Genomic DNA, 46,042 nt, shown 5'->3' on the forward strand with positions numbered 1-46,042 from the left:
TCTCCGCCGCGGTTGACCGCGCCCGGCCAGGCGGGGCTGTCCCCCCGACACATCCGACGTCCGCGTGAAGGAAGGCTGGGAGACACGATGAAGGCAGTGACATGGCACGGTCGGCGGGATGTCCGCGTCGACGAGCGGCCCGACCCGCGGATCGAGCAGCCCGGTGACGCCGTCATCCGCGTGACCAGCACGAACATCTGCGGGTCCGACCTGCATCTGTACGAGTCCCTCGCCGCGTTCATGACCGAGGGCGACATCCTCGGTCATGAGGCGATGGGCATCGTCGAGGCGGTCGGCAGCGACGCCGGCGATCTGAAGGTCGGCGATCGGATCGTGGTGCCGTTCCAGATCTCCTGCGGCTCCTGCTTCATGTGCGACGAACAGCTCTACTCGCAGTGCGAGACGACGCAGGTCCGCGACCAGGGCATGGGCGCGGCGCTGTTCGGCTACTCGAAGCTGTACGGGCAGATTCCCGGCGGGCAGGCGCAGTACCTGCGGATTCCGCACGCCCGTTCCACCCACATCAGGGTTCCCGAAGGCCCGCCCGACGAGCGGTTCGTCTACCTGTCGGACGTCCTGCCCACGGCATGGCAGGCGGTGCGGTACGCCGCGGTCCCCAAGGGCGGGACGGTGACGATCCTCGGGCTCGGCCCGATCGGGGACATGGCCGCGCGGGTGGCGGCGCACCAGGGCAGCCGGGTGATCGCCGTCGACCTGGTGCCCGAGCGGCTCGAGCGGGCCCGGGCCCGCGGCGTCGAGGTGATCGACCTCCGTCGGCACAGCAACGAGCTCGGCGACGTCATCAGGGACCTGACCGACGGCCGGGGGCCGGATTCGGTCATCGACGCGGTCGGGATGGAGGCGCACGGCTCGCCGTTGGCGCGTTCGATGGTCCAGCTGGCCGCGCGCCTGCCGGCCGCGGTGGCGGCGCCGCTGGCCCGCACGGTCGGCGTCGACCAGCTCGCCGCGCTCCGCTCGGCGATCGACATCGTCCGCCGCGGCGGCACGATCTCCCTCAGCGGTGTCTACGGCGGGATGGCGGATCCGCTGCCCATGATGACGTTGTTCGACAAGCAGCTCCAGCTCCGGATGGGGCAGGCCAACGTCCGCCGCTGGGTGCCGGAGATCCTGCCGCTGCTGACGGACGACGACCCGCTCGGCGTGGAGGGGTTCGCCACCCACACCCTGCCGCTGGCGGAGGCGCCGCGGGCCTACGAGATGTTCCAACGCAAGCAGGACGGCGCCGTGAAGGTCATCCTCCGGCCCTGACCTCCTCGCCCTCCTGTGCCCGGACGTCCTCGCCGTCCTGGGCTTCGGACTCGCCCGTGCCCGTGCCCTCGTCCGTGCCCGTGCCCGTGCCCGTGCCCGTGCCCCTGCCCTCGTCCGCGTTCTCGTTCTCGTTCTCGTCCGGGGAACGCACGACCTCGCCGTCGCGGATCTCGCCCCGCCAGGAACCGGTGGCCTCGCCGCGGAGCATGACGAACCGGCGGAAGTTCTTCAGATCCAGGCGGGCCCGCCGGCCGCCGGCGCGCCACAGGTTCCCGGTCTTCTCGAAGAATCCACTGGGGTAGTACTCCATCGCCAGCATCACCCGCGTCAGGTCGTCGGCGAGAGGATGGAAGGTGATGGCGCCCTTGGTCGAGCCCTTGGCGCCCTCGGACGTCCAGGCGATTCGGCGGTCGGGGATCTGCTCGGTGACCTTCGCCTGCCAGCTCCGCCTGGATCGGAAGACCTTGACCCGCCAGTTCTGCTCGGTCTCGCTCTTGGCCTCGACCGCCTCGACACCCTTCATGAACTTGGCGAACTCGGGGAACTGCGTCCACTGGTCGTAGGCGACGGACACGGGAACNCCGACGTCCACGGTCTCCTCGATGTTCGTCGCCTTGGGCGGCCCGGCCTTCCCGCCGGCCCCGCCCTTCGCCGCGCCGAGAACCCCCTTGACCTTGTCCTTGACGTTCGACAGGAGCGTCCCCGCGGTCGCCTTCAGGGGAGACTGGCCCTCGGCCAGCCTGCCGGCGCCCTCGGCGAGCGAGGAGATCTTCCCGCCGGAATCACTGAGGCCGTTGAGCTTCTCCGTACCCGAGGTGAGCCGCTCGCCCACCCGGCCGATCAGCCGGCTGCCGCCGGCCTTCGCCAGCTCCCCCGCCTGGTCGGCCAGTTTCTTGGTTGCCGGGCTGTGCAGGAGGGTGCCCATCAGGCCGTTCGGATGCTCCGCCGTACGCGTCATCGCGAACCTCCAGCGCTCGCTCCCTGCGCCGCGTGCTCCAGCGGGCCGCGGCGCGTGTCCTGACGTGACCCGGCAGACCTGCCCGGGAACCGGCGTTCGGCGCCGGGTTCCTGCTGGCCCTCGCCCTCGCCCTCGCGTTCGCTCTCGTCGGCGCGCTGACCATCGTGATCGTCACGGCTGCCCTGCGCCACGGAACCGGCGATGCCGCCGAAGGTCTTCCCGGCGTCCCCGAAGGTCTTTCCAGCGGTCTCGGCGGCGGTCCCGGCGCCCTCGCCGACAGCCTCCGCGCCCTGACCGGCGGCCTCCGCGCCGTCCCGGACGAGCTTCTCCGAGTCACCCAGCGCCGCGGTCAGGCGTTCCGTGTGTTCCGCCAGCACGCCGGAGAGCCGATCGAGCTGCGACTCGTAGACCGCCACCACGGCGCGGCGGCCGGCTTCCGCGGCCGGGCCCCTGAGCTGGCCGGCCAGCTTCTCGCCTTCCGCGGAGTGCGTCAGCCGGACCAGCTGGTCGCGCAGCAGATCCTTCGGGTGGTAGTTGCGGCCCGACAGCCACAGCCCCAGGCTGATGGCCGCCTTGGCCTTCCTGGTCCGGCCGAGGACGTAGCCTCCCACGAGTGCCAGGCCACATTTGACGTTGCTCATCGGGGCTCCTCTTCCTCCCGGTCGGCTACCCGCCGGTCGTGCACACCCCACCCCCAGCGGCCCGAACCGCCGAAGGTGTCGCCGTCCGCGGCGGCTGGTTGGGCATCGGTGAGTACCCGGTCGGGAAACTCGACGAAATCGACCGCGGGCAGCGGTCCGACATATTCGATGGTCAGCTGTGGACGGTCCGCCCGGAGGCGGTCGACGGCGGCGTCGAAATCGCCCAGCGCCTCGGCCGGGACGAGAAACGCCCAGCTGAGCAGGGGATCCTCCGGCCCGCCGTGGTGGCGGCGCGGCTGGTCCGCGCGGGCCAGCGGGCACAGCGCGTCCAGGATCTCCCGGGCCTGCTCCGTGCGATGGGCGACGACGAGCTCCGCGATCCGCTGTCCAAGTTCGAGCCGGCCGTCCAGGTCCTCCGGGGGCGGCGAGTGGGCCAGCGAGGTGGCACCCACCGCCTCGGCGAGCTCGGTCTCCTCCGCCTCCCCGACATCGAGATGCAGCTCGACCAGACCGTCGATGGCGTCGAGCCGTTCCGGGAGGCTGTCCTGGACCGGTTCGAGCACCTCGGCCCGCACGGCGCCATCGTCCGGGGCGACCGTTCCCAGCCGCACCGGCAGCACCGGACCGTCCGCGAGCAGGCCCTGCAGAATTTCTAGATGCCTGACGGCCTCGCGCTCCCCGATCTCCCCGAGGTCGGCTGCCGCGCTGACGACCGCGGCGAGCGGCCCCGAACAGACCAGGCGCAGCGGCGACGGCGGACTGCCGATGCCGAGCGCCGTGCCCGGCTCCGGAAGGCGATGACCGGCCCGGACGATGCCGTACAGCACCACAGGCATGGCTCACACCTCCCGGCCGCCGCGGCGCCCCGTCGGCGCGGACCGCCCGTCGGGCAGCCCCCGCCCGTCGCCGCCGTCGCGGGCGTAACGGCTGTGGTCGTGCCGGTCAGCAGTGGACGGGGCCACGTGCAGTGCCTCGGCGACGTCATCGGCGGCTTCCAGCGCCGTCTCCTTGAGACCACCGAGAGCTCCCTTGACCCGGTGCCGAGATGTGGTGTCGGTGACCTCGCGCATGAGTCCCGGCAGTCCCGCGACCTGCTCCTTGGGCTGGAGGTCCAGCCGGTTCACCGCTTCGGCGAACCGGAGGTAGGTGTCCACGCTGGCGATCACGATGCGCGCGTCGATGGTGAGGATCTCGATGCCCACCAGGGCGACACGTACGTAGGCGTCGATGACGATGCCCTTGTCCAGAACGACGTCGAGGACGTCGGCCAGCCCACTCGGCCTGGGCGCCCGTCCCATCGGATAACTGGCGACGGTCATGGCGCTGTCCTCGCCTTCTCCCGGAGGCCGCGCCCCCGGGTGGTTGCCTTCTCCGCTTCCGCTTCCGCTTCCGCTTCCGCTTCCGCGGCCCGACCCGCGCGCGCGGGCCGGGGTCGGAAATCCCCGCGGGCGGCGCGGTCGTCCTCCGCCGCCAGGAGCTGACCGGCCCGGGTGACGGCGGCTTCGGCCTCCTGGGCGGTCAGGCCCAGCGACTCACGGACCCGCACCAGGCTGGCGCGGATCTCCAACAGGGCGCACCCGAGGTCGTCGATCTGCGCGTCGGTCAGCCCACCGCCCTCCATGCGGCGGATGGCCTGTCGCTCGAGCACCTCCCGCAGCAGTTCCAGCACGACCACCACCAACTGGCCCAGCCCGCGCCCGACGTCCTGTGGATCGGCGTCGAGCCGCAGCCGCGGACCGGCACCCGATCTGGCGGCACCCGATCTGGCGGCACCCGGCCGGATCGGGTTCGACCGGGGCCGTCGGTCGCCGGGCACGGCGGTCATGGCCGGATCCCACCCGTGCCTTCGAGCGCGGTCTGGACGCCTACCAGCAGCAGGCGGAGATCGACACGCAGGAGGTCCACGCCCGCGAGGGCGATGACCACGTCGCCGCTGACCACCGCGCCGGTGTCGACCAGCCTGTCCAGCAGATCGGCGAGCGGTTGCGCCGAGTCCCGGGCCGACCGCCTGCCGCGGGTCACCGCCGAGGTGCCAGTGCCAGTGCGGGTCCCTGTGCGGGGCCCGGTGCCGGTGCCGGTGCCGCGGTGCCGCGGTGGCGGGACGTATCGCTGATCAACCACGCTCCTCACCTGTCCTCCCGTCTCCACCCGGCGTTCCGTCTCCACCGAGCGTCAGGTGGACGAAGGAGTAGGGCGGCCACGGCCCTGTCACCGAGGCCGTGTACCCGACGTTCTCCAACGACGGACCGAGCCGCTCCGCCGCGTCGAGGAACTCCTCCTCCTCGGCACGGTCCACGAGATAGGCGCAGTCGAAGGCCCGGTCGGGCCGGCCGGGGCGGCGGGCCACGTCACGCGCGTGGGCGAGCAGCTCCCGATGTGCCCGCTCGATGAGCCGGGCCGTCTCCTCCCGTTGTCGCTCCTGCTCGCGCAGCTCGTCCCGGCGGGCCGACAGGTAGGCGGCGCCCGCCCCCGGACCAGCGGTTCCGCCCGCACCGGACGGCACCTGCGCAACCTCGTGCTCCCGGGATTCGGACCGTCCCGGGGCGTCGATCCGAAAGCCCCACTCGCGGGCGCCGCGGAGCGCGTCGAGCGCGCGGGGGAGCTCGGCGGCCGGGTCGCCGAGGATCTCGCCCGCCTCCCGCGCGCCGGGCAGCACGGTGCCGAACCGGAGCGGCAGCACGGCGCCGCGGTCCTGCAGCTCACGCAGGACCTGATCGTGGCCGCGGGCCAGGGCGGCGAGCGGACCCGTCTCCGACAGGTCCTCCTCAAGGTCGCGCAGCAGGTCCGGATCGATGTCCGAGACCACCAGCGAGACCTGGTCGCGGGTGACCACGTCCACCCGCGCCTCTTCGACCAGCCCCGGCAGATCCGAGACCTCGGTACCGGCCGGGACGATCCCGTAGGCGTAGAGCGCCCGGGGGTGGCCCCGCTCCGCGCCTTCGGGCCGCGGGCCGTCTGCTGCCTCTGTCTTTGCTGCCTCTGGCTCTGCGGCCGCTGGCTCTGCGGCCGCTGGCTCTGCCGCCGCTGGCTCTGCCGCCGCGGTCACCACCGCCTGCCCGCAGGCGGCTCTGGTGATCTCTCGGGCGAGGAGCTGCACGAGCTGCGCTCTCGCGACCTCGCGGGCCTCGGTGACGGCCTCGGCGACGACGCCCGGCGCGAGCCTGGCCGCCAGTTCGTCGAGGCCGCCGAAGTCAGCGTCCGCCGCGGCCACCGTCACGCCTCCGTTCCGCGTCCCGCACCCAGAACGGCTGCCGGTCGTCGTCACGCGCGCGCAGCCACCGGGTCTCCTCCGTTCTTCTCGTCTCCTCCTGCCTCATCGGGCTTTCGAGTCTCGTCGCGGTCTCGACCCTCGTCGGGCTCTCGAGCTGGGCGAGCCTGGATCGCAGTTCCTCGTTCTCCGCCTGCAGGGCCTGGACGGTCTCGGTGCCCAGCTCGCGTTCCCGCGCCTGCTCCAGCGACCGCGCCTCCCGGCTGTAGAAGGGATCCGTGGTCCACCAGTCCAGACCCATTTCGCGGGCGGTGTCCGCCGATGCAATGAAAAGCCGGAGTTTGAGGGTGAGAAGTTCGACGTCGAGAACACTGATGACGATGTCGCCGACGATCACGACTCCTTTGTCGAGAACTCGCTCCAGGACGTCGGCGAGTGAGTCCGAGTGTGGCCCGCTCAGGGTGCGCAGCCGCGGGGGACCGGCGAGGGAACCGCGATCGATCGTCATGACGCACGCTCTTCCGAAATCCGCCGAGCGGGGCACGTCCGCCGAGCGGGATCTCGACTCGTCGAGCGCCGGGGCGCGCACTCAGTCGGTGGCGCCGCGCACGAACCTCCGCAGTCGCTCATAGCCCACCAGGCCACCGCCCTCGTCGACGTCCAGCCGGTAGGTGGCGAGCACACTGGTCGTCGACGGGATGCGCTCCAGCTCGGTCAGATCCACCAGCAATGACCAGCCCGTGTCCGTCCGGCGTGCCCCGGTGACCCGTTCGGGGTCCTGGCCCACCAGAGCCCCGAACTCGCTGAGCGATCGGCTGACGATGGCGACGAGCCCGTCTTGTCCGACAGAGCGCGTTCCGCCCCCGCTGTCCGCCGAGTCGTTGCTTCGCATTGCCCCTACAGGTGGCTTCTCGGTCGCCCCCGGGGCCGCGGGCGGCGGGCCGGAAAAAAGTCCTACGCGTGCCGCCCGTGCCCAGTCACGGCGGCCGCAAACCGTTCCGTCCCGGCGGGGCCTGTTCGCCCGGGCCGGCGGGTGACGAGGGCCGCGCTGGTCGCGCCGCAGGCGAGGGACCAACGGGATGTTCCACCGCAGACAGGGCGGCGCACCGGGCCGGCCGGTCGCCGGACCTCCCATCTCCCCGCGTGCCAGCACCTCTTTCCNCGCGTGCCAGCACCTCGGGTCACAGACCCGCGATCCTGCGGAGCGATCCGCCGCGGAGCGGACTACCGCCAGGCGAACGGCGGCCGCCGGGTGTTCTTCAGATCCTTGTTGGGTCGTCGGAGCCAACTGTTTCCGGCGGTGTCGACGATCAGTTCCCAACTGATCTCCGTGACCGCCGCGTCGTCCGGGCGGAGGAGATCGTCCTCTATGGTCGCGCCCGGTGGAACCGGTGAGAAAACAACGATCTGGCGCCACGGCCTGCCCTGGATTCTCCTGGTCCGCACTCCGACCCGAAGCTCACGGACAGGGAGATCGCTGGCGTTCCTGGCCAGCAGGACGCCACCCTTGACCCACGCGCCGCACTTCCCTGCCTGGGCCCGCCGCTCCTTTTCGCGCGCCTTCCTGACCAGGCTTACGGATAAAGCCAGCGAAAGACATCCGACAAGTGCGCCCAGCCAGGAGGGAAAGGGTCCCTCGAGCTCCGTGCTGGCGAGAGTGACGGCAGACGTCACCTGACTTGGCCGACGTTGGCGCGGTCTTCCCGAAATCTGACTGGATTGTTCGGCCTGAGCCCAGTCGGGGCTGCGGTGGCAGGCGCCGGTGCAGCGAGCATCCGTGTGCGCACGTCTTCTCCTCGACAAAGAAGGGGCGGTGGAAACCCTCACGACCTACCGGCCATCCATTGTGCCACGCCTCGTGCCGGTGAGTCGTTGGTACAGAGCGCATCAATCCTTGATTGCCGAGGACTGCGCGACCGTCGCGGAAGCAGCCCGAACGTTTTTTGACATGGGGAAGTCGTCGGGATTGGTCGGCGGCGCACGGCGCCGCTGTTCCACCCCATCGCTGAGCCGCTGTTCAACCCACCACTGGCAGCTCTGCGGCAGGTGTCGGTGCGGCCGGTGTTCTGCCTGGCGGTGACCCCGCGTGCTGGTCCGTCACGCGGGGCCCTCAGGTGCGGTCAGCCCCACGCCGCCTCGACGTCGAGCTCGTCGAGGTCGTCGGGCAGCCTGAGCTCGCCCGCTCAGGCGTCGGTGAGCAGGGTGCGGATGCGGGGCTCGCCGACGGCCAGCAGCAGGGTGGGCAGGCGCGGCCCGGTGTCCTTGCCGATCAGCAGGCGGTAGACGAGTACGAAGAACGCCCGCTGCGCCTGCTTGAGCTCGGCGTTGGCGGGAGCGTCGGCGGGCAGGCCGCGCAGCAGCTTCGGCACCGCGTAGACCAGCGTGGTCAGTCCTTCCAGCGACCAGTGCGCGGCCAGGCCGTCGACGAGAATGGCCACCGCCTTCGCCTCGTCGGCGGACAGCGACGCCAGCAGGTCCCTGTCCGGTGTGTCGCGGACGATGGTGCGCTGCTCGGCCGGGACGTGCTCGCGGGTCCAGCCGCGGGCGCAGTCGGCCCTGGGCTGCAGGTCGTCGAGCGTGATCTCGTCCTGCCCGCCGCGCACCTGGCGCACGATGCGCAGCATCTGTGACTCGTCGTCGGCCGTGATGTCGCAGATCGAGGACAGCAGCCGGAACGGGAAGGTCTTCGCCGGCCGGGCGACCTCGCCGTGGTCGACGGTGCGCCGGGACCGCTCGACGACGTGGACGTCGGCCGGTTCGGCGGTGCCCTCGTCGACCCGGCGGTTCAGCGCGTCCCACTCGTCGTAGATCCGGAGCACGTCGGGCCCGAAGTCGACGGTGATCGCCTGGTTGGGCCGGCGCCGGGCATAGATCCAGCGCAGGATTCCGGGCTCAAGCACGCGCAGCGCGTCGGCGGGGGTGGGCGCGCCGCCCCGTGAGCCGCTGAGCTTGGCGGCGCCGCGTGCCCCGACGAACGAATACGGCAGGTAGACGGGCGGCTGACCGCCGAAGATCTCCCGGACGATCTGGCTGCCGACGGTGAAGCTGGAACCGGGGGAGGAGTGGTCCACCCCGCCGGCTTCGAACGCGACGTTCTCGTAGGCCCACCGCATCGGCCAGTCGATCTTCCAGACCAGCTTTCCGGTGGTCGGGCCGGTGACCGAGAAGGCGCCCTTGTTGCCGCAGGCGTGGCAGGCGTACTGGCCGGCACCCAGCGGCGCGTCGTAGGCGGTGACGGCGGTGGTGTCCCGCCCGCAGTCGCCGCAGTAGGGCCGGAACGGGAAGTAGCCGATGCCGGCCGCGCCGCCCGCATCCTCGTTCTCCTCCGCCGCACCGCTGGCCTCGGAGGCGTCGGTCTCGTCGGGCGCGGTGGCGGCGCCGGCTCCGGCGCCGCCGGCTCCGGCGGTGGTGTCTCCGGCCGGGCGCAGGGTGCGGTACCGGTCGAGGATCGCGTCGATCCGGGCGGCCTCGTTGATCGCTTTGGTGATTCCGGCGGTGTATGCCCCGGAGGTGTACATCTCGGTCTGGCTGATTTCGCGGATCTCTATTCCGAGCTGGCGCAGAGCCGCGCGGAACGGGGTCTTGAAACGCTCCGCCCAGTTCGGATACTCGCCCCAGGGGTCGGGCACCGCGGTCAGCGGCTGGCCGATGTGCTCGGCGAAGTCCGCGGGGACGCCCGCCGGCACCTTGCGCAGCCGGTCGTAGTCGTCCCAGGACAGGATGTGCTCGCAGGGCACCCCGCGGGACTTGATCTCCTCGGCGACCAGGTGCGGCACGATGATCTCGCGCAGGTTGCCCAGGTGGACGGGCCCGGACGGGCTGATGCCGGACGCGCAGACCACCGGCTTACCGGCGGGGGCTCCGGCGGCAGCACGCTCGATCGCGTCGTCAGCAGCCTTGGCGGCCCAACCACGCCAGTCCGTCGGCACCGTTCCACCACACCCTTACGCGACTGCGAACACCAGCGAGACCCGTCAGGGCTCTTTACAACCCTAGCCCTCGCCGGCCCGCGGTCGATCGTGCCCGGGCGGCGACCGGGCCCGATCGGCGCACCCGCCGGCAGTCACCCCTCGGACCGCTCGCGTTCGTCGAGCGCGTTCTGTCGGACGTGGGTGGACGCGTTCTGTCGGACGTGGGTGGAAGAGTCGTCGAACGATGATCCAGCCGCTGCGGCGACACCGCCGCGGCGACACCGGTACGGCGGTGGCCGCCACCGGCCCGGGGTGACCACGAGGAGGCGGGATGCGGGACCCGAACGGCATCGAGGGCCAGCCGGCGGCGGTGCCGGCTGACGTCCTGGACGAGCTCGCGGCCGCGGTCGCGGGTGTGCTGCCGACGTTGATCGCGCGCATCCCGCCCGAGCCGGCCGCCCAGCTGGGGCGACTCGGTGTTCCCGTGGCACCGGGCGAGCGCCCGATCGCGCCCGGGCGGGGCGGTCTCCCGTTCGTGGCACCCGTTCCGGTCGCCCGGCCGCAGCCCGCCCCGGGGCCGTACTTCGTCTCCGGCCCACCCGCGCTGCCCGCGCAGACGGGCGGGCCGAGCGCGTCGAGCACGTTGAGCGCGCTGCGCGGACTCGGGCAGCTGCTCCCCGAGCGGGTGCTCGGTGCCCTGGAGCTGGCCGTCGACGAGGTCGAACTGCCCGGGGTGCCGGGCGGCCTGACCACCAGCCTGCCCATCGCCGAAACCCAGCAGTGGTTCGTCACCGCGGTGGTCGGCGGCGGTGGTGGTACCGAGGAGGCGGTAAGGCTTCTTGACCAGCTCCGGCCAGGGGTGAGCGCGCTGGCCCACGCACTGGTCCAGGCGCTGGCCACACACCCGGCCATCACCCCGCACCTCGCGGTGGAGACATCGGCGCCGCCCCACTCCGAGCGGGACGGAGCGGCCGCGGAGTCCGCGATCGCGGCTCGGCACGGAGCCGCGTATCTGGCCCTCGCCGTCGCCACGGCCCGCGCCCTGCTGCGAGAGGTGGCCGTGCCGACGCCGCCGTCCCGGGCCGCCACGGTCGTCGGTCTGGGGCTCGGCACGGCGGCCCGGATACCCCATCCCGAGCGCCTAGCCGATTTCTCGTGGATCCGTATCGGGGGGCGGGGTACCCGCACTGTTCGGTAGGTGACACATAGGTGTCTGTACCGGGTGAACGGTGCAATCTGTGTCGACCCTTCCTCCAGGAAAGCAGGCGCGCAGATCATGGCCAGGCGGCGGACACCAATCGTCAGGGGCCGGGCAGCCCTCATCCTCGCGCTGATCGCCGTGGCAGCGGCCGGCCTGACCGCCTGCGGTTCCAAGAAGGACGCGGACAGGTTCGCGGAGAAGCTCCGAGCCCACGGCTACGGCAAGGTCGAGGTCTCGGCGGACAGGGAGCGCAAGAGCGGGAAGACCCGTCTCGTCGCCTATGACGCCCACATCCTGGTGAACACCGACGCCGACCCGCAGACCTGCGACGTCGAGCTCGAGAACGACGTGCGCTCCGCCAAGGGCGGACTCCTCGCCACCTTCGACGTGGACGAGATCCGCGACGCCCGTGGCGCCCGGCACGAGGTCGAGGATGACCGCAGCTGGCCGGACAACCCGACCCTCACGGTGCTCCGCGCGGAACTGGCCAGGCACTCGATCGACTGCTGACGCCCAGCCGCCGGCGGCCGCTGAGCCCCGGCTCCCGCGAGGGGTGTGGTACTTCCGGGGTGCGGGCACCGTCCTGGTGTGACGACATCCCTGCTGGGCGTGACGCCACCCGTCGGGGAACCGGCTCCGCCGCCGCGGGTCATGGTGTTCGCTCCGTCGCCGCTGCTGACGGTGACGATCGAGACGTGCCCGGACGGCAGCAGTGACCTCCACCTGCATGCCGGCGGCCAGGGAGTCTGGATCGCGCACCTGCTGACGGTCCTGGGCATCGAGGCCCGGCTGTGCGCCCCGTTCGGCGGCGAGACGGGCGCGGTGCTCGCGATGCTGGTCCGGCGCAGCGGAACCGCCGTGCGGCCGGTCGCGATGGACGGCGACAACGGCGGTTACGTACATGACCGGCGCGGCGGGCGGCGGGACGTCGTGGCGACGGTTCCGGCGCCGCCGCTGACCCGCCACGAGCTCGACGGGCTGTACAACACGGCGCTGGTGGAAGGGCTCGACGCCGGAGTGGCGGTTCTCGGCGGCCCGGACGGTGCGGGCGTGCTGCCCGCCGACACCTACCGCCGGCTGGCGGCGGACCTCCGCGGCGCGGGGACCCAGGTGGTGGCGGACCTGTCGGGGGAGTGCCTGACAGCGGCGCTGGCCGGCGGCGTCAGCCTGCTCAAGGTCAGCCACGACGATCTCATCCGGGATGGGCATGCCAGGTCCGATGACCCGGCCGAGCTGCGGGCGGTCACGGCGGAGCTGGTCCGCTCGGGCGCCGAGGCGGTGATCGTGTCGCGTGCGGAGCAGCCGGCGCTGCTCCGGGTCGGCGACCGCGCCGCCGAGATCCGCACGCCCCGGTTCACCATGCTCGACCACCGCGGCGCCGGCGACTCGATGACGGCGGGTGTCGCGGCCGGACTGGCGCGCGGCGCGGATCTCGACCACGCCCTGCGGCTCGGGGCCGCGGCGGGCGCGCTGAACACGACCCGGCACGGGCTCGCCACCGGTGAACGGGAGCTGATCGAACGCCTGGCGGCCCGGGTGGACATCCGCCCGGCCGGCGCGGGTGCCGCGCGCTGATGCACGCGCTGATCACAAACGACGACGGCGTCGACAGCCTCGGCCTGCGGGCCCTCGTCCAGGCCGCGGTCGCCTGTGGTGTCGAGGTGACGGTGGCGGCGCCGGACGGTGAGCGCAGCGGCAGCAGCGCCGCCCTCTCGGCGCTGGAAGCCGAGGGCCGCCTGCTCGTGGCGGAACTTCCGTTCGGCGGAGTTCCGGGTGTCACGACGGCGTTGGCTGTCCGGGCCTCCCCGGCTCTGATCGTCTTCGTCGGCGTTCGGGGTGCTTTCGGCCCGGTGCCCGACCTCGTGCTGTCGGGTGTCAACCACGGGCCGAACACCGGCCAGGCCGTGCTGCATTCCGGCACGGTCGGGGCCGCGCTGACCGCCGTCACCCATGGGCTGCCCGCGCTGGCGGTCTCGTGCGCCGCGGCGGAGCCGGCCCAGTGGGAGTCCTCGGCGCTGGCCGCGGGCCGTGCCATCGGATGGCTGCTGGCCCACCGCGGGCCGCCGGTGATGCTCAACGTGAACGTGCCGGATCTGCCGCCCGACCGTCTGCGTGGGCTGCGACCCGCGGCCCTGGCCACCTACGGCGCGGTGCAGGCCCGGATCGGTGAACGGGGACGCGGCTACCTCACCACCACTTTCAGGGAGGTAGCCGAGGAGTCCGTCCCCGGCACCGACGTCGCCCTGCTTCGGCAGGGCTGGGCGACGGTCACCGCCCTCGACCGGCCGACCGCGACCGCGGCGGTCGACCTCACTCCGCTCACCTGGGACGCGACCGCCTGAGCGTGGGTGCTGCGCCACCACCGGGTGGCTTGGGTCGGTGGCCAGCGGGCAGCCCGATGGCATGGGTGACGTGACCAACGAATCGGATCCGCGCCTGCTCGGCACCTATCTCAACGACCATCTGGCCGGCGCGGCAGCCGGGGCGGACCTCGCCTCCCGGATCGCCCGGGTGCATCAGGGCACCCCGTCCGGCCCGGTGCTCGCGCGGATAGCCGACGCGATCGAGCAGGACAGGTCGACTCTGCTGGAAATCATGGAGATTCTGGAGGTACCCCGAAGGCGCCACAAGATGTTGCTCGGGCGGCTCGCCGAGAAGGCGGGCCGGCTCAAACTGAACAACCGGCTGCTGCGGCGGTCGCCGATGAGCTCGGTGATCGAGCTGGAGTCGCTGTGGCTCGGCGTGAACGGCAAGTCGCGGCTGTGGCGGACCCTGCGGACCGTGGCGCCGCGGGACGACCGCCTCCGCCCTCGGACCGAGCTTTTCGATCACCTGCTCGACCGGGCCCGGCAGCAGGCGGAGGACCTGGAGGATCTTCGGTCGCGGGCGGTGGACGAGGTTTTCGGCGCCCGGCTACAGCCGGCCTGATGAAACAACCGAACACGGAGAGGCGGCGGCTCGGTACCGAATCCGCCGGCCGAAAAAGGGATACCGGAAATGAAGGTCACCGGATTCCCGCCGGCGGCCGGCCGCACTTCTCCCGCAACGCTGGCAGCGGCGGACCAGGTGTGTCACCGTCGGGCGCCGGAAAAGGCGTCCACCGCCAGCGGTCAGCTGTTGCGGGTGAGTGTGGGGCAGGGGTATCGAAATGTGGACGGGGAAGGTGGCGAGATGTCTGGCCGCCGTGATGTTAGCGGTGGCCGGCACGGGCCTGGCGGTCGTTTCCGCGGTCGTCGGTGCCGCGCCGGCCGGTGCGGAGACGAACACCTGCGCGACCGAGCGGTGGGTGGCCAGCTGGACCGCCAGCCCCACCGACGGCTCGTCGTTCGTCGACCCGTCCCTCGGGGTCATTCCCGAGCGGCTGTATCGGCAGACGCTGCGAATGGTGATCACACCGCATGTGGGCGGCTCGTCCGCCCGGGTGCGCCTGAGTAACCGCTTCGGCAGTGCGCCGCTGACCTTCGCCCATGTCACGGCGGCGCGTCAGCGCAGCGGTGCCGTGGTGGAGACCCCGGTCACGGCGACCTTCGGCGGCGCCACCTCCGTCACGGTGCCGGCGGGGCAGGACGTCGTCAGCGACCCGATCGCGTTGACCTTCGGCGCGTTCACGCCGCTGGCGATCAGCATGTACCTGCCGTCCACGGTCAGTCCGCCGACCAGGCACTGGAACGCCAACGCGACCTCCTACTACACCTGGCCCGGCGCCGGTGACCTCTCGACCCAGACCAGCGACGCCCGGTTCACCCAGAAAACGCTGAGCTGGTTCTATGTCGACGGCCTCGATGTGCTGGCCAAAGCGCGCACCGTGGTGGCGTTCGGGGACTCCATCACGGACGGTTTCGTCGGCGGAAGTTCCGTCAGCATCCCGGCGGACAGGAACGCGGCGGACCGGAACGGCCGCTACCCGGATCACCTGCAGCGCAGGGTGAGTCAGGCCGGGCTGGCGATCTCGGTGGTCAACGCCGGTATCGGCTCGAACCAGCTGCTCGGAACACTGCCGGTGGTCGGCATCGGTGGGCCGACCGGCCTGTCGCGTTTCAGGGCTGACGCGTTGGACATTCCCGCCGTCGCCGGAGTCCTGGTGCTTGAGGGCATCAACGATCTGGGCCTCGGCAACGGCGTCACGCCCGGGCAGATCACCGACGCCTACACGCAGCTGATCGCGCAGGCGCGCGGCGCCGGTCTCCGGATCTGGCTGGGGACGATCACACCCGCGGCCAACGCCATCGTGGACGGAACCTTCCTGGCGCCGAACAGCGAGAACTACCGGCAGCAGATCAACAGTTGGATCCGGGACCAGCGGCTCGCCGACGGCGTGGTCGATTTCGACGCAGCGCTGCGGGATCCCGCGCATCCGTCCCAGCTGCTGCCCGCCTACGCCTCGCCGGACAACCTGCACCCCAGCCTCGCCGGCTACCAGAAGATGGCGGACAGCGTGCCGCTCGACCTGCTCGCGGCCACCAGCTGTTGAGCTGCTCGACCGGCCGGTCTGACCGGCCGGTCTGACCGGTCAGGTCTGGTCGGGCGGGTTGGGGTTGAAGGCGACGAACGTGGCCACGCCGCCGATGAGCTCGATCTGGTGTTTGGCGAAGGCCGCGCCGAGTGCCCGGTCGAGTGCTTCCGCGTGGTCGTCGAGGTTGTGAAAGATGCCCTTTCGGTTGTAAAGGCGCATCAGCGCCCCCGCCGCTGCGGACTGGCGCGCGGCGGCGGCGAGGATGGTGGAGCCGAAGAGCACCGCCTGCGGTGCCAGGGCGGGCCGGATCGCCGTCAGCAACTGGCCCGTCTTGGTCGCGAGCTCGCCCGGCATGCAGTGCAGCAGGTAGTTCACGCCGACCGAGTCGAACGGGGCGCCGGGCAGTTCCCCCACCGGTTCGAGTGCGTTGCGGACCGCGGTCCGCGGGGCGTACCTGCTGATTCTGGCCGCGGCGGTCCGCAGGGCGTTCTGGTTGAGGTCCACCAGCGTCACGGCCGGGTTCGGGGTGGGCCAGCGCGCCTTGTCGAGGTAATAGCCGGTGCCGACTCCGATGTCGAGGTGCCGGTCGCTGGCATGCGCGTCGTACAGCCGGCGCAGCCGCGGGGTCGGGCAGCGCCACAGGAAGCGATTGGAGATCCCGAGGACTCCGATGTCGTAGGCGGCCAGCACCCACCGGTTGTAGGCGGCCTGGCCGGCGAGTACGTCGGCGGAAGGGCCGCTCTCCGGACCGCCCGCGGTATTGCCGTCGGTAACTGAGGTCATGCGGAGAGTCTCACCCACGGGCCGCGCGCGGGTCGAGTCCGTCCGCATCGCCGCACCTCAGCCGCGCAGCCACCGCCGGTACCGCCCGCGGGCGAGCTTCGGCCAGCGGGCGGTGAACTCGGCCAGCGTCCGTTCGGCGCGCGCCTTCTCCTGCCCGGTCAACAGGCCGTAGGTGTAGGACGACTCTCCCGCGAGATTCGCGGCGACGGCCCACTCCCGCAGGCGTTGCCGGGCCACCACACAGTCCTGATGCTCACCGAGCAGGGTCTGGGCGTACTTCGCCCGCGCGCCCAGCCGGGCCGCGTCCGAGCCGTGGACCGGGGTGACCGCCTCACAGGCGTAGCGCAGCCGCTTGGCGGCCTTGCGGGCCTCGTGGTGCGCGGTGTCGCGGGGCTGGCCAGCCGGCGCGCGGCCGGCCCGGTCGACCCGCCGGGTCAGCCGCCGGTCGGCCCGGTGGACCAGCCGGGGCAGCACCTTGGACGCCGGGCGCCGGGCCGGCGGCGTCTGCCCGGCGTCCGCGACGAAGTCCAGCAGCTCCCCGACGAGCATCAGGTACCGCTCGCCGCGCAGGTAGGCGTGGGCGGCCTCGAGACCGCGCAGCCGTTCCCCGACCAGCGCCTGCTCCGTTCTGGCCCGGACGGGACCGAGGACGTCCTGCGGCGGCTGGGCGTCGAGCGCCTGCCGGAACCGCGCGAGCTGCACCTCGGCGTCGCGCGGGACCCCGAGAACCTCACCGAGCTCCGTCAGCCCGACCCGGATCCGTTCCGCCCGCTCCGGGTCGAACAGCGGGCGGAACGTCTGCACCGTGCTGCGCAGCCGCCTGGCCGCCACGCGCATGTCGTGCACCGCCTCGGGCGCGTCCAGGCGGACCCGCGGGTCCTCGGTGAGCAGCCGGGCCGCCTGCTCGGCCAGGTAGCGGTGGATGACCTCGCCGGCCGAGCCGCTCCCCGTCGGGTGCGCCCCCGTCGGGTGCGCCCCCGTCGGGCGCGTTCCGGACGGGGCACCGTCGGGCCGATCCGCCCCGGAGAGGCCGGGCAGGTCGGCCCCGGAGAGGTCGACACCGGAAAGACCGCTGTCGGCCGCCAGCGCGCGCACCAGTTTGGACGGAGCCCGGGACGGACGCGCCCCGGCGGTGCGAAGTGCCCGCCCGGCGGCCGGGAGGACGGCTGCCCCGGCGTCGCCCACGGCTTCGAGCTCCACCTCGCGCCAGGTGGTCACCACCGTCGCCGCTCCCATGGTCCGGGCCTTGACGATGTCGTCCGCGATCTCGATCAGATCGGTGCCGTCGGCGTCGCGCAGCAGCCGCGCGCGGCGGATGGTGGACAGCTGGGCCACCGGCCGCAGGGCGCGGCCGCGCAGGTGCGCCGCCAGCAGGTCGAGGAACTCGTCGGGGATGGTTCCCGGCTCACCGGGCGGGCGCTGGATCTCGTCGCGTTCGCCGTCCCCGGCCGGCAGCTTGAGATGCCAGCCCTGGTCGTGGCCGCCCTCGCGGCGGCGCAGCGTCAGGCGGTTGCGGGCGAGCCGCAGATCATCGGTGTCGTAGTAGACCGCGTCGAGGTGGCGTTCCTCCACGCCGGAGACCGAGCTGACGCCGGGTACGCGGGTGAGCGCCGGCAGCACGAACGTGCGGTCGACGTCGAACTTGCGTTCCACCTCGTGTGTGTTACCCATGAGCGCGCTCCGGCTTCCGCGTGACGTGCACCGATCGACATGTCGCCTGTTCCCGGCCGGCGCCGGTGAAACCCCGGCCGATATCGCGGAATCGGAATCAGCGGATCGTGGAATGGAATCGCGGTGCGGGCGGCGCGGGCGGCGCGGCGTGGCCGGCCGGAGGCGGGTGCGCCCGGCCGGCCGCGCCAGGTGGGTCAGGGTGCCCGGTGCTCCGGGGGGAGCGTCAGCCGCCCGTCGTGGCCGATGCCCGCCGGCGTCCGGCGCGGCGGGCCGGGCACCTCGGGCTCCTCCCGGATGACCAGCCCGAGGTCGACATCGGCCAGCAGGTCACCCCAGGACGCGAAGTCTCCGACGACGAGTCCGTTACGGCTGACCCGCAGCACGCGGGCGTTGCGGCCGCCATCCACGGTGATGATGGTCTCGTCGATCGCGTAGTCGTTGTCGCTGCTCCATCGCATGGCAGCAGCGTTCCTCAGCCGCGGCGTGTGATCGCGGGCACACCGTCACCCGGCGCACAGACCTTCGCCGGGCCGCGCGGGACGTCCAGCCTGTGGCCGGCTCGCGGCGGATCGCGAGCTGGGACCGCCTGCTGGCGCACCGGGATCAGGTGCGCCGGGATCCGGTGCGGCGGGCCGCGGCCGTGGCCTTCCGGTTGGCCTTCTTGATGGCGTTGACCAGGTCGGCCTTGCGCATCGTCGACCGCCCGGCGATGTCCAGCTTCCGGGCGACCTCCCGCAGATGTGCCACCGAGGCGTTGGCATCGACGCCCTCAGCCGTCTCGGCCGGGTTGCGCAGTGAATCCGGGGCACGCTTCGCCGCCTGGCTGTCCGACGGGCCGGCACTCGCCTTCGGCTGCCAGTGGTCACCCACCTTCTCGTGAGTGTGCTTGAGCGACGCGAAGGCGGCGCGATGCGCGCGCTGGCCCTCGCCGTAGGTCTCCACCGCCGAGTCGTGGGTCTTCTTCCACGTCCGGACGGCCTTGTCGTCCGACCGCGCCACCGTCGCGGGGACCGCGGAGCGGGCCCGCTTCGCCTGCTGCTTCTTGCCTGCCATCAGCTCTCCCGTCTGTCGCCGGGGCGGCGTTCACACGTGCTCTCTCGTCTCGAACTTCCAGACGGAGGCCAGTTGGTCCTCGGTCGGGGCCGCGCGTTCTCCGTCCAGGCCCGGTGACGGCTCGGCGGGGGCGGCGCGCAGCGCCCGGACCTCCGGCCGGCGGATCTCCACCCGCCCGGCGACTTCGCGGACCTCGTAGACGGGCTGCGGACGGGTCGCCGGGCCCAGCCGGATCTCACCGGTGGCCAGCTCGAAGAGACTTCCGTGCCAGGGGCACCGGACGCAGTCCCCACGGCGGTCACCGCCGCTCAGCGGGCCGCCGCGGTGCGTGCAGTGTTCGCCCAGGGCGACGATCCGCCCGTCGACCCTGGTCAGCAGCACCGGGACTCCCTCGACCTCCACCCGGTGCAGGCCGGTTGTGACCTCGTCGGCGCCCAGCACGTCCGTCCATTCGGACGGCCCCCGCTGGAACGCGGTGGTGTCGACCCCCACCCCGAGCGCATAGGCGAGATGGCCGCCCAGCCAGCCGCCGGCGCCGAGAGCGACCGCCCCCGCGAGGCCGGCGGTGAGCCCGCGCTCGCCGCGGCGTCGCTGCGACCACGAGAGCGCGTAGGCGGCGAGACCCGCGACGTTGGCCGCGGCGTGCACCAGCCCGACCCGGCGCTCGGCGCCGCGGGTGTCGGCCCAGTCCGACCAGCCGGCCAGCGCGGCCGGCGGGGCCGTCAGCAGGCCGAACCCGATGAGCCGCCGGGCGGCCGGCCGGAAACCGGCCCCGGCGGTGACGTCCAGCACCGTCGCGCTCAGCAGCGAGCCCGCCGGGACGATGACGGCGGCGGGATGCAGCGGATGCCCGAGCTGCCGGCCGCTCAGGATGTCGCGCAACCGCTCCGACCGGAGAACCGCCGTCCAGAAGGCCCCGACGCGCTCGGCAGGCGCGTCCAGCCGCCGTTCCCGTTCCAGCCGGTCGAGGAGACGTTCGGAACCGCGCATCTCGGACCCTCCTTTGTCAGGACGAGGTGGGTGCTGGTGTCAGGACGAGGTGGGTGCTGGGTAGCGGAGCAGTGCGCCCACCCCGCTCGTGGGGCATTCCGCAGCCGTGGCCGGCACGCAGTGGATCTCCGCTCCGGTGCCCAGCGCGGCTCGGATCAGTGCGTCGACGAGTCCCGCCGGCACCGGCCGGGCCGCTCCCGGCAGACCCGCGCCGGGCAGATCGGCCGGGTCGAGCGCGACCTCGGTGACGCCGGGCCCGATCCAGGCCGGGGTGTCGGCGCGAACGCCCTGTGCGAGCAGCAGGTGGCTCACCTGGGAGCGCCGCAGCGCGGCCGCCGTCTGCGCCGGCCCGTCCGCTGCGTCGAGTGCCACGGCGCCACCCGCCGCGGCCGCCGCCGCGTCGTCAGCCGGACCAGCTCCCGCCAGCGCGCGTGCCCGGCTCCGGTAGCGCTCGAACCGCGCCAGCAGATCGGTGGCGCGGCGCTCGTTCCACTCGGCGAGCACGGCGTTGATCTGGCTGGCGAGGTGCTCGTCCGAGCCGTCCCGTGCCCGGCTGCCCTGGACGACCTCCACCCGGGAGGCGATCTCGATCGGCAGTTCCGCCCGCACCAGCGGGAGCGCCTTCGGGTCCCCGGCGAGGATCACCACCTCGGCCGTGATGTCACGGGCCGCCTGATTGATCAGCGCCGCGCTCTGCTTCGCGCCCTGCTTCCAGTTCTCCTCGACGCGGCTCTCGTAGCGCTTCTGCGCCCATCCGCCGGCCCCGGTCTTGTGCCAGGGGGCGGGGGTGACGTCCCGCGAGACGCCGTTCACGGGCAGCGGCTGGTCGGTGTAGGCCAGCACATCGACACCGAGGCGGTCGACCAGCGCCACCACGTGTGCGACCCGTCGGTCCATCCAGTCGATCACGGGCAGCAGGTTCGGCAGGGAGCCGACGGCCACCAGGTCGATGTCGCCCCGGCCCGGCAGCCACCGGGCGTACGGCACGCGCGTGGCGCCGCGGTCCCTGCCGGTGCCGGTGTCTGGGCCGGTGCCGGTGGCCGCCACCACCACGCGGGTGCCGCCCTCACGAGGGTCGCCCCGCTCGGCGAACAGGGCCCGCCGCAGGGGCTCTTCGACGCCCTGCTTCGCCAGCTCCGCGAGAGCGTCCTGCCAGCGAAGCTCGTACAGGTGCCCCGCGCTCTCCGCGGTGGGATCGACGCTGGCATACACCGTGACGAACCGTCCGGGGGTGGAGTACAGGTTCCGCAGCTGGCTTGTGTCCACGAGGAACTCCTCAGCACGCGTTACGGATCTGGCGACCGGGTACCNGACGGCGCGTTCCAGGGTTTCCTGCACTCTGCGGCCGGTCCCAAACCTCACCCGCGGACGGTCACGCAGCGTGGTCGTCGGAGGTGCGGGCCGTTCGTCCGGCGGTCATTGTGGGCGTACGCGGTGAAGGAGGCCGGCCCTTGACAGACGGCGGCATCAGGGCGAAAGAAGCGAGGACCCCCCCGGTTGAAGGCACCCGGGCCGGAGGGGTCCGACCCATCACGGACCGGGTCTTCCGAGTGGCGCTCACGTTGGCGCTCGGGCTGCTCGGCCTGTCGGTGGTGGGCCAGGTGGCGCTCGACAGCCGCCCCCGGCTGATGCTTCAGGTGACGTCGCTGTTCATCGCCGCCACCGCGGCGACCGTGATCGCGGTCGTCGGGGTCGCGCGCAGTCGGGGCGTCGACCGGCGGTGGCGGCTGCTGGTCGCCGCCGGGCCGCTCTCGACCCTGCCCGGCGCGTTTGAGTGGAGCTCCCAGTACCTCTCCGGCAACCCGGAGACCCTCAAGCTGACGCCGGTCGAGAGCATCTTCCTGATCGCCCCGGTCCTCACGGTCATCGGCCTGATCTGCATGCCGGCCGCCCCCGACAACCGGCCCACCCGAGCTCCGCCGCAGGCGGACGCCCGCTTTCGGCCGCGGTACTCGCACACGGTCATCGCGCTGGACAGTCTGATGATCATCCTTTCGATGTTCCTGATCGCCTGGTATGCCCTGCTGCGGGACATCGTCGGGAGCCCGATGAGCGGGACGTCGTTCGTCATCGCCGTCGTCTTCGCGCTCACCTCGGCGCTGCTCGTGGTGGTCCTGGTGCTGGTGGCGACCTTCCGCCAGCCCCGCAACGGCCGCGCGCTGGCGCTGCTCGGCGCGGGCCTCATCACGACCGCCCTGGCCGAGACGGTGCTGGTGCAGATCAGCCTCCCCGACGCGGAGGGGGTCCGCAGCACCATGCCCCTGTGGGCCGGCGCGGCGGTCGGCCCGCTGCTGGTCGCGCTCGCGATGCTCGCCCCCGAGCGGGTCGGCCGGCAGCCGGCCCCCAGCACCAACCCGGATCTCGGTCGGCTGGGCTGGCCGGGCCGGTCCGATCGGCCGGGCCGGTCTGATCGGTCCGGATGGTTCGGCCGGTCCAGCAGCGAGATCCGGCAGTGGCTGCACGCCTACCTGCCGTATCTGCCGCTCGGCATCGCCGCCGCCCTCGTGCTCGCCACCGCGCTGCGGGAGGGCGCGCTGAGCGGTCTCCCGCTCTACCTGGCGATCTGCCTGGCCTCGCTGGTGACCTTGCGTCAGATCATCGTCGTCACGGAGAACCAGCGGCTGGTCAGCGACGTGCAGCTCGCGCACCGTCGCCTACAGCACCAGGCCGACCACGACGGGCTCACCGGGCTGGCCAACCGTGCCCTGTTCACCCGCGAACTCGAACGGGCGGTCGGGCTGCACCAGCAGGACGGCCGGCCGGTGGTGGTGCTGTTCTGCGACGTCGACCACTTCAAGACCGTCAACGACACCCACGGCCATACCGCGGGCGACAAGCTGCTGCGCACGGTCGCGGTGCGGCTGCGGGCGGCCCTGCGCCAGGGTGACCTCGCCGCGCGGGTCGGCGGCGACGAGTTCGCCGTCCTGCTCGCCGACACCGACCCGGCCACCAACCCGCACGCGGCCGGCGAGCAGTGCGCGCGCCGCATCACGGCGGCCATGAACCGGCCGTTCATGCTCGACGGCGAGCCCGAGCGGATCGAGATCAGCATCGGGCTTGCCCTCAGCGACGGCCGTGAGCCGTCCACGACCGCCGAACAGATCCTTCACCAGGCCGATATCGCGATGTACAACTCCAAGAACCGCCGCCGAGGCCTGGCCCCCGCCCGATCGCCCGGTATCAGTGACGTTCAGTAATTGATCTGGTGCTCTGCGGTACTGGATTCTGGCGTGCCTGCCCGCGTTCACGGTCGGCCGGGTTACTTCCGGGTAGGGGAACACGGTGGCCTGGCTGTGGACGGAGATGCGCCCGGGAACGGGGCGTCGGTGGGACCGCATCAGCAGCGGTCCACCGATAGACGGCCGGCTTTCCGGCGGCGGGCCCGTTCCGATGGGGAAGTTCGGCGCGGCGCAACGCGACGTGGGCGCCGGTGACCACAGCTTCTTCGTCGTCCCGCAGCTCGGTGGGGCGGCTTTCCTGCTGCTTCTGGCGATCATCCCCGGCTCGCCGGGTTTCCTTGATGCCGCCGTCGCGGTGGCCGCCNGGCTGGCCGGGCTGGCCGTGGTGCTGGTGTGCGTCGCTCCGCCGGCAGCCCTGCGCCGCCTCACGCTCGCCTGTTCGGTGGTGATGACCGCCGCGGTCGCGGTCGCGCTGGCCGGGGCGGAGCCCATCGGGCTCGCGCTGGCCCTGCTGTTCTGGTTCCCGTGGGTGGGCGGTCAGGTGGGCCTCGCCTGGTCTCGGCTCGTCGCGGTGCTGGTGCACGCGGCCCTGGTGGCGGCGGTCGTCGTCGGTGTGTTCGCCCTGCAGGGAGGGCTTCCCCAGTTCCCCTTCGCGGCGGCCGGCTGCGCGCTCGGGGTGCTGGCCGCCGCGCCTTCCGCCTACAGGTCGTTCTACTGGGGCCGGGGCCGGTGCCTCACCGACGCCCTGACGGCGCTCGCGAGCCGGGTGGGGCTGATGCGGGCGGGTGATCCGCTGGTGGCCGACCTGCTGGTCGGTGGGCGGCAGGCAGTGCTGCTCATCGTCGACCTCGACCACTTCAAGGAGATCAACACCGCCTTCGGCTACGAAGCCGGCGACGAGGTGCTCCGAAGGTTCGCGCGCTGGGTCTGTCAGGTTCGCCCGGCGCCGCTGCTCACCGCCCGGCTGGGCGGGGACAAGTTCGCGCTGCTGTTGCCCGGGGCGCCCGTGGCGGGGGACGACGTCGCCGCACCGGAGACGGCCGACCCCGCACTCGCCGACTTCGGCCGCGGCATCCTCGCCCAGGTCGACGGGCGGATGCGGATCAGCGGGGTGGACCTCGAGGTGGAGGCGACGGCGGGTCTCGCGGCGGCGCCCTCCTGCGGGGACCGGACCGTCGATCTGCTGTCCTGCGCGGACGCGGCGCTGTCGGACGCGCGGCGCCGCGGCGAGCGGGTCGGGGTGTGGGCGACCGGCATGGCCGCTGTCCGCCCCTGGGAGCTTGAGCTGCACGCCCAGCTGCGGTCGGCGATCAGCCGGGGCGAGCTGGAGCTCTACTACCAGCCGATGNGGGAGGCCAGATCCGGGCGGACAGCCGGGGTCGAGGCGCTGATGCGCTGGCGGCACCCGGCCCGCGGGCTGCTGCCGCCGGGATCGTTCCTGCCGATGGCCGAGCGTTCCTCCCTGATCGTCGAGCTGACCTGGTGGGAGCTCGACGAGGCGCTGCGTCAGTGCGCCCGCTGGCGTGGCGAGGGGCTCCGGGTGGCGGTGTCGGCGAACCTGTCGCCCCGGCTGCTGGTCGTCGACGAGCTCCCACAGTTCGTCGCCGGGCGGCTGGCCGCCTACGACCTCCCCCCCGACATCCTCACGCTGGAGATCACCGAGAACGCGCTCGTCTCCCAGCCGGCCCGGGCCGCCGCGATGCTCGCCGAGCTGCGCATCTCCGGTGTGAAGCTGTCGATGGACGACTTCGGGACCGGCTACAACTCCATGGAGATCCTCAAGACGCTCACCCTCGACGAAATCAAGATCGACAGAAGCTTCGTCGCCGACGCCCAGGGCAGCCTGCCGGACGTCGCGATCGTCCGGTCGGTCGTGGACCTGGGGCACCGCCTCGGGCTGCGGGTCGTGGGTGAGGGCGTCGAGGACGAGGCCAGCCAGCGGATCCTGACCGAGCTCGGGTGTGACGTCCTGCAGGGGTACGCGCTGTCGCCGCCGCTGCCGGCCCGGCAGCTGACTCCGCTGCTCGCCCGCGGGCCAGCGTGGACCACCCCGCATCACGCCTCGTTCACGGACGACACACCGGAGGCGGCCGCGGAGGCGGTCGCGGGGCCGGCGGCGCCGGGTGCCGCCGCGCCGGGTGCCGCCGCGGAGGGTGCCGCCGCGGAGGAGCGGTCCGCACCGGAGCGGGGTGCGGACTCCGAACGCGCCGCCGCGGACGCGGGCGCGGTCGACGACGGCGAGGTCTCGCGGCAGACCAAGGATCGGTGGACCGCCGGTGGGCTGCCGGCTCCGGAAACGGAGGACGAGGAGGCCCGCCTCGCCTCGCTGCGCAGCCACCGGATCCTCGACACCCCACCGGAGCCCGAGTTCGACGAGGTCGCCGCCCTGGCCGCCCAGATCGCCGACTGCACCTACGCCCACGTGGTGTTCGTCGACGCCGAGCGGGAGTGGTTCAAGTCCTGGCACGGGCTGAAGATCGTCACACTCGCCGGGCGGGTGGGCCTGGCCTCCCACACCGTCTGGGCCGGCGAGTACCTGGAGATCTCCGACGTCGCCCAGGACGTGCGCTTCGCCCACGTGGTCCGGGCCAACCCGGACGCGCCGCTGCGCTTCCTGGCCGGGGTGCCGCTGCGGACGTCCGAAGGACACGCGCTCGGCGCCCTCTGCGTCGCCGACCGGATGCCGCGGCGCCTCGCGCCGGGGCAGCGCAGGGCGCTGCACCGCCTCGCGAGCCAGATCATGCTGTTGTGCGAGGCCCGCCGGGAACGCCTGCTGAACGAGGAGGTCACCGGCGCGCTCGACCGCCTCGACCAGCTCTGGCACCCCGACGACCTGCCCGCCGCGGCCACCCTCACCGCCGATGTGGTCCGCTCCCTCACCGGCGCGGACGCCGTCGGGGTGATGCTGGCGACGTTGCCCGGCGCGACGGTGTTCAACGTGGCCGGCTGGTCGGTCGTCCCGGGTGCCGTGCCGCTGGGGCAGGTCGGGGCTCGGGCCAATCCCGACGAGGAGGCCGCGCTGCGCACCCTGTCCCAGTTGCGGACTCCGCTTTTCGTTCCCGATCCGGCCGGCACGCCACTCATTCCGACCGAACGGGTGCGCGACCTGAAAATCGGCTCCGCGCTGGTGATCCCGATGCCCGACGAAGGGGGCCTGCTCGGATTTGTCACGGTGCGCTGGACGCATCCGCTGAAGCAGGTGGAACCGGCGGTCTTTCGGTCGGTGATCCTGTTCACCGCCTCCACCCGTTACACCCTGTATCGCCTGCGGTCCATGGCCGGGCGTTCGGCCGGCACCCCCGGGGCGGGCGGTTGAGAAACCTCCCACGGTGGCGGTGATGCGCACCGGGTGAATGCAGTGGAAATCCAGTTCAGCGCAAAGCGGTACGGGCCGCGGGTATCGGGTCGATTCCATTTTGGGCTTGGCGCCTTCAGGTCTGGGCGAGGTAGCGTTCCTCCTGCATCACCAAGTACCGAGTCCGGAGACAATGATGTCGAAAGGAATCGATTGATGAGTCAGCAGCAGCAGGAGGAGCAGCAGCGCCAGCGGGTGGAGCAGCAGCTTCGCCAGAACTGGCGTCAGCTGCGTTACCGTCTGCTTGACCAGTTCGGTCAGGTCAGCACGGCGGACCTCGACGCCGCGACCGGAATCCAGGACCTGGTCGCGCGGATCGCGGACCGGACCCACCACAGCGAGCGGTACGTCGAGAACCGGCTGCGCGAGCTGGTCGGCGTCGGTGCCCAGGGCGGCATCGGCATCGGCAACGAGCGCATCGGTATCGACCAGGGCCAGAACCAGCCGTTCGGCGCCCGGTAGTCAGCTCCTCCGGCCGGGCAGGCGCGCCAGCGCGTCGCAGGTGCGCCTGCCCGGCACCCCAGACCCCCTGAGGGCCCCGCGCCCCCGCCGGCCGGCCGGACCGGCTGGGTGCGGGCTGGATGTCGGGGCTGGTCAGGGTGCACATTGAAGGCATGTCTGGCACAGGTGGGTTTCGCGCCATCCGCGGGCTCCTTCTTCTTCCCGCGCTGGTCGGATCGGTGCTGGTGGTCGGGTGCGGGTCAGACGGCTCGGTGTCGTCGGCCCCCGCCCCGGCCCCGTCGATCACCGCGCCNTCGACCGCCCCGGTCAGCTCACCGAGCCCGACCACACCGTCCACACCGTCCACATCGTCCCCACCGTCCGCGTCGTCATCACCGCCCTCGCCGTCCGCGTCGGCCTCGCCGTCGTTACCGTCCACGCCCCAGCCGACACCGAGCGCCGACCCGGTGCTGCGGCCTGGCGCGTCCGGGCCGCTGGTCGAGGAGATCCAGCGGCAGCTGTCGGCGGCCGGCTACTGGGTGGGCACTCCGGACGGTACCTACGGGCGGCTCACCCAGCAGGCGGTGCTCGCCGTGCAGAAGGCCGCCGGGATCGAGCTGGACGGGCTGGCCGGCCCGGCGACCCGCGCCGCGATCACCCGTGGGGCGCGGCCGGAGGGCCGCAGCACCCAGGGGCTGGTGCTGGAGGTCGACAAGGCGCGGCAGCTGCTGATGATCGTGCGGGACGGCCGGGTGGAGACCATCCTCAACGCCTCCAGCGGCACGGAGGAGATCTACTACCACGACGGCGTCCAGTACCTCGCCGACACCCCGCCCGGCACCTGGCGGATCTACCGGCAGGTCAACGGGGTCGACCACGGCACCCTCGGCGATCTCTACCGGCCCAAGTACTTCCACACCGACGGCATCGCCATCCACGGCTACGCGTCGGTCCCGGCCCGGGCCGCGTCCCACGGCTGTGTCCGGGTCACGAACGCGGCGATGGACTGGCTGTGGTCCTCCGGTGTGGCCGCCGTCGGCACCACCGTTCTCGTGTACTGACCCGGCCGCGGCGGCCCGCTCAGCGCCCGCGCCGGCCCGCTCAGCGCCCGCCGCGGATGCTGAGGTCCCCGCCGCTCTCGGCCCCGCCGCCCCCGGATCCGACCCGGTACCCGTCCCCGAGCCTGGCCGGCTGGAGGGTGCCGTAGGCCCCGTCGTGGTAGACCAGCGGCGCCTCGGCCCGCTCGGCGTGGCTCTCCAGGATCTCCGCGATGACCAGATGGTGGTCGCCTTCCACCGTGCGCCGCCGGATGCGGCAGCGCATCCACACCGCGGCGTCGAGTAGCAGCGGCTCGCCGCCGGGCAGCGCCCGCCAACGGGTCGGAGCGGCGAAGCGGTCGGCTCCGGGCCGCGCGAACCGGGCCGCGAGCTCGTGCTGCCCGGCTGACAGCAGATGGACCAGAAGCGTCGCGGCGCCGGTCAGCACGGGTGCGAGCGATGACGTGGTGGACAGCGCCAGCGAGACCAGGGGCGGCTGCTCGGACAGCGAGGCCACCGATGTGGCGGTGAAGCCCACCGGGCCACGCGGGCCGGCCATGGTCACGATCGTGACGCCGGCGGCGTGTCGGCGGAACGCTCGGCGCAGCCCGTCCGGCGTGGGCTGCTGGGCAGGGACCGGCTTCGGCATAGGAGCGTCCTTTCCGCCGTCCGCGATCCCACACCACCGCCTGGCGGATCGCCGCCTATCAAGCCGCCCTTCGAGCCGCCTTTCGCCGACGACCCGTGATGCACGTCACCTCCATGGCAGGATCGGTGGACCACGCAAAGGAGACGTCCCACCTTGTCGAGGACGTCCCACGTGACCCGAAGGAGACGGCGATGCGCAGCACCATGCAGGATGTGCCCCTCGCGATCAGTCAGCTGCTGGACCACGGCAGCACCGTCCACGGCGCGCAGCGGGTGTTCAGCGCCTCACCGAGCGGCATCACCGAGACGACGTTCGCCGAGATCGGAGCGAACGCCGCCCGGCTCGCGCATGCCCTGGCCGGCCTGGGAATCGCGCCCGACGACCGGGTCGCCACGTTCATGTGGAACAGCGCGCGCCACCTTGAGGCGTACTACGGCATTCCGTCGATGGGGTGCGTCGTGCACCCGCTGAACATCCGGCTGCCCGGCGACCAGATCGCGTACATCGCCAACCACGCCGGGGACCGGGCGGTCATCGCCGACGCGTCCCTGCTGCCGCTGCTGACCCCGCTGCTCGACCAGCTGGCGACCGTCGAGCACCTGATCGTCGACGGGGCGGACGAGGCGACGCTGGCCGCGCTGCGAGAGCGCCCCCGGCCGGCCGGGCGGCCCGGCCTCGCGGTGCACGATCTGGACGCGCTGCTCGCCGGGCGCCCGGCGACCTACGACTGGCCGGAGCTGGACGAGCGGGACGCCGCGGCGATCTGTTACACGTCCGGCACCACCGGTGAGCCCAAGGGCGTCGCCTACAGCCATCGTTCGATCTACCTGCACGCCCTCGGCACCTCCGTGGTGGACGTGCTGCGGATGTCGGCGGTCGACCGGCTGCTCTGCGTCGTCCCGCAGTTCCACGTGCTGGCCTGGGGCGTTCCGTACGGCGCCCTCCTGACCGGCGCCGAGCTGGTGATGCCGGGCTCGCGGCTCGCGCCCGGCCCGCTGGCCGAGGTCATCACGGCGACCCGGCCGACGAAGGCGGTGGGAGTGCCGACGATCTGGGCCGGGCTGCTGGAGTACGTCCAGGCCAACGGCACCGACATCTCCTGCATGACCGAGGCGGTCGTCGGCGGGGCGGCCTGCCCGCCGGCACTCTTCGACGCCTACGACCGGCTCGGAGTGACCCTCGTGCACGGCTGGGGCATGACCGAGACCTCGCCGATGGGCACCGTCTCCCGTCCGCCCGCGGGACTGAGCGCCGAGGAGACCCGCCGTTACCGCCTGAGCCAGGGCCGGCTGGCCGGCCCCGTGCAGGCGCGCCTGATCGGCCCGGACGGCACGCGGCTGCCCTGGGACGGAACCAGCGCGGGCGAGCTGGAGGTGCGCGGCCCGTGGATCACCGGCGGCTACCTCGGCGACGAATCGGGCAGGGAGCACGCCGGTTCGTTCCACGACGGCTGGCTGCGCACCGGTGACGTCGGCACGATCACGCCGGACGGCTTCCTCACGCTGACCGACCGGTCGAAGGACGTCATCAAGTCCGGTGGTGAGTGGATCTCGTCGGTGGAGCTGGAGAACCACCTGATGAGCCATCCGGCGGTGCTGGAGGCGGCGGTGATCGGGGTGGCCGACGAGCGCTGGGGCGAGCGCCCGCTGGCCTGCGTGGTCGTGCGGGAGGGCGTGACCGTCGACTTCGCGGCGTTGCGGGACTACCTGGACGGCCGGGTGGCGCGCTGGCAGCGGCCCGAACGCTGGGTTGCCATCCCGGAGGTGCCGAAGACCTCGGTGGGCAAGTTCGACAAGAAGCGCCTGCGGGCCGCGTATGCCAACGGCGAGCTGAAGCCGCGCCTGCTGATCGGCTGATCGGCTGATCGCCGGGGCGCGCCACCCGCGCGGCACGTCGCTTTCGGTGGCACGCCGCTCCCGCGCCCCGGCCCTCGTCAGTCGCGCGAGCAGCTGACCATCGCGCCGCGCAGCTCGTAGCTCATCAGCCCGTCGCACCAGGTCATGTCCGGGGCGCGCACCAGGCTGAGCTCCGGCAGGCGGAACAGCCGGTCGAGGAAGACCCTGGTCTCGGCCATGGCCACCTGGGCGCCCGGGCACCGGTGGCTGCCGTCGCCGAAGCTCATGAACGAGCCGACGGTCCGCATCCGCTTCGCGCGGTCCGGGTCGACCGCGAACGGGCACTCGCCGACGGACTCGGGGTCGACGTTCGCCGCGCGGATGTTGACCGCCAGCAGTTCGTCCTTCTTCGCCGAGCCGTGCTCCAGGTCGGCGTCCTCGGTGGCGCGGCGGTGCAGCATCGCGGCCACCGGCTCCAGGCGGAGGATCTCCTCCAGGATCGCGACCTGCTCGGTCTCGTCGGCCGCGACGAAGCGGGCCCGCAGCGCCTCGTTGTCGAAGAGGTGCCAGGCAGCCATGACGATGAACTCCCGCGTGGTCACCATGCCGGCGACCGCGTAGGTCATGCACTCGATGAGGATCGCCTTGTCCGGGTAGCCCTCGTCGATCAGGTGCGAGATGACGTCGTCCTGCCGCTCCGCGCGGCGGGCCTTGATCGCGGGGAGCACGTCGCTGCGGAAGAAGCGCAGCGCGTGCACGGCGGTGACCGCCTGGGCGCCGAACCGCACCACCGGATGCATGCCCCGCAGCCGGGTGCCGAGCAGCGTCGCCTGGATGCGCTTCGCCATTCCGGCCTGGTCGCTGTTCGTCAGACCGACGATCTCCGCGGCCACCGCGACGGCGAGCTGGTAGCTGAGCTCGTCCAGCTGTCCCCCGCCGGTGGCCCGCAGCCGGCCGATCAGCTCGTCGGACGTCTTCTCCATGACCAGGCGGTGGCGGGTGTTGATGGCCTTGGGGGTGAAGTAGCGCGCGATCGCCGTCCGCCGGCGCTTGTGGGCCTCGCCGTCGAGGAAGAAGACCGAGCCGAACTCCCCGCTGACGTCCTTCTGATCGGAGCCGGCGCCCGCCTGCAACATGGCCGAGCTGCGCAGGATCGCGCGGCCGAAGGCGAAGTTGCCGATGACGCGGGCGCCCGGATCGGCGTGCACCCGCTCGGCGGCCAGCGCCGCCGACTTGCGGTCGTCGCGGCTCGGGTCGATCGGACAGGCGGAGAGCGAGGTGTCGGTCACAGTCAGCTCCAGAGGTGGCTCGGCGTCCCCTGACGAACTCCTGCCGGGACGCGACAGGGCGAGCGTAGCCCATATCCGTCAAAGAAGTCTTGCATCAATTCTCGTCATCCCCACAGCAGTTCGGCGGCCCCGGCGCCCGCCGCGGCGGCCAGGCAGGCCGCGGCCACGCTGCCGGCCACGTTCGCCGCCGCGAGCAGCGGGGCGCCTTCCTCGACGAGCCGCAGGGTCTCGTAGGAGAAGGTGGAGTAGGTGCTCAGGGCGCCGCACAGACCCGTCCCCACCAGCAGCGCCACCTGGTCGGAGGCCACGCCCGCGGTCACCGCGCCGGTCACCAGCCCCAGCAGGAGGCTGGCGACCACGTTCACGGTGAGCGTGCCCCACGGGAAGAGGGTGTCGTGCCGCGCCTGCACCACCCGGTCGGTCAGGTAGCGAAGCGGTGCGCCGACCGCCGCCCCGCCGATCACCAGCAGCCAGTTCACCGGTGCCTCACCGGTGCCTCACCGCTGCCTCGCCGGTGTCTCGCCGTGATCCGCCGGGTGACGGTGACCGCCGCGCTCACTCCCGCGAGCGCCCCGAGAACCGTCAGCGCGAGGTAGGCCAGCGCCAGCGGGGCCCGCCCGGCCGCGGCCAGCCCGCGCGCGTCCACCGCGTAGGTCGAGAACGTCGTGAACCCGCCCAGCAGACCGACTCCCAGAAACGGGCGGGCGAGCGGATGCACCCCCCGCCCCACCGTGATCAGCACCATCAGCACGCCGATCGCCGCGCAGCCGACCACGTTCACCCCGAGCGTCGTCCAGGGAAACGTCCCGGCCGGGGTCGGCCAGAGCAGCGCCGCGGCGTACCGGAGCGACGCCCCCGCGGAACCGCCCGCCGCGATCACGGCCAGCAGGCGCGCGGGGGCGCGTCGAAGCTCCTGACGCTGGGCCGGAACACGCAGATCGATGTCAGGATCGGTGGCGCCGTCGACCACCGGGTCCGTCTCGCCCATGGCACCCCCAACCACCCGCCCGGGCCGCCGGAAGTCTAGCGACCGACCGGCGGCCGGCGCCTGACCGGCGGCCGGCGCCTGATCAGGTGGTCTCGGCTGGTGCGCCGCTCTCGGCCGCGGCCGCGCCGGCGGCCGGATCACTGGAAGGCCGCCACTCGCGGAGATTCTGCGCGACCTCCTCGTAGAACTTCTCCAGGGTGTCGACCACCGACGTCACGAAGGTGCCTTTCCCGACCCCGCGTTTCGGCCCGAGCGGAGCGCTCAACGAGATCCGAAAAGCTCGGATCTCACGCGTCGGCTCGGTGACGAGAAGCTCCGGCTTCTGCCGGACGAGGGTGAGGAGCTCGGCCCGGCTGGCCTCTCGGGAACCCTGCTCGAAGGATTCGACCCGAAGATTTCCGTTCGCGTCCGCCAGCTGCCGGGTAACCCATTTCACGCGGGTGAGCGGCCGCCCCTGGCGAGGCGCCTCAACGTTGATCGAGCACACCACCCGCGCGGCCCGCAGGTCCGCCGAGACGGTGACGGGGCCGACCGTTCCGGGGATGCGCAGGACCGCGGTCAGCGTTCCCTTCTGGCACAGTTCCTCGGCAAGCAGCTGTCGTCTGCCCCCCGCATCGATTCTGCGATTCAGCTGCGGGATGACCTCGATACCCAGCAGACCACCCAGATGCAGGCAGAGATAGTGGGCAAGCTGGTCGAAACGTTCGGTGACGGACGGCAGGCCCTTGTCCGTCGGGCGTAGTGTGCCGGCCGAGATACTGTCCCGGACGGTCACCCAGTGCGGCCCCATGTCGTCAAACGTCAGCGCGCCGGACCGGGCATGGTCGAGATAGCGAAGGAGCTCGGCCAGGATGTACTCCTGGGTGGTGTCGGCGACGGCGCTGTTCTCGATCAGCAGCTGGCAGCGGAAGCGTATCTCCGCCCAGGAGAGATGGTAAACGCCGACCTTCTTGGTCTTCCGCCCGTCGATGGCGACCGGGTGCCGCTCGTCCGGCGCGGTGATCAGGTTCGACACCGTGATGACGGCATCGAAGCGTTGTTCACGGGCGATGTCGAGATATGCCTCGATCTGTTCGGCGCGGAGTTCTCCGGAGCCCGTCTTCACCTCCACCAGCGCGGTCCAGGTCCGCTGCCCGCGCTTCACCCGGATCAGGCCGTCCGGCACATAGGGCTCGTCGCCGCGGGTGAACGGGACTTCGATGAAGGTCTCCACCTGGCCGGCCGGCGCACCGAAGCGGGTGGTGATTGCGCGGCCGAACTCGCGCACGGAGCCCACGACCGCGAGAAACGCCGAGGTTGCCCGCCGCTCCTGTTCCGCCGCGCCGCCGATACCGGCGACGGGGAAGAGCCGCGCCGGCTGCCAGCGCTGTTCCCCGTCGGTCTCATCCAGCCGCCGGGCCCGCGACGTGGACAGCCGCCGGGCCGCCGGGCGCTTCTTCGTCGTCACCGTCTGTGCGCGCCGCTCGCGGACGCGGGGTTGGACAGTGGGACCACCGGCCTGCTGAGCCCCGGCCGGGGCGGCCCCGGGGGCGTCGGCCGCCCCGGCCACCTCCGCCGCCGGCGTTGTCGCCCCCACTGCCCCCACTGCCCCCGCCGACCCGGCCGCCGCGCCCGCCGCGCCAGCGGGGTCCGCGGCGGTCCCGTTAGCCCCGTCAGCTCCGTCGGCTGCTCCCTGGGTGTCGTCCGGATCGACCTCGACGCCGTATTCGGTAATGAGCGTCTCGAGGCCCGTGTCGTACCCCTGGCCGATCGCTCGGAACTTCCACTGGCCGTTGCGGCGGTAGACCTCACCCAGCACGAAAGCTGTCTCGGTGGACGCGTCGGTGACGTCGAAGCGGAGCAGCTCCGCGGCGTCTGATCCGCGCAGGAGCCGCACTCGCAGGTACTCCAGGCGACCGAACCCGTCACCCTGGGCACCATCGAGACTGGCGGCGAGAAGAACCCGTTCGACGCTGTCGGGAACGTTGTCCATGTCGACATCCACCACATCGGTGAACGCCGTGTGCGGATCTTCGGTGTTCGAGGTCTTTCCGCGTAGGCGAACCGCCCCGCCGGCCCCGGACGGCTGGTTGTAGAAGATCAGATCATCGTTGGAGCGGACCTTCCCATCGTCCCCGAGGAGAAGCACGCTCACATCCGCGTCGAGTGGCCGGGCTTTCTCGGTGGCCCACTCGAGAATCACCGAAACGGAACCTAATTCGTCGGCCAGGGCACTCAGGGTCACGTTTCCCCCCTTGCGCATGGCCGCAGCTGTCGCAGCGCACATGGGGAGGAACCATATCGCGCCGGCCGGGCTGGTCAGCCGGGTTGGGAGAGGTACGTCCCGCGGAGTTCGAACGTTCTGGTGGAGGCCTCGAAGCGCAGGTCGTCGCCGTCGAAGGTGGTGTTGACCGCACCGGAGCCGATGATCTCGTCCGGGCTGCCCGTGTGCAGGCTCCCGGCGCGGTCGACCAGCCAGACCTGGTCGGCCACCCGCAGGGAGAGTTCCAGATCGTGGGTGGAGACGACGACGGTGAGGTCGCGTTCGCGGGCAATGCGGCGCATCAGCGCGGTGATGGTGACCCGGCTGGGCGCGTCGAGGAAGGCGGTGGGTTCGTCCAGCAGGATCAGGGACGGCTCCTGGGCGAGCGCCCGGGCGATCATCACCCGCTGGCGCTCGCCGTCGGAAAGCTCGTCGGTGTCGCGGGCGGCCAGGTGGGTGGCGCCGACGGCGGCCAGCGCCCAGTCGACGACGGCTCGGTCGGCGGCGTCGAGCCGCCCGGTGGCGCCGGTGTGCGGGTGCCGGCCGAGCCCGACCAGATCCGCCGCGGTGAGCAGGCCGACCTGGACCCGGTCGGTGAGAACTGTGCTGACGAGCCGGGCCCGTTCGGTTCCGCTGAACCGGCCGAGGTCGGCTCCGTCCAGCAGCATGTGCCCGCCGAGGGCCGGCTGCAGGCCGGCGAGGGTGCGCAGCAGGGTGGACTTGCCGATGCCGTTCGGGCCGAGCAGCACGGTGAGCCCGCCGCGGGGGGCGGTCGCGCACAGGTCGGCGAGCACCCGCTGGCGGGCGCGCCGGTGCCGGTAGCCGACCGTGAGCCCGTCGAGCCGCAGCCCGCGCATCAGCCGACTCCGGCGGCGGAGGAACGGGCCCGCAGCAGCACCGCGATCACGATCGGCGCGCCGACCAGCGACGTGATGACGTTGATCGGCAGCACCATGTCGGTGCCGGGCAGCTGCGCGCCGATCGAGCAGACGAGCGCGAGGATGGCGCCGGTGAGCATCGTCGCCGGGACGAGCAGCCGATGGTCGGTGCTGCCGAGCAGGCGGCGGGCGATGTGCGGCACGGCGATGCCGAGGAAGGCGACAGGCCCGCAGAACGCGGTCACCGCCCCGGCGAGCAGCGACGCCCCGAGGAGGGTGACCGCGCGTACCCGGCGCAGCCGCAGACCGAGCGTGCGGGCGTAGTTCTCGCCGAGCAGCAGCGCGTTCAGTGGTTTGACGGTGAGCAGTGCGAGCAGCAGCCCGGCGCCGACGGTGGGCGCGAGGACCGTGAGGTCGCTGTTCGAGGTCCCGGCGAAGCTGCCGAGCGACCACATCCAGTACTGGATGGCGCGTTCCGGCGCCGTCCAGGTCAGCAGCAGGCTGACGACGGAGCCGACGGCGCTGTTCAGGATGACCCCGATGACGAGCAGGGNGACGACCGAACGCACCCAGTGGGAGAGCACGAGCACCGCGCCGAGGACGAGCGCGGCGCCGGTCGCCGAGGCGACGATGAGGCCGAACCGGCCAGTTCCGGCGACTCCGGCGGTGAACGCGCCACCGGATCCACCGATGCCGGCGATGACGAGTGCGACCCCGAAGCTGGCCCCGGAGCTGACACCCAGCGAGTACGGGTCGGCGAGCGGGTTGCGGAACAGGGTCTGCATCTGCAGCCCGGCGACGCCGAGAGCCGCCCCGGCCAGCGCGGCGGTGAACGCCCGGGGCAGTCGGATCTGGCCGATGACGACCGTCCAGCGTGGGTCGTGCGGCTCCTGCCCGACGAGCACCCGCAGCGTCTCGTCGAGCGGGACGGCCACCGAGCCGATCGCCAGGGCCAGCAGAAACGCCCCGAACAGCCCCAGGACCAGCAGCCCGAGCAAGAGCGCGGCGCGGGGCGATCGGCGGCCGCCGGCGACCGCCGGGTCGACCGCACTGGCGGCGCTGGCGGCACTGGCGGCGCTGGCGGCGGCCGGGTTGACCTCGGGCTTCCCAGGGGCCGCCACCGGTGCCGGAAGGACCGAGGTCACTAGCTGAGCCGCTGGTAGAAGGCGAAGGTGTGGTTGGGGAACTCCTCGGGGTGCAGGATGGCGGCGAGATCGCCGATGACGAGGTCGGGGCGGGTCGCGCCGAGCTCCCAGTAGTCGTTGCCCCCGCCTTCGCCCGTGACGAGGTTGTTGTTCCACACCTGGCCGGCCCGGACGGCGGCGAGCTGGCCGTAACGCTCGTCCTCGGCGGTGATCTCGGCCAGCGAGTTCCACTCACCGCTGGTGAGCCAGATCTTCGCCTCGCCGGAGCGAGTGAACACAGTCTCGAAGTCGAGCTCGACACTGCCGGTGCCGGGCTCCCCCGACCAGGGGTAGCCCGCGCCGACGTCGGCGAGCAGCCGGGCGCCGTAACTGCCACCCGAAGGCACCGTCCAGGTGCCCTGGTACATGGAACCGACCAGCACGTCGGTCGGGCTGCCGTCGGGGATCGCGTCGACGGTCGTGTTGTAGTCGGCCTCGATCCGGTCGAAGATCTTCCCGGCCTTCTCCTCGTCGCCGGTGAGGGCGGCCATGAACTTCACCCATTCGGCCCGGCCGAGCGGGTCGCTCTCCAGCCATTCGGCGTTGGCGACGACCGGGATGCCGGCGGCCCGCAGCTTCTGGTACTCNGGCGCGTCGGTGCCCTCGGTCATCAGCACGTCGGGCGCGGCGGTGACGACCCGCTCGGTGTCGATCTGCCCGTTGCCGGCGTACTCGACGACCTTGTCGGCGGCGATGCGCTCGCGGATCGTCTTGTTCACCACATAGGAGGCGTTCGCCACCCCGGTGAGCAGGTCGGCGCGGTCGAGGTCGACCAGCAGCGGCAGGTGGGTCGTCGACCCGGAGTAGATGCTGCGGATCGGCACCTCGATGCGCGTTGCGCCGGCGAGGTCACCGGTCAGCTCCGGCTTCGGGGTACCGCAGCGGTAGAGCACGTACGACTCGGGCTTCCCGTCCGGGTAGGGCTCCTTGACGGTGAGCACCTGGTAGGCCTTCTCGTACGTGATCGTGAAGTTCTGCGAGTGTTCGACGGTCGAGTGCACCGGGAAGTAGTCGGTGTTCTCGTCGAAGGAGGTGACGCAGTCGCGGGCGTCTCCGCCGGAACCGGCGGTCGGCGACGGGTCGTCGCCGCATCCCGCCAGCAGGGCGGGGATGAACAGGAGGGTGACGCACAGGGTCACCAGACGTGCGCGCATGCGGAGAAGGGCCGCCTTCCAGCACCTCGTGGACGGATCGCGGGTGCCGTGGCCGGTCTCCTGGCTGACGGGTGGTGCGTCACCGGCCGCCTTCCCAGGCGACGTTTTCCGGTGCCCAGTGACTCCCCGACGGGCGGGGACTGGCCGGTGACATCCCGATCACAGTGGCGAGGGCCGCACCGGTTCCACACCGGCTTCCCGAACACCACGGCGGGACGAACTGTACGAGGTCGTCCGCCTTTTCCGCAAGGAGCGGCTCAGAGCTCGGTGATCCCGGGCAGTCGCAGCGTGGTGCCCGTCACACCGGTGCTGATGGTGACGTCGACGGCGGTCGGGTTGNGGGTGAGGGTGTTGGCCGCGCCGCCGGAGATCCGTAGCGCGATGCGGTGGCCGGCGGCGAAGAGGTGATGCTGGGGACGGATGTCGACGGTGAACGTGGTGGGTTCGCCGGGGGTCACCGGCGTCGGGTTGACGTGGGAGGCCCGATGGCTGGCACGCAGGAAGCCGTTGTTGACCAGTGTCGCGGTGCCGTCGGGGGCGACGTCGAGCAGCTCGGCGTAGAGGTTCGCGTCCGGCCCGGAGAGGGCGGCGCGCAGGGTCAGCCGGGGCCGCCCGAGAAGCACCTGACGGGTGGTGAGGGCGGTGGTGGTGAACATGGCCGAGCCACCCGGTTCCGCGGGGTCCGCCGGCTGGGTGAAGCCGACCGCACCGGCCTGGTCGCCACCTGGCGCGCCCGCCGGTCGGCCGCCCGCCGGGGTGAGGGTCGCGTCCGCGCCGAGGGCGAGCGTCAGCGCGGTGGTGCCGGCGGGTACCCAGCGGCTCAGCTCGCGCCAGCCGGCACCGCCGCCGGCACCGGCGCCACCGGCACCGCCGCCGGCCGGACCTTCATAGCTGACGAAGGTGGGCCTGGCTGGCACGGGAACGCCGGGCAGCTTCTTCACCCAGTGGTCGAACCAGGCGAGCAGCAGTCCCGGCGGCAGGGCCGCCGCCGGCGGGTTCGGATAGCTGGGGAACTGGACCGGCATCGTGTGTGCCCACGGGCCGTAGATGGCCCAGGTGCGTTCCGCTGTGTTCTCTATGTCGGTGATCGTGCCGGAGCGGAAGAACTGGTCGTTCCAGCCGCCGACCATGAGCATGGGAACCCGGATGTCGCGGTAGCGGCCGGCGAAGGAGCGGTCCCGCCAGTAGCCGTCGAAGGTGGGATGGGCCCGATTGGCCGCGTATTCGGCCTCGGCGTCGATCCGGCCACCGCTGAGCACGGCCGCGCCGTCCGGCCACGTGTCGATCGTGCCGCGCTCGGTGGTCTTGATCCCGCCCGGGTAGATCACGTCGTCGTAGAGACCGGACGGTGCCTGCATGGGGACGGCGGTCCGCAGGTGCGGGGGAGCCTCGACCGCGGCCCCGAGTGCCGTCTGGCCGCCGTAGCTCTCGCCGTAGATCCCGACGTCGCCGTTGCCGAATGGCTGGGTGGCCAGCCACTCGACCAGATCATGCGCATCCCGGCCGTCCTGGGACGACATCGCGTGCTGCCAGGTTCCGCCCGAGGCACCCGTGCCCCGCAGATTGCAGACCAGGACGTTGTAGCCGCGTTCGGCGAAGTACTTCGCCTCGCCCTCCAACGTCGAGCGGATGAGAGCGTACGGGGTGAACTCGGCGACCAGGCCCGGGAAACGACCGTCGAGGGCCGCGCCGTCCCGCGCCGGGCGGACCAACAGGCAGTCCAGCGGTGTCTGGTCACGCATCGGTACCGAGATGTTCGTGGTGAGCGAGCCCGATTCGGCCGGCCGGTCGTAAGCCCACCATTTCTGGGTGGCCGCGGACAGCGGCCCGCTCACTCCGCCACCGCCGCCGGCACCTCCGTCGCCGCCCCCGCCAGGTGACGGAAGTGGAATCTGGCAGCCGGCGGCGCCGATCGCCACCGCCATCAGCCCGGCCGCCGCCGGCCGAGTCAGCCGAGCGGACAGCCGACGAGTTCCCTTCCGGGAAACAGTCGCGGCACCTGGCCGCCGGCCGGCGGGACTTCCGGCCGGCGGCCGAGGCGACGGTCACCGCGCTGCTGTCGTCACTTCCGGTAGGTCAGGCAGTCCACGCCGTTCAGGTTGAAACCGACGGTGATGCCGTCCGCCCTACAGGTGAAGTCGGTGTTGTGCTTACAATCGGTGACCTTACAGGCGCCGACCTTGCCGGTGTCGGCTTTGCTTCCGCCCTTGGAGGGGGCCACGAAAAAGGTGTCGCAATGCGCGACAAGCGCGCCCGAGTCGCCCACCGTGATGGCCGGGGCATGGCAGGCCTGCTTGGTGTTGTACGCGCATGCGTCCACCGCGCACTTCGTGATGACCGGAAGCTCCATGATTATCCTCGTCTCCGTCGGACCTGGCCGCGGGGGAATTCCCGCGGCCACTTCCTAGAAGCCCTGCCGCCGCCCGTCAAGGCGAGTGGAGAATGCCGAGAAAACGAGCGGTCAGCCCGATCGGCCGAATTGCTCCGGAATTCGCGCCGCGAAACGTCACGGCTGCGACGGGATCGTCAGGTAACCGACCGCCGTGGCGCCGAGACGGTTGAGATCGTCGGCGGTCAGCCCGCCGCGGCGGTGCGCCTCGCGCGGCAGCACCGACGCCACGGCGGAATCCACCTGCAGAACGTACACGCGGGTGGTGATACCCGTGTACCCGCCGTATCCGAGGTTGTAGGGCTGAACCGTGAAGCAGTTCTGGTCGGTCAGCCGCAGTATTTCGCCGGGATAGAACCTGCCGTTTCCGCGGTGGTGGGCCGCGGTGGAGTCCGCGGTCGCCGGGTCGGCCCAGGCGGCACCGATCAACAGCCGCCCGGCCGCCGGCCGGTCGCTGAGCCTGCCCCCGACCGCGGCGGACGGGTTCCACGACGCGAAGTACTGGTAGGCCCCGGCGGTGATCCGCAGCCCAGCGGTGCGCCGGAGCTCCGTGGCGCCGCTGCCCGGCCCCTCGCCCACCGCCGCGGATGTCGGCAGCGGCAGGCTGTAACACCCCCCGCCGCCCGCCGGGGGTGCTCCACCGCCCGCCGGGGGTGCTCCGCCGTCCTCCGGGGGCGGCCCGCCGTTCTCCGGAGGTGGCCCCGGTCCACCGACCGGTGCCGCGGCGCCGGGGCTGCCCGGTCCGAGCAGCCGCGGCGCGGGGGAGGCCGCCTCCACGACGACGCCGGAATCTCCCCTGGCCAGAACGAACACCATCGCGGCGACGGCCGCCGCGGACGCGAGCAGTGCCGAGGCGGCCAGCACGTGCGCGGTGCGCCGCGGAAGACCCGGCTGGGCGGCCGGCTGGGTGGTGACTCCCGCCGCCGGTTCCGGTGGTGCGGCACCCCGGGCCGGCTTGGGGTGCAGCCGGTGCCAGGCGGCCAGCCAGGCCTCGCGGCCCTCGGGGTCGTAGGCGTCCACGATCAGGCCGAGTGTCTTCAACGTCAGCCGGCGACGTCCGTTGCGTAGATCGTTGACCGTGGTCTTGGATACTCCGACCCGCCGCTCGACAGCTCGGTCGTCGGAGGTTCCCAGCAGGAGCAGCACCGCGGCGCGCAGTTCCTCGTCGCTGGAGACCTCGTCCGGCCGTGGCTGCGTCATCGTCCCCTCGGATGCTGTCGCCTGCGGGCCCGGTGATTCTCCCAGGTCCCCGGCCGAGCAGGACAGGACGGGACAGACAGGACGTCCACTGCCAGTGGTCTGGTAAGTGGGCTGGATAACCTCGCGACGAGATCGGGGGGCAGCCCAGTAGCCGGGCGCCATGGCCCAGGGTCAGGCGCCCGGCTGCTGGCCTGTGGTCTCCTGCCGGGGTGCCGGTCGGTGACCGCGCGCCGGCCACGTCCAGTCGCGGATCTCCGGGAGATCCTCGAAGTTCTCGGTGATGTAGGCGTGATGCCGGGCGATCGAGAGCTCGCAGTGATCGACGAGCCGGTCAGCTCCCGCATGTGTGGTGCGCGCGAACTCGACCGCCAGCCGGGCGAGATGGAACCGGCTCACCCCGTTGCGCACAAGCATGTCGAACGGCGTCGTGGTCGTGCCCTGCTCCATGAAGCCGCGCACGTGGAAACGCTGTGGGTTGCGCCGGCCGTGCAACAGCTGGTGAACAGCCCGGCTGTAACCGTGGAAACCGACGACCACATCCGTCTCGTCGGTGAACAGGGCACGGAACATGGGAGTGGAGAACCCGTGCGGGTGCAGGTCGGCCCGCAGCAGGGCCATCAGGTCGACGACGTTCACGACCCGCACCGACAGGTCTGGGACGAACCGCGCCAGCAGGTCGGCGGCCGCGAGGATCTCCATGGTCGGAACGTCGCCGATGCCGGCGAGGACGACGTCCGGTTCCCGCCCGTGCCNGGCTTCGGTGCCGGCCCAGTCCCAGACGGAGGCGCCGCGGGCGCAGTGCTCGGCCGCCTCCTCGGCGGTCAGGTACTGCAGGTGCGGCTGCTTGTCGACGACCAGCAGGTTGACGTGGTCGCGGCTGCGCAGGCAGTGGTCCGCGACGGAGAGCAGGGTGTTGGAGTCCGGCGGCAGCCAGATCCGCGCGACCCCGGGTGACAGCGGCACCACGGTGTCGATGAGTCCGGGCCCCTGGTGGGAGAAGCCGTTGTGGTCGTTGCGCCAGCAGGTGCTGGTCAACAGCACGTTCAGACTGGGGACAGGCGCCCGCCAGTCGAGCCGCGAGGCCTCCTGCAGCCACTTCGTGTGCTGGATGACCATGGAGGCGGAGACCATCGCGAACGCCTCGTAGGTGGCGAACAGGCCGTGCCGCCCGGTGAGGGTGTAGCCCTCCAGCCACCCTTCGCACAGGTGCTCGGAAAGCACCTCCATCACGCGTCCCTCAGGCGAGACGCGGTCGTCGGTCGGTTCGATCGGTGCGACGAGGCAGCGGTCGGAGACGTCGAGGACGGCACCGAGCCGGTTGCTGGTCAGCTCGTCCGGGCTGAAGACCCGGAACGTGGTCGGATTGTCCTCGTAGACGTCGCGCAGCAGGTCACCCAGCGGCCTGGTGGTCTCGTGCAGGAGCGTGCCGCGGCGCGCGGGGTCGATGGGCAGGGCATGGGACCGCCAGTCGCGCAGGCGCAGGTCCGCCGTCCGCCGCCCGCCGTTGGCGTAGCTCGTCGCGCCGAGCCGCTGTTCGCCGCGCGGTGCCAGCGCGGCCAGCTCGTCGATGAGCCGCCCGTCGACGTCGAAGAGCCGCTCCGGCTCGTAGGAACGCAGCCAGGCTTCGAGCTGCGCCAGGTGGTCGGGGTTGTCGCGGACTCCGGCCAGCGGCACCTGGTGGGCTCGGAAGGTGCCCTCGACCTGCACGCCGTCGACCTCGCGCGGCCCCGTCCACCCCTTGGGGGTCCGCAGGACGATCATCGGCCAGCGGGGCGGGTCGAGCACCCGGGCCCCGGGCCGGCGAGCCTCGTCCTGGATCTCGCGGATCCGCCGGTAGGCGGTGCCGAGCGCGGCGGCGAAATCGCGATGAACCTGGTGGACGTCGGATCCCTCGACCCAGAGGACCTCGTAGCCGTGCCCGGCGAACAGGCCGCTGACCTGCTCATGGCTGCGCCGGGCCAGCACGGTCGGATTCGCGATCTTGTATTGGTTCAGGTTCAGGATCGGCAGGACGGCGCCGTCCCGCCCCGGATGCAGGAAGCTGACTCCCTTCCAGCTCGCCTCCAGCGGTCCGGTCTCGGCCTCACCGTCCCCGACCACGGCCGCGACGAGCAGGTCGGGGTGGTCGAACGCGGCACCGAAGGCATGCACGAGGGCATAGCCGAGCTCACCTCCCTCGTGGATCGAGCCCGNGGTCGGAACGCTCACATGACTCGGGATCCCGCCAGGTGTCGAGAACTGACGTACCAACTGCGTCAGCCCCGCCACGTCTCGGGACACCGCCGGATAGATCTCGGAGTAGGTGCCCTCCAGGTAGGTGTTGGCGACCAGTGCGGGCCCGCCGTGCCCCGGGCCGGCGACGTACAGGACGTGCTGGCCGGTGATCCCCACCAGGCGGTTCAGGTGTGCGTAGACGAGGTTCAGCGCCGGTGAGGTACCCCAGTGGCCCAGCAGCCTGGGCTTGATGTCCTCCCGTTGCAGCGGCCGCCGCAGCAAAGGATTGTCGCGCAGATATATCTGCGCCGCGGTGAGGTAGTTCGCGGCCTTCCAGTAGTCCACCAGGCGGGTGAGCGAGGCTTCGTCAAGGACTGGGACGGCGGTGTTGCCGGTCGACTGTGTATTCGCAGTCATGTGCCGCATCTCCTGCCTGTGGTCAGGACCATTGACCGTGGAATATCACGTCCACCGGTACGGACCGTGAACGCCGGACCCCGCCCCGCGGCGCGCCCCGCCGGCCGCTCAGCTGATGGTGAGCCCGTTGTCGACGGTGTAGACCGCGCCGGTGATCGACCGCGCCTCGTCGGACGCGAGGAACGCGAACAGCGCCGCGATCTCCTCGGGCTCCGCCAGCCCGCGCCGGCCGGCCATGCGGCCGGCGAGGTCGGGGTCCACATCGCGCGGGAACGTGCCCGAAGTGGCGATGTTGGTCCGGGTGCCGGCGGGAGCGATCGCGTTCACCCGCAGTCTCGTCTTGAGGTACTCGACAGCGAGCGAACGGGTGAGCTGGATGAGCCCGCCCTTGCTCATGCTGTAGGCGGCCGAGTAGGGCACTCCCTGCAGGCCCGAGTTCGACGCGATGTTGATGATGGTCCCGTCGGTCTCCAGCAGATGCGGAATCGCGGCCTGGNAAAGGAAGAAGCAGCCGTCGAGGTTCACCCCCATCACCCGCCGGTACTGCTCCACCGACATCTTGGTCGTGTGCTCGGCGATGTAGATGCCCGCGACGTTGCCGAGCACGTCGAGCCGCCCGAACTCCTCGACGCACGCGGCCACCGCGTCGGCGCACGCCGCCGGATCGCTGACGTCGACCTGGCGGACCGAAACCTGGCCGGTGGCCAGCGCCTTCGTCTCGGCGAGCCGGCCTTCGTCGATGTCGACGCCGAGGACGGAGGCTCCCTGCCCCGCGAGCCGCAGGGCGATGGCCCGGCCCATACCGGACCCGGCGCCGGTGATGAGCGCCGCCTTGCCGTCAAATAATCCTGTCATGCCGCTGTTCCTCCGTATGTGTGTCGCGTCTGTGCCAGCCGGTTTGTCACCCGGCCCTCGTTGAGGTCGAACCTCGCGCCCGAGGACTCCCGGCGTCAACCGGCCGTGGCCCGCGATCGGGTCGGCGACGTCCGCTACGCGGCTCTCGGTGCCTGAGCGCGCCCNGGTTCCTGGAGGAGTACGTGGAGTGATTGGTCGAGGTGGAAGGGTCCGCCGTCGCGGGTGTGGATGGCGTCGGGGGTGACGTGTTCGGTGGTGGTGGTGAGGGTTGTGGTGGGTTGGTGGCCGGGGTTGATGGGTGGGGTGGGGGTGAGGGTGCGGCCGTCGGGGAGGGTGGCGGTGATCTTTCCGGTGCTGGTGCGGTGGAGGGTGATGTGGTGGTGGTGGAGGTGGCGGTGGTGGGTGCTGCAGATGAGGGTGAGGTCGTCGAGGTTGGTGTGGCCGCCGTGTGCCCAGGGGGTGAGGTGGTGGATGTGGAGCCAGTGGGTGTGGGTGCAGCCGGGGTATTGGCAGGTGCCGTGGTCGCGGGCGTGGACGGCGCAGATGAGGGTGAGGTCGTCGAGGTTGGTGTGGCCGCCGTGTGCCCAGGGGGTGAGGT

Annotated in this window: 41 protein-coding genes, 8 pseudogenes and 1 riboswitch (1 of these 50 running past the window's edge); of the genes and pseudogenes, 14 read left to right on the plus strand and 35 right to left on the minus strand. The window is 72.1% G+C overall.

The window, feature by feature from the left end; genetic code table 11:
* A protein-coding gene (locus UG55_RS17985; RefSeq protein ID WP_066070522.1) for a glycosyltransferase family 9 protein crosses the window boundary here: on the plus strand, positions 1-68 show its 3' end. Its footprint begins 955 nt before the window's first position; only the last 68 of its 1,023 coding nucleotides appear in the window; the start codon falls outside the window, past its left edge; the stop codon is at positions 66-68.
* A 19-nt stretch (positions 69-87) separates the two neighbouring features.
* A complete protein-coding gene (locus tag UG55_RS17990; RefSeq protein WP_066070407.1) occupies positions 88-1,269 on the plus strand; it encodes a zinc-dependent alcohol dehydrogenase in 1,182 nt (393 codons plus the stop codon).
* Here UG55_RS17990 and UG55_RS38470 read toward each other — a convergent pair.
* From UG55_RS38470 to lysS, 11 genes are all read right to left on the minus strand, one after another.
* Positions 1,253-1,849 (minus strand): SRPBCC family protein (locus tag UG55_RS38470; protein ID WP_242424700.1); only part of this gene is annotated, 597 nt, incomplete at its 5' end. The genes UG55_RS17990 and UG55_RS38470 overlap by 17 nt on opposite strands.
* 374 nt (positions 1,850-2,223) lie before the next feature.
* Positions 2,224-2,868, minus strand: a complete 645-nt coding sequence (locus UG55_RS18000; RefSeq protein WP_066070413.1) for a hypothetical protein — start codon at positions 2,866-2,868, stop codon at positions 2,224-2,226.
* On the minus strand, positions 2,865-3,704 hold the full coding sequence (locus UG55_RS18005; RefSeq protein ID WP_066070415.1) for a GvpL/GvpF family gas vesicle protein: 840 nt from the start codon (positions 3,702-3,704) through the stop codon (positions 2,865-2,867). Before UG55_RS18005 ends, UG55_RS18000 begins: the two co-directional genes overlap by 4 nt.
* A 3-nt stretch (positions 3,705-3,707) precedes the next feature.
* Positions 3,708-4,187 carry a gas vesicle structural protein GvpA gene (locus tag UG55_RS18010; RefSeq protein ID WP_066070418.1) on the minus strand — a complete coding sequence of 160 codons (480 nt, stop codon included), beginning with the start codon at positions 4,185-4,187 and terminating at the stop codon, positions 3,708-3,710.
* Positions 4,184-4,693: a gas vesicle protein K gene (locus UG55_RS18015; RefSeq protein WP_083986940.1), complete on the minus strand. Its 510-nt coding sequence runs from the start codon at positions 4,691-4,693 to the stop codon at positions 4,184-4,186. The genes UG55_RS18010 and UG55_RS18015 overlap by 4 nt, the downstream gene beginning before the upstream one ends.
* Entirely contained in the window at positions 4,690-4,989 is a 300-nt protein-coding gene (gene gvpJ / locus UG55_RS18020; RefSeq protein ID WP_083986941.1) for a gas vesicle protein, read from the minus strand. The genes UG55_RS18015 and gvpJ overlap by 4 nt, the downstream gene beginning before the upstream one ends.
* On the minus strand, positions 4,982-6,085 hold the full coding sequence (locus tag UG55_RS18025; RefSeq protein ID WP_242424701.1) for a GvpL/GvpF family gas vesicle protein: 1,104 nt from the start codon (positions 6,083-6,085) through the stop codon (positions 4,982-4,984). The genes gvpJ and UG55_RS18025 overlap by 8 nt, the downstream gene beginning before the upstream one ends.
* Complete coding sequence (locus UG55_RS18030; RefSeq protein ID WP_066070531.1) at positions 6,060-6,584, minus strand: gas vesicle protein; 525 nt, start codon at positions 6,582-6,584, stop codon at positions 6,060-6,062. The genes UG55_RS18025 and UG55_RS18030 overlap by 26 nt, the downstream gene beginning before the upstream one ends.
* Before the next feature lie 81 nt (positions 6,585-6,665).
* Positions 6,666-6,968, minus strand: coding sequence for a gas vesicle protein GvpO (gene gvpO, locus UG55_RS18035; RefSeq protein WP_083986942.1), 303 nt, complete (start codon positions 6,966-6,968; stop codon positions 6,666-6,668).
* Positions 6,969-7,300: 332 nt separating this feature from the next.
* The gene (locus tag UG55_RS29180) at positions 7,301-7,750 is read right to left on the minus strand and encodes a hypothetical protein (protein ID WP_157901529.1); all 450 of its coding nucleotides are present in this window, start codon (positions 7,748-7,750) and stop codon (positions 7,301-7,303) included.
* A 509-nt stretch (positions 7,751-8,259) separates the two neighbouring features.
* Positions 8,260-10,005 (minus strand): lysine--tRNA ligase, encoded by a 1,746-nt coding sequence (gene lysS, locus UG55_RS18045; RefSeq protein WP_066070425.1) that lies wholly within the window; start codon positions 10,003-10,005, stop codon positions 8,260-8,262.
* A gap of 313 nt (positions 10,006-10,318) precedes the next feature.
* Here lysS and UG55_RS18050 point away from each other — a divergent pair, with 313 nt between their 5' ends.
* From UG55_RS18050 to UG55_RS18075, 6 genes are all read left to right on the plus strand, one after another.
* Positions 10,319-11,185, plus strand: coding sequence for a hypothetical protein (locus UG55_RS18050; protein ID WP_066070428.1), 867 nt, complete (start codon positions 10,319-10,321; stop codon positions 11,183-11,185).
* Positions 11,186-11,263: 78 nt separating this feature from the next.
* Positions 11,264-11,698 carry a hypothetical protein gene (locus tag UG55_RS18055; protein WP_066070430.1) on the plus strand — a complete coding sequence of 145 codons (435 nt, stop codon included), beginning with the start codon at positions 11,264-11,266 and terminating at the stop codon, positions 11,696-11,698.
* A 141-nt stretch (positions 11,699-11,839) separates the two neighbouring features.
* A complete protein-coding gene (locus UG55_RS18060; protein WP_066070540.1) occupies positions 11,840-12,763 on the plus strand; it encodes a PfkB family carbohydrate kinase in 924 nt (307 codons plus the stop codon).
* Positions 12,763-13,530, plus strand: a complete 768-nt coding sequence (gene surE / locus UG55_RS18065) for a 5'/3'-nucleotidase SurE (protein ID WP_066070432.1) — start codon at positions 12,763-12,765, stop codon at positions 13,528-13,530. Before UG55_RS18060 ends, surE begins: the two co-directional genes overlap by 1 nt.
* Before the next feature lie 61 nt (positions 13,531-13,591).
* Positions 13,592-14,116 (plus strand): hypothetical protein, encoded by a 525-nt coding sequence (locus UG55_RS18070; protein WP_066070435.1) that lies wholly within the window; start codon positions 13,592-13,594, stop codon positions 14,114-14,116.
* A 259-nt stretch (positions 14,117-14,375) separates the two neighbouring features.
* A complete protein-coding gene (locus tag UG55_RS18075) occupies positions 14,376-15,659 on the plus strand; it encodes a GDSL-type esterase/lipase family protein (RefSeq protein ID WP_242424703.1) in 1,284 nt (427 codons plus the stop codon).
* A gap of 39 nt (positions 15,660-15,698) precedes the next feature.
* Here the strand turns inward: UG55_RS18075 and UG55_RS18080 are convergent, their stop codons facing one another.
* From UG55_RS18080 to UG55_RS18105, 6 genes are all read right to left on the minus strand, one after another.
* Positions 15,699-16,424, minus strand: coding sequence for a class I SAM-dependent methyltransferase (locus tag UG55_RS18080; protein ID WP_066070543.1), 726 nt, complete (start codon positions 16,422-16,424; stop codon positions 15,699-15,701).
* A gap of 57 nt (positions 16,425-16,481) precedes the next feature.
* Entirely contained in the window at positions 16,482-18,095 is a 1,614-nt protein-coding gene (locus UG55_RS18085) for a CYTH and CHAD domain-containing protein (protein ID WP_066070441.1), read from the minus strand.
* Positions 18,096-18,289: 194 nt separating this feature from the next.
* Positions 18,290-18,553 carry a hypothetical protein gene (locus UG55_RS18090; RefSeq protein ID WP_199865181.1) on the minus strand — a complete coding sequence of 88 codons (264 nt, stop codon included), beginning with the start codon at positions 18,551-18,553 and terminating at the stop codon, positions 18,290-18,292.
* A 145-nt stretch (positions 18,554-18,698) separates the two neighbouring features.
* Entirely contained in the window at positions 18,699-19,148 is a 450-nt protein-coding gene (locus UG55_RS18095) for a ChaB family protein (RefSeq protein ID WP_066070445.1), read from the minus strand.
* Positions 19,149-19,178: 30 nt separating this feature from the next.
* Entirely contained in the window at positions 19,179-20,138 is a 960-nt protein-coding gene (locus tag UG55_RS18100) for a Rieske (2Fe-2S) protein (RefSeq protein ID WP_083986943.1), read from the minus strand.
* A gap of 39 nt (positions 20,139-20,177) precedes the next feature.
* Complete coding sequence (locus tag UG55_RS18105) at positions 20,178-21,404, minus strand: Vms1/Ankzf1 family peptidyl-tRNA hydrolase (RefSeq protein WP_066070546.1); 1,227 nt, start codon at positions 21,402-21,404, stop codon at positions 20,178-20,180.
* A gap of 284 nt (positions 21,405-21,688) precedes the next feature.
* Between UG55_RS18105 and UG55_RS18110 the strand changes: the two genes are divergently transcribed.
* The 5 genes and pseudogenes from UG55_RS18110 (at position 21,689) to UG55_RS18125 (ending at position 28,174) form a co-directional block, all read left to right on the plus strand.
* Complete coding sequence (locus tag UG55_RS18110; protein ID WP_066070448.1) at positions 21,689-23,335, plus strand: GGDEF domain-containing protein; 1,647 nt, start codon at positions 21,689-21,691, stop codon at positions 23,333-23,335.
* Positions 23,336-23,765: 430 nt separating this feature from the next.
* Positions 23,766-24,665 (plus strand): GGDEF domain-containing protein (locus tag UG55_RS45500; RefSeq protein ID WP_255360499.1); only part of this gene is annotated, 900 nt, incomplete at its 3' end.
* 1 nt (position 24,666) lies between these two features.
* Positions 24,667-26,633 (plus strand): annotated as a pseudogene (locus UG55_RS38485) (EAL domain-containing protein); the annotation flags it as partial.
* 195 nt (positions 26,634-26,828) lie between these two features.
* Positions 26,829-27,134 carry a hypothetical protein gene (locus tag UG55_RS18120; RefSeq protein WP_066070454.1) on the plus strand — a complete coding sequence of 102 codons (306 nt, stop codon included), beginning with the start codon at positions 26,829-26,831 and terminating at the stop codon, positions 27,132-27,134.
* 446 nt (positions 27,135-27,580) lie between these two features.
* Positions 27,581-28,174, plus strand: coding sequence for a L,D-transpeptidase family protein (locus tag UG55_RS18125; protein WP_242424704.1), 594 nt, complete (start codon positions 27,581-27,583; stop codon positions 28,172-28,174).
* 40 nt (positions 28,175-28,214) lie between these two features.
* Here the strand turns inward: UG55_RS18125 and UG55_RS18130 are convergent, their stop codons facing one another.
* Positions 28,215-28,799: a flavin reductase family protein gene (locus tag UG55_RS18130; RefSeq protein ID WP_066070464.1), complete on the minus strand. Its 585-nt coding sequence runs from the start codon at positions 28,797-28,799 to the stop codon at positions 28,215-28,217.
* A 191-nt stretch (positions 28,800-28,990) separates the two neighbouring features.
* On the opposite strand from UG55_RS18130, the gene UG55_RS18135 reads away from it, so the two are divergent.
* Complete coding sequence (locus UG55_RS18135; RefSeq protein WP_066070548.1) at positions 28,991-30,655, plus strand: long-chain fatty acid--CoA ligase; 1,665 nt, start codon at positions 28,991-28,993, stop codon at positions 30,653-30,655.
* A gap of 77 nt (positions 30,656-30,732) precedes the next feature.
* Here the strand turns inward: UG55_RS18135 and UG55_RS18140 are convergent, their stop codons facing one another.
* From UG55_RS18140 to UG55_RS38535, 17 genes and pseudogenes are all read right to left on the minus strand, one after another.
* Positions 30,733-31,923 (minus strand): cytochrome P450, encoded by a 1,191-nt coding sequence (locus UG55_RS18140; RefSeq protein WP_066070467.1) that lies wholly within the window; start codon positions 31,921-31,923, stop codon positions 30,733-30,735.
* Positions 31,924-32,027: 104 nt separating this feature from the next.
* Positions 32,028-32,402 (minus strand): CrcB family protein, encoded by a 375-nt coding sequence (locus UG55_RS18145; RefSeq protein ID WP_066070470.1) that lies wholly within the window; start codon positions 32,400-32,402, stop codon positions 32,028-32,030.
* A complete protein-coding gene (locus UG55_RS18150; RefSeq protein ID WP_066070473.1) occupies positions 32,399-32,911 on the minus strand; it encodes a CrcB family protein in 513 nt (170 codons plus the stop codon). Before UG55_RS18150 ends, UG55_RS18145 begins: the two co-directional genes overlap by 4 nt.
* An 82-nt stretch (positions 32,912-32,993) precedes the next feature.
* Positions 32,994-35,177: a TerD family protein gene (locus UG55_RS46005; protein ID WP_083986945.1), complete on the minus strand. Its 2,184-nt coding sequence runs from the start codon at positions 35,175-35,177 to the stop codon at positions 32,994-32,996.
* A gap of 32 nt (positions 35,178-35,209) precedes the next feature.
* Positions 35,210-36,010: an ABC transporter ATP-binding protein gene (locus UG55_RS18160; RefSeq protein ID WP_083986946.1), complete on the minus strand. Its 801-nt coding sequence runs from the start codon at positions 36,008-36,010 to the stop codon at positions 35,210-35,212.
* On the minus strand, positions 36,010-36,584 hold a 575-nt coding region (locus UG55_RS38495; RefSeq protein ID WP_242424706.1), incomplete at its 5' end, for an iron ABC transporter permease. The genes UG55_RS18160 and UG55_RS38495, both read right to left, overlap by 1 nt.
* 1 nt (position 36,585) lies before the next feature.
* Positions 36,586-37,176 (minus strand): annotated as a pseudogene (locus UG55_RS38500) (iron chelate uptake ABC transporter family permease subunit); the annotation flags it as partial.
* Positions 37,176-37,802: ABC transporter substrate-binding protein (locus UG55_RS38505; RefSeq protein ID WP_242424707.1), on the minus strand; the 627-nt coding region annotated here is incomplete at its 5' end. The pseudogene UG55_RS38500 and the gene UG55_RS38505, both read right to left, overlap by 1 nt.
* Before the next feature lies 1 nt (position 37,803).
* Positions 37,804-38,369, minus strand: a pseudogene (locus UG55_RS38510) (ABC transporter substrate-binding protein); the annotation flags it as partial.
* Positions 38,370-38,401: 32 nt separating this feature from the next.
* A riboswitch (cobalamin riboswitch) is annotated at positions 38,402-38,594 on the minus strand.
* Between the two features lie 115 nt (positions 38,595-38,709).
* Positions 38,710-40,294 (minus strand): annotated as a pseudogene (locus UG55_RS18175) (CocE/NonD family hydrolase); the annotation flags it as partial.
* A gap of 137 nt (positions 40,295-40,431) precedes the next feature.
* Complete coding sequence (locus UG55_RS18180; protein ID WP_066070484.1) at positions 40,432-40,719, minus strand: DUF1540 domain-containing protein; 288 nt, start codon at positions 40,717-40,719, stop codon at positions 40,432-40,434.
* Between the two features lie 156 nt (positions 40,720-40,875).
* Entirely contained in the window at positions 40,876-41,958 is a 1,083-nt protein-coding gene (locus UG55_RS18185; protein WP_066070487.1) for a helix-turn-helix transcriptional regulator, read from the minus strand.
* Between the two features lie 171 nt (positions 41,959-42,129).
* Positions 42,130-42,710 (minus strand): annotated as a pseudogene (locus UG55_RS38515) (phosphoketolase); the annotation flags it as partial.
* Position 42,711: 1 nt separating this feature from the next.
* Positions 42,712-44,150: pseudogene (locus UG55_RS38520) on the minus strand (phosphoketolase); the annotation flags it as partial.
* A 1-nt stretch (position 44,151) separates the two neighbouring features.
* A pseudogene (locus tag UG55_RS38525) lies at positions 44,152-44,589 on the minus strand (phosphoketolase); the annotation flags it as partial.
* A gap of 108 nt (positions 44,590-44,697) precedes the next feature.
* A partial coding sequence (locus tag UG55_RS38530) for an SDR family NAD(P)-dependent oxidoreductase (protein WP_242424708.1) occupies positions 44,698-45,085 on the minus strand: 388 nt, incomplete at its 5' end.
* Position 45,086: 1 nt separating this feature from the next.
* Positions 45,087-45,444 (minus strand): annotated as a pseudogene (locus UG55_RS38535) (SDR family NAD(P)-dependent oxidoreductase); the annotation flags it as partial.
* Positions 45,445-46,042 lie beyond the last annotated feature (598 nt).

It is taken from the genome of Frankia sp. EI5c, assembly GCF_001636565.1.
In the GTDB taxonomy this organism is placed as follows: domain Bacteria; phylum Actinomycetota; class Actinomycetes; order Frankiales; family Frankiaceae; genus Parafrankia.

Coding starts and splice junctions, on each gene's coding strand:
- UG55_RS17990 (WP_066070407.1), top strand. CDS start 88: ATGAAGGCAGTGACATGGCACGGTCGGCGGGATGTCCGCGTCGACGAG.
- UG55_RS18000 (WP_066070413.1), bottom strand. CDS start 2,868: ATGAGCAACGTCAAATGTGGCCTGGCACTCGTGGGAGGCTACGTCCTC.
- UG55_RS18005 (WP_066070415.1), bottom strand. CDS start 3,704: ATGCCTGTGGTGCTGTACGGCATCGTCCGGGCCGGTCATCGCCTTCCG.
- UG55_RS18010 (WP_066070418.1), bottom strand. CDS start 4,187: ATGACCGTCGCCAGTTATCCGATGGGACGGGCGCCCAGGCCGAGTGGG.
- UG55_RS18015 (WP_083986940.1), bottom strand. CDS start 4,693: ATGACCGCCGTGCCCGGCGACCGACGGCCCCGGTCGAACCCGATCCGG.
- UG55_RS18030 (WP_066070531.1), bottom strand. CDS start 6,584: ATGACGATCGATCGCGGTTCCCTCGCCGGTCCCCCGCGGCTGCGCACC.
- gvpO (WP_083986942.1), bottom strand. CDS start 6,968: ATGCGAAGCAACGACTCGGCGGACAGCGGGGGCGGAACGCGCTCTGTC.
- UG55_RS18050 (WP_066070428.1), top strand. CDS start 10,319: ATGCGGGACCCGAACGGCATCGAGGGCCAGCCGGCGGCGGTGCCGGCT.
- UG55_RS18055 (WP_066070430.1), top strand. CDS start 11,264: ATGGCCAGGCGGCGGACACCAATCGTCAGGGGCCGGGCAGCCCTCATC.
- UG55_RS18060 (WP_066070540.1), top strand. CDS start 11,840: ATGGTGTTCGCTCCGTCGCCGCTGCTGACGGTGACGATCGAGACGTGC.
- surE (WP_066070432.1), top strand. CDS start 12,763: ATGCACGCGCTGATCACAAACGACGACGGCGTCGACAGCCTCGGCCTG.
- UG55_RS18070 (WP_066070435.1), top strand. CDS start 13,592: ATGGGTGACGTGACCAACGAATCGGATCCGCGCCTGCTCGGCACCTAT.
- UG55_RS18075 (WP_242424703.1), top strand. CDS start 14,376: ATGTTAGCGGTGGCCGGCACGGGCCTGGCGGTCGTTTCCGCGGTCGTC.
- UG55_RS18080 (WP_066070543.1), bottom strand. CDS start 16,424: ATGACCTCAGTTACCGACGGCAATACCGCGGGCGGTCCGGAGAGCGGC.
- UG55_RS18085 (WP_066070441.1), bottom strand. CDS start 18,095: ATGGGTAACACACACGAGGTGGAACGCAAGTTCGACGTCGACCGCACG.
- UG55_RS18090 (WP_199865181.1), bottom strand. CDS start 18,553: ATGCGATGGAGCAGCGACAACGACTACGCGATCGACGAGACCATCATC.
- UG55_RS18095 (WP_066070445.1), bottom strand. CDS start 19,148: ATGGCAGGCAAGAAGCAGCAGGCGAAGCGGGCCCGCTCCGCGGTCCCC.
- UG55_RS18100 (WP_083986943.1), bottom strand. CDS start 20,138: ATGCGCGGTTCCGAACGTCTCCTCGACCGGCTGGAACGGGAACGGCGG.
- UG55_RS18120 (WP_066070454.1), top strand. CDS start 26,829: ATGAGTCAGCAGCAGCAGGAGGAGCAGCAGCGCCAGCGGGTGGAGCAG.
- UG55_RS18130 (WP_066070464.1), bottom strand. CDS start 28,799: ATGCCGAAGCCGGTCCCTGCCCAGCAGCCCACGCCGGACGGGCTGCGC.
- UG55_RS18135 (WP_066070548.1), top strand. CDS start 28,991: ATGCGCAGCACCATGCAGGATGTGCCCCTCGCGATCAGTCAGCTGCTG.
- UG55_RS18150 (WP_066070473.1), bottom strand. CDS start 32,911: ATGGGCGAGACGGACCCGGTGGTCGACGGCGCCACCGATCCTGACATC.
- UG55_RS46005 (WP_083986945.1), bottom strand. CDS start 35,177: ATGTGCGCTGCGACAGCTGCGGCCATGCGCAAGGGGGGAAACGTGACC.
- UG55_RS18160 (WP_083986946.1), bottom strand. CDS start 36,010: ATGCGCGGGCTGCGGCTCGACGGGCTCACGGTCGGCTACCGGCACCGG.
- UG55_RS18180 (WP_066070484.1), bottom strand. CDS start 40,719: ATGGAGCTTCCGGTCATCACGAAGTGCGCGGTGGACGCATGCGCGTAC.
- UG55_RS18185 (WP_066070487.1), bottom strand. CDS start 41,958: ATGACGCAGCCACGGCCGGACGAGGTCTCCAGCGACGAGGAACTGCGC.